General features: G+C 68.4%; 56 protein-coding genes and 1 pseudogene (1 of these 57 cut by a window edge). 34 read left to right on the forward strand and 23 right to left on the reverse strand.

Annotated features, from left to right (window positions below; all coding sequences use genetic code 11):
- Positions 1-223 precede the first annotated feature (223 nt).
- A complete protein-coding gene (locus A5712_RS07220) occupies positions 224-652 on the forward strand; it encodes a TetR/AcrR family transcriptional regulator (RefSeq protein WP_068102986.1) in 429 nt (142 codons plus the stop codon).
- Here A5712_RS07220 and A5712_RS07225 read toward each other — a convergent pair.
- Positions 579-1,574 carry an aldo/keto reductase gene (locus A5712_RS07225; protein ID WP_068102987.1) on the reverse strand — a complete coding sequence of 332 codons (996 nt, stop codon included), beginning with the start codon at positions 1,572-1,574 and terminating at the stop codon, positions 579-581. The genes A5712_RS07220 and A5712_RS07225 overlap by 74 nt on opposite strands.
- 177 nt (positions 1,575-1,751) lie before the next feature.
- Between A5712_RS07225 and A5712_RS30075 the strand changes: the two genes are divergently transcribed.
- The 4 genes from A5712_RS30075 to A5712_RS07245 all read left to right on the forward strand — a co-directional run bounded on the left by A5712_RS30075 (position 1,752) and on the right by A5712_RS07245 (position 5,720).
- Positions 1,752-2,726 carry an AraC family transcriptional regulator gene (locus tag A5712_RS30075; protein WP_197519323.1) on the forward strand — a complete coding sequence of 325 codons (975 nt, stop codon included), beginning with the start codon at positions 1,752-1,754 and terminating at the stop codon, positions 2,724-2,726.
- Positions 2,727-2,869: 143 nt separating this feature from the next.
- Entirely contained in the window at positions 2,870-4,498 is a 1,629-nt protein-coding gene (locus tag A5712_RS07235) for a GMC family oxidoreductase (protein ID WP_082973326.1), read from the forward strand.
- Positions 4,499-4,515: 17 nt separating this feature from the next.
- Positions 4,516-5,529, forward strand: coding sequence for a cytochrome P450 (locus A5712_RS07240; protein WP_082973327.1), 1,014 nt, complete (start codon positions 4,516-4,518; stop codon positions 5,527-5,529).
- The gene (locus A5712_RS07245) at positions 5,529-5,720 is read left to right on the forward strand and encodes a hypothetical protein (protein ID WP_068102992.1); all 192 of its coding nucleotides are present in this window, start codon (positions 5,529-5,531) and stop codon (positions 5,718-5,720) included. Before A5712_RS07240 ends, A5712_RS07245 begins: the two co-directional genes overlap by 1 nt.
- On the opposite strand, the gene A5712_RS07250 is transcribed toward A5712_RS07245, so the two are convergent.
- The 6 genes and pseudogenes from A5712_RS07250 to A5712_RS32655 all read right to left on the reverse strand — a co-directional run.
- Positions 5,717-6,559: an SDR family oxidoreductase gene (locus A5712_RS07250; RefSeq protein ID WP_068102994.1), complete on the reverse strand. Its 843-nt coding sequence runs from the start codon at positions 6,557-6,559 to the stop codon at positions 5,717-5,719. The two genes, A5712_RS07245 and A5712_RS07250, sit on opposite strands and share 4 nt — an antisense overlap.
- Positions 6,560-6,637: 78 nt before the next feature.
- The gene (locus A5712_RS07255; protein ID WP_068102995.1) at positions 6,638-7,927 is read right to left on the reverse strand and encodes a TetR/AcrR family transcriptional regulator; all 1,290 of its coding nucleotides are present in this window, start codon (positions 7,925-7,927) and stop codon (positions 6,638-6,640) included.
- Positions 7,928-8,017: 90 nt separating this feature from the next.
- Positions 8,018-8,665, reverse strand: a complete 648-nt coding sequence (locus tag A5712_RS07260; RefSeq protein WP_068102997.1) for a nitroreductase family protein — start codon at positions 8,663-8,665, stop codon at positions 8,018-8,020.
- Positions 8,665-9,777 (reverse strand): acyl-CoA dehydrogenase family protein, encoded by a 1,113-nt coding sequence (locus tag A5712_RS07265; protein WP_068102999.1) that lies wholly within the window; start codon positions 9,775-9,777, stop codon positions 8,665-8,667. Before A5712_RS07265 ends, A5712_RS07260 begins: the two co-directional genes overlap by 1 nt.
- Complete coding sequence (locus A5712_RS07270; RefSeq protein ID WP_068103000.1) at positions 9,774-10,919, reverse strand: acyl-CoA dehydrogenase family protein; 1,146 nt, start codon at positions 10,917-10,919, stop codon at positions 9,774-9,776. The genes A5712_RS07265 and A5712_RS07270 overlap by 4 nt, the downstream gene beginning before the upstream one ends.
- 77 nt (positions 10,920-10,996) lie before the next feature.
- Positions 10,997-11,074: pseudogene (locus tag A5712_RS32655) on the reverse strand (hypothetical protein); the annotation flags it as partial.
- Positions 11,075-11,186: 112 nt separating this feature from the next.
- On the opposite strand from A5712_RS32655, the gene A5712_RS07275 reads away from it, so the two are divergent.
- From A5712_RS07275 to A5712_RS07305, 7 genes are all read left to right on the forward strand, one after another.
- Positions 11,187-12,902, forward strand: a complete 1,716-nt coding sequence (locus A5712_RS07275; RefSeq protein ID WP_068103002.1) for a nitric oxide reductase activation protein NorD — start codon at positions 11,187-11,189, stop codon at positions 12,900-12,902.
- 28 nt (positions 12,903-12,930) lie between these two features.
- Entirely contained in the window at positions 12,931-13,782 is an 852-nt protein-coding gene (locus A5712_RS07280) for a CbbQ/NirQ/NorQ/GpvN family protein (RefSeq protein ID WP_068103005.1), read from the forward strand.
- Positions 13,783-13,864: 82 nt separating this feature from the next.
- Positions 13,865-14,983, forward strand: coding sequence for an ABC transporter substrate-binding protein (locus A5712_RS07285; RefSeq protein WP_068103007.1), 1,119 nt, complete (start codon positions 13,865-13,867; stop codon positions 14,981-14,983).
- Positions 14,983-16,119 carry a spirocyclase AveC family protein gene (locus tag A5712_RS07290; RefSeq protein WP_068103009.1) on the forward strand — a complete coding sequence of 379 codons (1,137 nt, stop codon included), beginning with the start codon at positions 14,983-14,985 and terminating at the stop codon, positions 16,117-16,119. Before A5712_RS07285 ends, A5712_RS07290 begins: the two co-directional genes overlap by 1 nt.
- Positions 16,112-17,050 (forward strand): SDR family NAD(P)-dependent oxidoreductase, encoded by a 939-nt coding sequence (locus A5712_RS07295; RefSeq protein ID WP_068103010.1) that lies wholly within the window; start codon positions 16,112-16,114, stop codon positions 17,048-17,050. The genes A5712_RS07290 and A5712_RS07295 overlap by 8 nt, the downstream gene beginning before the upstream one ends.
- Positions 17,050-18,264, forward strand: a complete 1,215-nt coding sequence (locus tag A5712_RS07300; RefSeq protein WP_068103012.1) for a cytochrome P450 — start codon at positions 17,050-17,052, stop codon at positions 18,262-18,264. The genes A5712_RS07295 and A5712_RS07300 overlap by 1 nt, the downstream gene beginning before the upstream one ends.
- A 91-nt stretch (positions 18,265-18,355) precedes the next feature.
- Complete coding sequence (locus tag A5712_RS07305; protein WP_068103014.1) at positions 18,356-19,840, forward strand: aldehyde dehydrogenase family protein; 1,485 nt, start codon at positions 18,356-18,358, stop codon at positions 19,838-19,840.
- Between the two features lie 73 nt (positions 19,841-19,913).
- On the opposite strand, the gene A5712_RS07310 is transcribed toward A5712_RS07305, so the two are convergent.
- Positions 19,914-21,452: a tectonin domain-containing protein gene (locus A5712_RS07310; protein WP_156766457.1), complete on the reverse strand. Its 1,539-nt coding sequence runs from the start codon at positions 21,450-21,452 to the stop codon at positions 19,914-19,916.
- A 279-nt stretch (positions 21,453-21,731) separates the two neighbouring features.
- Between A5712_RS07310 and A5712_RS07315 the strand changes: the two genes are divergently transcribed.
- Both A5712_RS07315 and A5712_RS07320 read left to right on the forward strand, forming a co-directional pair.
- Positions 21,732-22,877 carry a thiolase family protein gene (locus A5712_RS07315; protein WP_068103020.1) on the forward strand — a complete coding sequence of 382 codons (1,146 nt, stop codon included), beginning with the start codon at positions 21,732-21,734 and terminating at the stop codon, positions 22,875-22,877.
- 53 nt (positions 22,878-22,930) lie between these two features.
- Entirely contained in the window at positions 22,931-23,677 is a 747-nt protein-coding gene (locus tag A5712_RS07320; RefSeq protein ID WP_068103110.1) for a crotonase/enoyl-CoA hydratase family protein, read from the forward strand.
- Between the two features lie 129 nt (positions 23,678-23,806).
- On the opposite strand, the gene A5712_RS07325 is transcribed toward A5712_RS07320, so the two are convergent.
- The 3 genes from A5712_RS07325 to A5712_RS07335 are packed head-to-tail and all read right to left on the reverse strand — an operon-like array spanning position 23,807 to position 26,474.
- Complete coding sequence (locus A5712_RS07325; RefSeq protein WP_068103026.1) at positions 23,807-24,823, reverse strand: NAD(P)/FAD-dependent oxidoreductase; 1,017 nt, start codon at positions 24,821-24,823, stop codon at positions 23,807-23,809.
- Positions 24,820-25,320: an isoprenylcysteine carboxyl methyltransferase family protein gene (locus A5712_RS07330; protein WP_068103028.1), complete on the reverse strand. Its 501-nt coding sequence runs from the start codon at positions 25,318-25,320 to the stop codon at positions 24,820-24,822. The genes A5712_RS07325 and A5712_RS07330 overlap by 4 nt, the downstream gene beginning before the upstream one ends.
- A gap of 14 nt (positions 25,321-25,334) precedes the next feature.
- Positions 25,335-26,474, reverse strand: a complete 1,140-nt coding sequence (locus A5712_RS07335; protein WP_369830368.1) for a type III polyketide synthase — start codon at positions 26,472-26,474, stop codon at positions 25,335-25,337.
- A 390-nt stretch (positions 26,475-26,864) separates the two neighbouring features.
- Between A5712_RS07335 and A5712_RS07340 the strand changes: the two genes are divergently transcribed.
- Both A5712_RS07340 and A5712_RS07345 read left to right on the forward strand, forming a co-directional pair.
- Positions 26,865-28,013 carry an NAD(P)H-binding protein gene (locus A5712_RS07340; protein ID WP_068103031.1) on the forward strand — a complete coding sequence of 383 codons (1,149 nt, stop codon included), beginning with the start codon at positions 26,865-26,867 and terminating at the stop codon, positions 28,011-28,013.
- Positions 28,010-28,732, forward strand: a complete 723-nt coding sequence (locus tag A5712_RS07345; RefSeq protein ID WP_068103032.1) for a CPBP family intramembrane glutamic endopeptidase — start codon at positions 28,010-28,012, stop codon at positions 28,730-28,732. Before A5712_RS07340 ends, A5712_RS07345 begins: the two co-directional genes overlap by 4 nt.
- On the opposite strand, the gene A5712_RS07350 is transcribed toward A5712_RS07345, so the two are convergent.
- Together A5712_RS07350 and A5712_RS07355 are read right to left on the reverse strand one after the other, a co-directional pair.
- Positions 28,695-30,062, reverse strand: a complete 1,368-nt coding sequence (locus tag A5712_RS07350; RefSeq protein WP_068103036.1) for a DUF2867 domain-containing protein — start codon at positions 30,060-30,062, stop codon at positions 28,695-28,697. The genes A5712_RS07345 and A5712_RS07350 overlap by 38 nt on opposite strands.
- Positions 30,063-30,137: 75 nt before the next feature.
- A complete protein-coding gene (locus A5712_RS07355; protein ID WP_068103112.1) occupies positions 30,138-30,950 on the reverse strand; it encodes an enoyl-CoA hydratase in 813 nt (270 codons plus the stop codon).
- A gap of 93 nt (positions 30,951-31,043) precedes the next feature.
- Between A5712_RS07355 and A5712_RS07360 the strand changes: the two genes are divergently transcribed.
- Positions 31,044-32,126 carry a CaiB/BaiF CoA-transferase family protein gene (locus A5712_RS07360; protein ID WP_068103038.1) on the forward strand — a complete coding sequence of 361 codons (1,083 nt, stop codon included), beginning with the start codon at positions 31,044-31,046 and terminating at the stop codon, positions 32,124-32,126.
- A gap of 43 nt (positions 32,127-32,169) precedes the next feature.
- Complete coding sequence (locus tag A5712_RS07365; RefSeq protein ID WP_068103040.1) at positions 32,170-32,922, forward strand: 3-hydroxyacyl-CoA dehydrogenase; 753 nt, start codon at positions 32,170-32,172, stop codon at positions 32,920-32,922.
- Between the two features lie 130 nt (positions 32,923-33,052).
- On the opposite strand, the gene A5712_RS32320 is transcribed toward A5712_RS07365, so the two are convergent.
- Entirely contained in the window at positions 33,053-33,184 is a 132-nt protein-coding gene (locus A5712_RS32320) for a hypothetical protein (protein WP_142282293.1), read from the reverse strand.
- A gap of 332 nt (positions 33,185-33,516) precedes the next feature.
- Between A5712_RS32320 and A5712_RS07370 the strand changes: the two genes are divergently transcribed.
- Genes A5712_RS07370 through A5712_RS07380 form a run of 3 tightly spaced genes read left to right on the forward strand, consistent with a single transcriptional unit; the run spans position 33,517 to position 37,179 of the window.
- Positions 33,517-35,841 (forward strand): MMPL family transporter, encoded by a 2,325-nt coding sequence (locus tag A5712_RS07370; RefSeq protein ID WP_068103042.1) that lies wholly within the window; start codon positions 33,517-33,519, stop codon positions 35,839-35,841.
- Entirely contained in the window at positions 35,834-36,541 is a 708-nt protein-coding gene (locus tag A5712_RS07375; protein WP_231982028.1) for a TetR/AcrR family transcriptional regulator, read from the forward strand. Before A5712_RS07370 ends, A5712_RS07375 begins: the two co-directional genes overlap by 8 nt.
- Positions 36,538-37,179, forward strand: a complete 642-nt coding sequence (locus A5712_RS07380; RefSeq protein WP_068103044.1) for a class I SAM-dependent methyltransferase — start codon at positions 36,538-36,540, stop codon at positions 37,177-37,179. The genes A5712_RS07375 and A5712_RS07380 overlap by 4 nt, the downstream gene beginning before the upstream one ends.
- Before the next feature lie 71 nt (positions 37,180-37,250).
- On the opposite strand, the gene A5712_RS07385 is transcribed toward A5712_RS07380, so the two are convergent.
- The gene (locus A5712_RS07385; protein ID WP_068103046.1) at positions 37,251-37,970 is read right to left on the reverse strand and encodes an NAD-dependent deacylase; all 720 of its coding nucleotides are present in this window, start codon (positions 37,968-37,970) and stop codon (positions 37,251-37,253) included.
- Between the two features lie 37 nt (positions 37,971-38,007).
- Between A5712_RS07385 and A5712_RS07390 the strand changes: the two genes are divergently transcribed.
- Complete coding sequence (locus tag A5712_RS07390) at positions 38,008-38,373, forward strand: GntR family transcriptional regulator (RefSeq protein WP_066930370.1); 366 nt, start codon at positions 38,008-38,010, stop codon at positions 38,371-38,373.
- 18 nt (positions 38,374-38,391) lie between these two features.
- Here the strand turns inward: A5712_RS07390 and A5712_RS07395 are convergent, their stop codons facing one another.
- Positions 38,392-38,907: a DUF1697 domain-containing protein gene (locus A5712_RS07395; RefSeq protein WP_068103048.1), complete on the reverse strand. Its 516-nt coding sequence runs from the start codon at positions 38,905-38,907 to the stop codon at positions 38,392-38,394.
- A gap of 33 nt (positions 38,908-38,940) precedes the next feature.
- Here A5712_RS07395 and A5712_RS07400 point away from each other — a divergent pair, with 33 nt between their 5' ends.
- Both A5712_RS07400 and A5712_RS31260 read left to right on the forward strand, forming a co-directional pair.
- Positions 38,941-39,384, forward strand: coding sequence for a PPOX class F420-dependent oxidoreductase (locus tag A5712_RS07400; protein ID WP_068103050.1), 444 nt, complete (start codon positions 38,941-38,943; stop codon positions 39,382-39,384).
- A 42-nt stretch (positions 39,385-39,426) separates the two neighbouring features.
- Positions 39,427-39,603: a DUF5302 domain-containing protein gene (locus A5712_RS31260; protein WP_161630347.1), complete on the forward strand. Its 177-nt coding sequence runs from the start codon at positions 39,427-39,429 to the stop codon at positions 39,601-39,603.
- Here A5712_RS31260 and A5712_RS07405 read toward each other — a convergent pair.
- Together A5712_RS07405 and A5712_RS07410 are read right to left on the reverse strand one after the other, a co-directional pair.
- On the reverse strand, positions 39,600-40,679 hold the full coding sequence (locus A5712_RS07405) for a hypothetical protein (protein WP_068103052.1): 1,080 nt from the start codon (positions 40,677-40,679) through the stop codon (positions 39,600-39,602). The two genes, A5712_RS31260 and A5712_RS07405, sit on opposite strands and share 4 nt — an antisense overlap.
- A 21-nt stretch (positions 40,680-40,700) precedes the next feature.
- Positions 40,701-41,228, reverse strand: a complete 528-nt coding sequence (locus tag A5712_RS07410; protein ID WP_068103053.1) for a nuclear transport factor 2 family protein — start codon at positions 41,226-41,228, stop codon at positions 40,701-40,703.
- Between the two features lie 39 nt (positions 41,229-41,267).
- Here A5712_RS07410 and A5712_RS07415 point away from each other — a divergent pair, with 39 nt between their 5' ends.
- Together A5712_RS07415 and A5712_RS07420 are read left to right on the forward strand one after the other, a co-directional pair.
- A complete protein-coding gene (locus A5712_RS07415) occupies positions 41,268-41,849 on the forward strand; it encodes an HhH-GPD-type base excision DNA repair protein (protein WP_068103056.1) in 582 nt (193 codons plus the stop codon).
- On the forward strand, positions 41,846-41,992 hold the full coding sequence (locus A5712_RS07420) for a DUF1059 domain-containing protein (RefSeq protein WP_068103058.1): 147 nt from the start codon (positions 41,846-41,848) through the stop codon (positions 41,990-41,992). Before A5712_RS07415 ends, A5712_RS07420 begins: the two co-directional genes overlap by 4 nt.
- On the opposite strand, the gene A5712_RS07425 is transcribed toward A5712_RS07420, so the two are convergent.
- Positions 41,993-42,421 carry a MarR family winged helix-turn-helix transcriptional regulator gene (locus tag A5712_RS07425; RefSeq protein ID WP_068103060.1) on the reverse strand — a complete coding sequence of 143 codons (429 nt, stop codon included), beginning with the start codon at positions 42,419-42,421 and terminating at the stop codon, positions 41,993-41,995.
- A 50-nt stretch (positions 42,422-42,471) separates the two neighbouring features.
- Between A5712_RS07425 and A5712_RS07430 the strand changes: the two genes are divergently transcribed.
- Positions 42,472-43,086: a TIGR03086 family metal-binding protein gene (locus A5712_RS07430; protein WP_068103063.1), complete on the forward strand. Its 615-nt coding sequence runs from the start codon at positions 42,472-42,474 to the stop codon at positions 43,084-43,086.
- A gap of 2 nt (positions 43,087-43,088) precedes the next feature.
- On the opposite strand, the gene A5712_RS07435 is transcribed toward A5712_RS07430, so the two are convergent.
- Entirely contained in the window at positions 43,089-44,138 is a 1,050-nt protein-coding gene (locus A5712_RS07435; RefSeq protein ID WP_068103065.1) for a hypothetical protein, read from the reverse strand.
- Positions 44,139-44,187: 49 nt separating this feature from the next.
- Entirely contained in the window at positions 44,188-44,874 is a 687-nt protein-coding gene (locus A5712_RS07440) for a hypothetical protein (RefSeq protein WP_068103067.1), read from the reverse strand.
- 127 nt (positions 44,875-45,001) lie between these two features.
- Here A5712_RS07440 and A5712_RS07445 point away from each other — a divergent pair, with 127 nt between their 5' ends.
- A complete protein-coding gene (locus A5712_RS07445; RefSeq protein ID WP_068103117.1) occupies positions 45,002-46,240 on the forward strand; it encodes a mannosyltransferase in 1,239 nt (412 codons plus the stop codon).
- Here the strand turns inward: A5712_RS07445 and A5712_RS07450 are convergent.
- Positions 46,237-46,521 (reverse strand): 4a-hydroxytetrahydrobiopterin dehydratase, encoded by a 285-nt coding sequence (locus A5712_RS07450; RefSeq protein ID WP_068103069.1) that lies wholly within the window; start codon positions 46,519-46,521, stop codon positions 46,237-46,239. The two genes, A5712_RS07445 and A5712_RS07450, sit on opposite strands and share 4 nt — an antisense overlap.
- A gap of 41 nt (positions 46,522-46,562) precedes the next feature.
- On the reverse strand, positions 46,563-47,339 hold the full coding sequence (locus A5712_RS07455; RefSeq protein ID WP_068103071.1) for a DivIVA domain-containing protein: 777 nt from the start codon (positions 47,337-47,339) through the stop codon (positions 46,563-46,565).
- Positions 47,340-47,541: 202 nt separating this feature from the next.
- Between A5712_RS07455 and A5712_RS07460 the strand changes: the two genes are divergently transcribed.
- From A5712_RS07460 to typA, 6 genes are all read left to right on the forward strand, one after another.
- Positions 47,542-47,934 carry a (deoxy)nucleoside triphosphate pyrophosphohydrolase gene (locus tag A5712_RS07460; RefSeq protein ID WP_068103119.1) on the forward strand — a complete coding sequence of 131 codons (393 nt, stop codon included), beginning with the start codon at positions 47,542-47,544 and terminating at the stop codon, positions 47,932-47,934.
- 250 nt (positions 47,935-48,184) lie between these two features.
- Entirely contained in the window at positions 48,185-51,835 is a 3,651-nt protein-coding gene (locus A5712_RS07465) for a nitrate reductase subunit alpha (RefSeq protein ID WP_068103073.1), read from the forward strand.
- Between the two features lie 2 nt (positions 51,836-51,837).
- Positions 51,838-53,475, forward strand: coding sequence for a nitrate reductase subunit beta (narH, locus tag A5712_RS07470; RefSeq protein WP_068103076.1), 1,638 nt, complete (start codon positions 51,838-51,840; stop codon positions 53,473-53,475).
- Positions 53,472-54,137: a nitrate reductase molybdenum cofactor assembly chaperone gene (gene narJ / locus A5712_RS07475; protein WP_068103078.1), complete on the forward strand. Its 666-nt coding sequence runs from the start codon at positions 53,472-53,474 to the stop codon at positions 54,135-54,137. Before narH ends, narJ begins: the two co-directional genes overlap by 4 nt.
- 2 nt (positions 54,138-54,139) lie before the next feature.
- On the forward strand, positions 54,140-54,880 hold the full coding sequence (narI, locus tag A5712_RS07480) for a respiratory nitrate reductase subunit gamma (protein ID WP_156766458.1): 741 nt from the start codon (positions 54,140-54,142) through the stop codon (positions 54,878-54,880).
- A 145-nt stretch (positions 54,881-55,025) separates the two neighbouring features.
- Positions 55,026-56,029: the 5' portion of a translational GTPase TypA gene (gene typA / locus A5712_RS07485; RefSeq protein WP_068103082.1), read on the forward strand. It continues 886 nt past the right edge of the window; 1,004 of the gene's 1,890 nt are visible here — the first part of the coding sequence; its start codon is at positions 55,026-55,028; the stop codon falls past the right edge of the window.

The following is a 56,029-nucleotide window of genomic DNA, read 5'->3' on the forward strand; positions in this document are numbered from 1 at the left end:
GACGAGGCGATCGCCTCGCTTGACCTCGAGCTCAGCGAAGCCGAAAGGCACACGCTGGAAGCCCCCTACACACCGCGCTACGACTTCCAGGGCGTCTCCGACGACACCCTGCTGCAGGCGGTGGCGGAGCGGATACCCCAGTTGTCCACGGCCAGTTAGCCATCTCCCCTTATCCTCGTGCTGCGGCAGAGGGGTTTTGACCAGAACGAGGAGGTGGCGGTCTGTGGCAGACGACGGTGTCGCCCGGATTCGCTCCGACGCCCTGCGCAACCGAGAGCACATCATCGAGGTGGCGCACGACGCCTTCGCCCAGTCGGGCACGGCGTCTCTCAACGAGATCGCCAAGCGCGCGGGGGTCGGGGCGGGGACGCTGTATCGCCACTTCCCCACCCGGGAAGCCTTGATCCTCGCCGTATACCGCCACGACGTGCAGCGACTGGTGGATTCGGTGCCCAGGCTATTGCGAGCCCATCCGCCCTTGGATGCGTATCGCATGTGGTTCTACAAGGCCGCCGACTACGTCCGCGTCAAACACGGCCTGGGCGACGCCCTGCACAGCGCGGCGGCTCAGGACGCGATCAATGAGACATACGCACCCGTCGTCGCCGCGGTGTGTAGGGGGCTTCCAGCGTGTGCCTTTCGGCTTCGCTGAGCTCGAGGTCAAGCGAGGCGATCGCCTCGTCGATCTGGCCGATGCTGCTGGCCCCGACGATGGGCGCGGTCACCACGGGTTTGGAGCGCAACCAGGCGAGCGCCACCTGGGCCCGGCTCACGCCGCGCCCCTGGGCGACGGCGCCGACCGCGTCGACGATGGCCTTGTCGGAGCCGTCACCGACACCGGCGTACAGCATGTCGGCAAATCCGTCGTTCGATGCCCTCGCAGTGACTTTGGCGTCCGCCCACGATCGCGCGAGCCTTCCGCGCGCCAACGGGCTCCAGACGATGGTGCCCACGCCCTCGTCGAGGCATAGCGGGATCATCTCGCGTTCCTCCTCGCGGGCCAGCAGGTTGTAGTGATCCTGCATCGAGACAAACCTCGCCCAGTTGTTCGCGCGCTGCAGGTGAAGGGCCTTGGAAAACTCCCATGCCGGCATCGACGACGCTCCCAGGTAGCGGACCTTGCCGGCCTTCACCAGGTCGTGCAACGCCTCGAGGGTTTCCTCTAGCGGGGTCGTGTGATCGTTGCGGTGAATCTGGTAAAGGTCGACGTAGTCGGTGCCGAGCCTGCGCAACGAATGGTCGATCTCGGTCATGATCACCTTGCGGCTCAGTCCCTTTCCGTTGGGCCCCGTACGCATCGGATGCCTCAGTTTGGTGGCGATGACCACGTCGTCGCGGTTGGCGTAGTCGCGCAGCGCGCGTCCGAGGATCTCTTCGCTGCTGCCCTGCGAGTAGATGTTGGCGGTGTCGAAGAAATTGATCCCGGCCTCGACCGCATGCTTGATCAGGGGCCGCGATTCGTCTTCGGGCAGCGACCACACGGGATGTCCGCGCCCCGGGTCGCCGTAGGTCATGGCTCCGATCGCCAGGGGGGACACGTCCAATCCCGAGTTGCCGAGCTTGATGTATCGCAATGGTCTCTCCTTCGGGGCAACGTAGCGGAGAGTTCTCCGGTACGATCGGGAAACATACCGGAGAGTTCTCCGATTAGCAAGCACGGAGGGAAATCGAACCCGATGGACGTTGGTGACGTCTACTATGTGTGGCCCGACCAGGGCACCAGACGATTGGCACCTACCGAACGGGACTCGATGACCGTCATCACGGACAACTGGTTTCGCACGCGATCGCCGGAGCAGGCTATCCACCTTTGCGAGTCGGCTTTTCACTCACACAAGCTCGCACTGCTCGTCCCGCCCGACGGCTTCGGCTTCAGCCAGCGCCTGATCCACGCCGGGCCGATCACGCTGGCCGATCTGAGCTACGACACCGATGTGTCGCTTCGCTTTTCGGAGGGTCGCGACAGTTACTACGTGCACGTCCCGATCGAGGGCCGGCTGGAGTCGCTATACCTGGGGCAACGGTGGGTTTCGACTCCCGCGACGGCCACGATCTACGGGCCCGAGGCCGAGATGAGCGTGACCCGTTGGCCCGGGGCGAGCCGACACCTGGGGGTCAAGATCGACCAACTCGTTGTCGATACCGCACTCGAAACGCTGTTGGGCCAGCCGGCAAGATCATCCGTTCCCTTCACCGTAACGCTGCCGCTGGCCAGCCATCCCGCGCGGAGCTGGGTGGCCCAGGCGCATTGGCTCAATCGGGAGCTCGCCCATTCGGACAGTCCGATGCGGCACCCGGCCGTGCTGGATCCGTTGGTGGAGAGCCTGGTGTACGGCCTGCTTCTGGTGGCCGACCATCCCCATCGCGAGGCCCTTTCATCGTCGGTCCGGCCTATCGCGCCGGCAGCTGTCCGCGAGGCGATGGACATCATCGAGAGCACGCCGCAATCCCCGCTGACGACATCGCGATTGGCGCTCGACTGCCACGTCAGCGTGCGCGCATTGCAGGAGGGTTTTCGTCGGCACGTCGGGATGTCACCCATGGCGTATCTGCGCGTGGTCAGGCTGCGTCGCGCGCACGGTGAACTGCGCTCCGTCCACCCTTCGGACACCGGCGTCTCCGCGATTGCGCATCGCTGGGGATTCGCGCACCTCGGCCGGTTCGCGGCCGCCTACAAGGTGATGTACGGAGAGTCGCCGCAGCAGACCCTGCGCGGGGCACGATAACGCTGTCCGGGCAGCGCGGACCGATAGCCGAAAAACGCGCTGTGGGCCTCCGCAGGTCGCTGGAGCGACGCGGCCGACGTAACCATGGAGTATCCGTGGCCGGCCATCCGAGTCGCCAGCTCTACCTGGAAGCGAGAACCTAGATGACATCAACCTCGGTCGAGATCGGGCGTTCCACAGCGGAATTCGCCGAACGCGTTCGCCGCAACCAGCGACGGCTGGGCGCCGAATTGAAGCGGCAATACGACTTCATCGTGTGCGGATCGGGATCGAGCGGCTCGGTCGTGGCCCGGCGCCTCGCCGAAAATCCGAACGTGAGCGTGCTGGTGCTCGAGGCCGGCGGACCCGACGAAGGACCCGAGATCAGCGAACCGGGAATGTGGCTGGCAAACCTCGGCAGCGAGCGCGACTGGAACTTCACCACCGAGCGCAACTGCCACCTCAATGGACGAGCAATCCCGTACGCGATGGCCAAGGTCCTCGGCGGAGGCTCGAGCATCAACGTCATGGTGTGGGCGCGCGGTCACAAAAGCGACTGGGACTACTTCGCGGCCGAGGCCAAAGATCAACGGTGGAGCTACGATTCGGTACTCGCGATCTACCGGGCGATCGAGGACTGGCACGGGGCTCCTGATCCCCGGCATCGCGGCGTCGGCGGACCCGTCTACGTCGAACCAGCCGCCGAACCGAGCCCGATCGCGCACGCCGGGCTCGAAGCCGGTAAATCGCTGGGCATTCCAGCCTTCGCAAGCCCAAACGGCAGCCTCATGGAGGCAGCCGGTGGTGCATCGATCGTCGATCTGCGCATCCGCAACGGACGCCGCGAATCGGTCTTTCGCTCTTACCTGTTCCCGCTGATGGACCGGCCCAACCTGACCGTCCTGACGGGCGCGTTGGTGACCCGCGTGACGTTCGAGGGGTCGCGGGCCACCGGAGTGGAATTCCTGCACGACGGTGAACTGCGGCGCGTCAGTGCGGGTTCCGAGGTGGTCCTGTCGCTCGGCGCGATTCACACCCCGAAGGTGCTCATGCAATCGGGTGTCGGCGATCAGACTCACCTGCAGTCACACGGGATCGGGGTCGTGCAGCATTTGCCCGGGGTCGGTCGAAACCTGCAGGACCACCCCGGTTTCTCGTGCGTCTGGGAATATCGCGAACCCCTGCCCTGGCGCAACAGCGGCGGCGAGGTGACTTTTTTCAGCAAGAGCGATCCGAGTCTGGATGCCCCGGATCTGCAGGCCTATCAGCTCGAGTTCCCGTTCTCGAGCGCGGAGAACGCGCGGGCGTTCGGTGTGCCCGAGGAGGGCTGGGCCATGTATGGCGCGGTGGTGCGGCCGAAGAGCCGCGGACACGTCAGCCTTACCGGGCCAAATCCCTGCGACCCCGTGAGAATCCACGACGGTCTCATGTCGCGCCCCGAGGACCTCAAGGCCGCGATCGCGTGCATCGAACTGTGCCGTGAAATCGGCAATGCACCGGCCCTTCGTCCCTTCAGCAAGCGAGAAGTCATGCCGGGCAAGCTCGACAACGCCGACCTGCTGCGCTTCATCCGCAACGAGGTCACCACGTATCACCACCAGACGTGCACGGCGAAGATGGGCCACGACAAGATGTCGGTGGTCGACGGTTCGCTGAAAGTGTATGGGGTAGAAGGCCTTCGAATCGCCGACGGATCCATCATGCCGCGGGTCACCACGGGGAACACCATGGCTCCCTGCGTCATCATCGGCGAGCGCGCCGGGCAGATTCTGCGCCACCACCACGCCCTGTGAGCCGGGTGGGAGGAGAGATGCGGGCGAAACCCTCAGTGGACCTGACCGGTAGCTTCACCACCCGGATGCACGACGTGCTCGCCGAGGCCGCGCGACGCGGACCATTGGCCACCGACGAGATCACGGGCGCGACCGTGGTGTTGCGGCACCACGACGTCGAAACACTGGCCCGCGACGAGCGGCTGAACGGAATCGGGCTGGCCCTTTTCGACGCCATGGGCATCACCGACGGTCCGTTGCGCGACTGGTACAGCAAGCTGATGTTCACCACCGAGGGTGACTATCACCGCCGCCTTCGGTCGCTGGTTTCCCGCGCCTTCACCCCGCGCTCGGTCGAGGGACTGCGGGCGACCGCAGCGGACATGGCCGCTGCCGCCATCGCTTCCGCGGCGTCGAACGGGGGAGACCTGGTGGCTTCCTGCGCCGGGCTGGCAACCCGCTTGATCTGCCGCCTCCTCGGCGTTCCGGACGGCGATGTCGGCGCGTTTTCGCGATGGGCGGACGCCTTGAGCCCGGTGTTCTACGTGATGACCCCCGACCAGATCGCGGCGGCGACGAGCGCAATCGTCGAATTGCAGCAATATGTTGAGGCGCTCGCGCGGCGTCGAGCCGAAGACCCCGGTCCCGACCTCATCACCGGCCTGCTGACCGCGGAGGCCGACGGCGAGCGGCTCACCCGCGACGAGACCGTGGCGATGATCGCGAACCTTCTCGTCGCCGGCCACGACACGATGGGCAGCCAGATACCGTGCAGCCTGCTGGTGGCTCTGCAGCACCGCGACCGCCTTGCCGGGGTAGCCGACGATGACGCGCGGCTCGCCAGCGCGGCCGCCGAGACCATTCGCCTCGAGCCCAGCATCCCCCTCATTCCGCGCACCGCGATCGCGCCGATCGACCTGCACGACACCACCATTCCGGCGGGGGAGATGGTTCTGCTGTGTATCGCCTCGGCATGCCGGGACGCTTCGGCGTGGCCGTCGCCGGACCGCTTCGATCCCGAGCGGTTCACCCGTGGGGCACGCCCCGGCTGATGAACTTCGGGGCCGGAGCGCACTACTGCCTGGGTACCTCGCTCGCGAAAGTCGCGGTGGAGGAGTGCGTGCGCGCCGCGCTCGCCGCACGGCCCGCCCTGCACTTAGGGCAGGACCCGGCCGGCATCCCGTGGCGTCGCGTCCTGGGCCGCAGCCCGGAACGCCTGCTCATCGGTGTCGATGAGAGCTAAAGCTTCACCCGGCCCATGATCAGGTCGATGATCGGCTTGCCGGGTGGGTAGGCGCCAGTCAGCGACGCCATGGTGTGCCCGTAGTCCACCAGCAGCGTGATGCCGTTGATGCCGAACGCGGCGGCGCTGTTCAAAAACGCCATCACGTCGCCCATCTGCTCGGGGGTGTGCACCTTCGAACCGGTCTCGTCGCGGTAGTCCTGGGCGAATGTCAGCCACAGGTCGGCGTTGGCCTGCGCCAGCGGGGTGTCGGTCGGACCCGGGCAGATCGCGTTGATCCGGATGCCCTTCTTCAGCAGCGGATAGCCCTGGGTCGCGACGTAGGCGTTGACGACCTTCTTGGAAAAGCCGTAGTGGATGATGCCCTCGGCCTCGTGGGCTTTCACCCACTCCTGCGCCGACGCGAAGTCGGGGTTGGCGAGGAACTCGGTGAGCAGCTCCAGGTCGTTCTCCCACCCCATGCCGGCCACCGAGGAGATGAAGCAGATCGCCGAGCCCGACGGAAGCTGGTTCTTCTCGAGCAGGCGGTCGATGACGTAGCGGTGCCCGATGAAGTTGATCGCCATCAGGTCGGTCGTGCCCTCGGCGATGCCGGCCGCCGAGAACAGCGCGTGGATCGGACCGTCCACCTGCGCCAGGGCCGCGTCGATCGACGCGGGGTCGCGCAGGTCGACCTGCACCGACTGGGCGACGTCGTAGCCGACGGGCGCGTAGTCCAGCACGATGACCTCGGCGCCGAGTTCGGCCGCCGACTTGGCCGCCGCGGCGCCCATGCCGGTCGCGCCGCCAACAACGAGTGCGCGCTTGCCGTCGTAGCGCAACCGATCGACGATAGTCATGGAAATCCTCTTCTCGCTCACTGCCAACCCGGTTCTAACTGCCCAACTGTATGGGTAACAGTTATTGGGTTTCAATACCTACTTGCCGCGGACGGCAACGCCACGCAGAACCGTGTCCCGGGCGTGCACCAGCGCCGCGCGTTTGCCGACGGCGCGCAGGATGTTCTCCGGTATCCACTGCAGGCCGATGACGCATCGAGCCAGCATCGCGGTGGACGGCGCGTCGATACGGATCTGCCCCGCCCGGATGCCCTCGGAGAGCAGCGATTTCATCTGCCGAAGCCGGGTGGCGTACAGCCAGCCCGGGTTGGGCGTGTTCGGGGGCGATTGACGCATCCACGCGAGCTGAATCCTGAACTCGTCGGAAAACCGATCGAGCGCGTTGACGTTGACCCAGCTGAGCGCGTCCAGCTTCTCGACCGCGGTGGCGTCCGACTGCAGGACGCTCACCCAACCGGCCTCCACCTTCCGGCCGAAGGACTCCATGATCGACGCGAGCAGTTCGTCCTTCGACCCGATCACCCGGTAGACGGTCCCGGTGCCCAGCCCGGCCGCGGACGCGATGTCCCGGATGGTGGTGACCTCATATCCCTTGCGGCCGAACTCGGTTCGCGCCACCGCGAGGACGTGGGCCGCCTTGTCGTCGGGATCCGCGTCGGCGTCATCGGCCCAGGTGTCGATGACGGCGTTTGCGGCCGCGAAGGCCTTGGACCGATTCAACGCCGCGTCGCCGGGCGGGCGGGCCGCCAATCCCGCCAAGATGATTCGGCACAGCAGACCGGCGACCTGGTCGGGCGGGGAGTTGTGGCGCATGACGGCCAGCCCGACCTGCAGCATGGTCTGGCAGATACGGTCGGCCAACGTGGGCAGGTCGATGTCGGGCTTGATGTAGCCGCTCCACCTGCCGGCGCGCAGCGTCTGGAGCATCGCCTGCTGGACCGCGGTCGGTGCCTGCTGCGTCAGCTTCATCAGCTCGGGGTCGTCACCCGGTCCCTCGTAGAACGACATCTGCAATGCGGCGCCGTGTCGCACGGCGCAGTTCGCGATCGCCGATCCCAGCTCGACGATCTGCTCCGAGGCCGGTCGCGAGTCGGGCTCGTCCAGCCGGGCCTGGGCGGCCTGCCCGATCCGGGTCAGGTCCTCCTGATAGCGGCGGGTCAGCTCGACCAGGATGGCCTCTTTGGACTCGAAATGGTGATACAGGCTGCCGGGCAGGATGCCGGCCGCGTCCGCGATCTCCTGCAGCGACGTCCGCAAGCCCGACGACGCGATCAACGACGCCGCGGTCTGCAGGATTTCGGTTCGACGGGTGCCGGAGTCGTCAGCGTTGTTTGCCCGGGCGGTCGACGGATTCGCGACCTTACGCATTCGTCCTCCCGGCCGAACCAAATCTTTGTTAAAGGCTATCAGACGGTGCCGAAACAAATGCGCTGCACAAAAGCGCCGACGGTGCCCATTCTAGAGCGCGGGGCCGTCCCAGGCGTCGCGCGCAACCACTTCGTCGACGGGCCGCCGAGGCGCCGGCCGGAAAGTGTGCCCGGCGCGCAGCCGGCCCACCGGCAGCAGGCATCCCTGCGCGTAGGCCGGGGGAATACCGAGCAACCGGCCGATCTCCTTCTCGCGGTGCAGGTGCAGCGTCGTGATGCAGGTTCCGTAACCGCGGGTGTGCAGGGCGAGCTGAAAGTTCCACACGGCCGGGAAGATCGAGCCGTACAGCGTGGCCTGATGGAACGACTCGTCGCCGTCGACGCGGGGCAGGTAGGGCTCGTAGCACGGGATCACCAACACGGGGACCCGGGCCATGTTCTCGACGAGCCACTCCGTCGACGACATGATCCGGCCCTGCGGCGTGCCGGCGGGAAGCAAATCGGCCAGCAGCCGCCCGCCGACGCGAAGCAGATACGACTCGCGGTACAGCTCGGCGATCTGGCCGCGCAGCGCCGGGTCGGTCACCACGAGCCACCGCCAGGACTGCTGATTGGAGCCGTTGGCGGCCTGCAAACCGATGCGCAGGCACTCCCGGATGTCCGCGATGTCGACCGGCGCATCGAGGTCGAGCGACTTGCGGGCCGAACGGGTCGCGGTAAGCAGGTACTCGATGTCCATCAACGACCCCTCTTGCCAAGCCGCGCACCGATTTCGATGAGGTAGCGGTCGGGCCTACCCAGAAGTTCGCTCCAGCTCAGCAAGCGCTTGAGGTAGAGGTGGGCATCGTGCTCCCAGGTGTAACCGATGCCGCCGAAAACCTGGATGGCGGTGTCGCCCACGGTCGCCAGCCGCCCGGCGAACGCCTTCGCCCGCAGCGCGGCAAGATGGCGTTCGTCGGACGACGGTTCGTTGTCGGCGGCCCACAGCGCGTGGATCACACCGCTGCGGGCCAGCTCGACGGTCTCGTACATGTCGACGCACAGGTGTTGGACGGCCTGAAACGAGCCGATGACCTGACCGAACTGCTTTCTGACCTTTGCGTATTCGATGGCCAGATGCATGACGGCGCGCGCGGCGCCCAGCGCGTCGGCGGCGGTGGCGATGAGGACGTCGTCGATCACGGCGGCAACGTCGTCCGGCGAGGCCGTGGCCAGCCGGTGCGCGGACGCCCCGTCGAGCTCGACGCGAAAACGCTTGCGGGTCGGATCGATACCGCGCTCGGGCGCCACGGCCACCCCGGACGAGTCGGTCTGCAACGCGTAAAGCCCGATGCCGGCCGGGTCGTGCGCGAGCACCAACAAGGTGTCGGCCGCGGCGGCGTCGGCCACGCCGGCGATCTCGCCCCGCACCGCGATCTCCGCACCGCGGACGGACACCTCGACGGCGGCGTTCTCCGCGTCCAGGAAGCCGACGGTGGCAATGGTGCTGCCGTCGGCGATCCCGGTCAAAAGCGTTGCGCCGCTGCCGTTGCCGGCGAACCGGGTCAGAGCGCGGGTCGCGGCGACCGCGCTCGACAGCCACGGCCCGGGGTGCAGGGCGGCGCCGAGTTCCTCGGCGACCACCCCCGCCTCGACCATGGACATCCCGGCCCCGCCGTGCTCCTCGGGCACCAGCAGCCCGGTCACGCCGAGGTCGGCCAGGCCCCGCCAGACCGCCTGGTCTTTACCGCCCATGCCGGTCGGATCGTCGAGCAGCGCGCGCACATGCCCCGAGATGGGCGCCTTTTCAGCGAGAAAGCGCCGCGTGGTGTCACGCAGCGCGACCTGTTCGTCGGTAAGTTCGAGGTTCATCGGCGGGGCAATCCCAGCACGCGCTGCGCGGTGATGTTCTTGTTGATCTGGGTCGTTCCGCCCGCGATGGTCAGCGAGCGCGACGTGAGGCGATAGCTCGCCCACGGGGCGCTGGTGCCGTGGCTGCCGAGCACGTCGAATGCCAGCGCGGCCATGTCCTGTCCAATCTCACCCCACACGGTCTTGGCCAGGCTGGCTGAGGCGAACGGGTCGCCGCCGTGCAGCGTGGCGGAGATCGACCGCTGGCACAGCACCTCGAGATACTTGATGCGGACGGCGATTTCGCCGAGCCGCCGCAGTATCACCGGGTCGTCCAGCGCGTCGCTTTGGGCGGCGAAGTCGTCCACCAGCTCTTCCAGCCGCACCTGCATCTCGGCGTACAGCCGCGCCGCGCCGGCGCGCTCGTGGCTCAGGGTGGTGGTGGCCACCTGCCAGCCGGCGTTCAGCGGCCCGAGCAACGCGTCGGCCGGCACGCGGACGTCGTGAAAGAACACCTCGGCGAAATCGGTGTCGCCGTTGAGCGTTACGAGTGGGCGCACCTCGATGCCGGGCAGCGACATGTCGACGATGAGGCAGGAGATCCCGTTGTGCTTCGGGGCGTCGGGATCGGTCCGCACGTACAGCTGACACCAGTCCGCGCGATGCCCGAGCGAGGTCCAGATCTTCTGGCCGTTGACGACGAAGTGGTCGCCGTCCCGCACCGCTCGCGTGCGCAGCGCGGCGAGATCGGATCCGGCCTCGGGTTCCGACATTCCCTGGCACCAGATGTCGTCGGCGCGCATCATGCGGGGGAGCAGCGTCGTCTTTTGCTCTTCGGTGCCGTACTGCATGATCGCGGGCGCGATGTTGTTCATCCCAATGACGTTGAGCGGCATGGGCGCCCGCGCGCGGGTGGTTTCCTCGGTGTAGACCAGTTGCTCGAGCACGGTCGCGCCGCGGCCGCCGTATTCGCGTGGCCAGGACACGGCGGCCCACCCCGCGTCGGCCATCGTCGCGCTCCAGGCCCGCAGCAACTCGATCCCCGCGTCGTCGCGCCCGGCGGGCCGGCGGGCGGCCACCAGCTCGTCGGTCAGGTTCGCCGACAGCCAATCGCGCAGCTCGGTGCGGAACTGTTCGGCTTCCGGGGGGTAGGAGAAGTCCATTTTTCCGGACACTACGTTGGAGCAGATATTAGGTCAACTAGGCGTTGCCGGGCGTCGCGCTGATGTCCCGCCGCTCACAGGTCCAGCGCGTACAGCCGACCGAGTCCGCCGCCGGCGCCGGTGACGACGGCGACCCGGTCGGTGAAGCCAATCATGGTGTGCTCCTTGGCAAGTGCGACCGATGCCGGGCGTTATTGACCGCCGCCGGGACCGGGCCCTAATCTGGAACAGATATTTGGTCAACAAAGCCCACCGATGAGGGGGTCGATGGCGAACGACGCGCGTGGCGACCGATTGCAGGCCCTCGGCATGTTCGCGTCCGCGCTCGCGGGCAGGCCCGTCGCGGTCGCCGAACTGCGACCGGGTGAGCCCCCGTGGACGGACGGCCAAACGATCCACGTCGATGCCGCCGGGGCCCGCACGGCGATCGCCGTGCAGGCCTCGATGATCGCGGCGGGCAGCCTGGACGCCGGCGTCGTGCGCTGCCTTGTCCGCCGTCCCCGGCTGGCCAGGCGCTACCTGGCGGTCGAGGGCCACCGCGCGCTGATCGCCAACGGCGCGCTCTTGCCGGGCAGCCTGGCCTCGGTGGGCGACGCCGAGGTCGCGGGCCGCAGCGATTCGCCCACCGCGTCGCTCAGGATCGCCCAGAGCCGGGCGGCGATCGACGACCCGGCGCCGGAGTTCGGCGTGCTCCGCCCGGCCGAGCTGTTGGCGGCGGCCGGCCGGGCGGCCCAGCAAGAGGAGGCGGATCCGCGCCACGTGCCACGGGGCCAGGCGCGGCAACTCGCCCAACTGGACGACGGGCAGGTCGACGATTCCGACGACCCGGACATGTTCACCAGCCCGGTCGGCGGGGGCGGCTTCATCGGCAAGTGGCTGAAGAAGATGCTGTCGTCCGCGCGCAAGACCGGCAGCGGCGGTGGACCGCCCGGCGCGGATCTCCCGACGAGCCGGACGAATTCGGCGAACCGCGGCCTGCGCGCGGTCGCGTCGCTGGCGTCGACGTCGGGCGATGAGGTCGGCGACGAAGCCAGACCCGCCGACGGCGTGACGTATCCCGAATGGGACGCCACCCGCAAGAGCTACCGGCCCGCGTGGTGCACCGTGCGTGAGGTCGAGCCGACGGTCAAGGCCTCGGCGACCCAGGCCATCGAAGCGGCGATCGGCGTGCGGCGCCCGCTATCCCGGCTCGGGATGGGCCTGCACCGCCGCCACCGCCAGTCGCAGGGCGACGACATCGACATCGACGCCGCGGTGGAGGCCCGGGTGGAGGCGCTGGCCGGGTCGGTGCCCGACGAGGCGGTCTACCTGGACAGCCTGCGCCGCCGGCGCGACCTGTCGGTGCTGCTCCTGCTCGACGTGTCCGGATCGGCGGCTGAGCCCGGCACGGTCGGGCGGACGGTGCACGAGCAACAGCGCGTGGCGGTCGCCAACCTCGCCGTCGCGCTGCACGACCTGGGCGACCGCGTCGCGCTCTACGCCTACTACTCACAGGGTCGGCGCGCAGTGAGCATGGTGCCCGTCAAACGATTCGACGACCACCTCGACTCCCTGGTCATGAGGCGGCTCAACAGCCTCGAACCCGGCGCGTTCTCCCGCCTCGGTGCGGCCATCCGCCACGGCTCGGCGGTCCTCGAGGCGCGCGGGGGTACCACACGGCGGCTGCTGGTGGTGCTGTCCGACGGGCTCGCGTACGACCACGGATACGAGCGCGCCTACGGCGCCGCCGACGCGCGCCGCGCGTTGACCGAAGCCCGCCGCCGCGGCACCGGCTGCGTGTGCCTGACCATCGGCGCCGGCACCGACACGCGATCGCTGCGCAGGGTCTTCGGCAGCGCCGCGCACGCGACAATCGCGCGCCCGGAGCAACTCGCCAGTGTCATCGGGCCGCTGTTCCGCTCCGCGTTGCGCTCGGCCGAGGTTCGCCGCCGGGCGGCCACGACCGCGCGCCCGATCGTTGAAACAAACATCTGTTCCGGATAGGCTCCAACCAACTTGGGGAAGGGAAGCTATGCCCAACGAGCCCGGTCTTGGTTACCGGAACGGCGCAATCCCCGACGCTGAGATGGTCCGGCCCTACTACCAGGCGATCGGCGCCGAAGAGGCCGTCTTCAAGGCGGCGTACCGCCAGGGGCTGTCGCTTCTCCTCAAGGGGCCGACGGGTTGCGGCAAGACGCGATTCGTCGAGGCCATGGCCTACGACCTCGGCCGGCCGCTGATCACGGTCGCCTGTCATGACGACCTCACCACCGCCGACCTCGTCGGCCGGTACCTGTTGCAGGGCGACGAGACGGTCTGGGTGGACGGACCGCTGACGCGTGCGGTGCGCGAGGGGGCGATCTGCTATCTCGACGAGGTGGTGGAGGCCCGGCAGGACACCACGGTGGTGCTGCATCCGCTCGCCGATCACCGCCGCCAGCTGCCCATCGAGCGCCTCGGAGTCACGTTGGACGCCGCACCCGGGTTCGGCCTGGTGGTGTCCTACAACCCCGGCTATCAAAGCGTGCTCAAGGACCTCAAGGACTCGACACGTCAGCGCATGGTCGCCATCGAATTCGGCTTCCCCGCAGCCGATGTCGAGGAGGCGATCGTCGCGCACGAGGCCGGCGTGGACGGAGCGACCGCGGCCGAGCTGGTGCGGTTGGGGCAGGCCATCCGCCGGCTGGAGACCGGCGGCCTGCGCGAGGTCGCGTCGACGCGTGTGCTGATCGCGGCGGCCCGGCTGGTGGCGGAGGGTCTGACGATGCGCGAGGCGGCGCGGGCCGCGATCGCCGGGCCGCTCACCGACGACGTCGCGGTGGGGCGGGGCCTCGGCGAGATGATCGACATCTATTTGGGTGCGCCCGACGGGCCGCGCGATTGACGCTGCCCCGGGGCCGCCGCTAGTGTCAGAACAAATATTAGGTTTGTATTCACGGCGGGTGATGTTCCGTCCTGGAGGTCCGATGTCCTACGAAAGCAGCGCAGAACCGATCAAGGTCGGCTACCTGATGGACTTCACGCTGCCACCGGGATTCCCCGAGGAATTGTTGGCCAGTTTCACGCGGTGCTTCGACCTCATCTTCGGAGAGGCCCACCAGCAGGGCCTGATCGACCGCTCGGTGCAGATGATCTACCGCGAGGTGGAGGGGTTGCCCAAGGGATCGGTCAAGTCGGTGATCGACGCCTTCGGGGAGCTCGTCGACGACGGCTGCCTGGTGGTGTTCGGTCCGCACATCACCGACAACTGCGTGCCCACGCGCGAGGCGATCGAGGAGCTGTTCAAGGTGCCCGCGATCAGCGTCACCGGCACCGACGACTGGTTGGGCGAGTGGACCTTCTCCTTCCCGCAGGGTTCGCTGACCGACGAGCCGATCTTCATCGCGGACCTCGTCGCCAAGCGCGGGCTCGCCGAGATCGGGGTCCTCGTCGAGCAGAACCTGATCGGCGAGAGCTATCTGAGGAACCTGCGAAGCGCGTGCCGGCGCAAGGGCATTCGCATCGTCGCCGAGGCGGCGATCGCGCAGACCGCTCAGGACATCAACGAGGCCGTGCGCACCCTGCACGACGCGAAGGCCGAAGCGATCGTCCATCTGGGCTTCGGCTTCGGGATCGTGTTCATCAACCCCGCGCTCGAGGCCGTCGACTGGGACCCGCCGCGCTTCACCACTACGGCCTTCCAGAACGCGTGGGTGAACCCGATCATGTGGAACGCGTTCATGGGTTGGATTGGCGTCGACCAGTACGACGAGACGAATCGGGTCGGCCAGGACTTCCTCGACCGCTACGCCGCCAGATACGACGGCAGCCGTCCCGAGTACTGCGTGCCCGTGGTCAACCGTGACGTCGCCGCCACGCTGGTGCGCGCATTTTCCGACGCCCACCCGCTCAGCCCGCGCGGCGTCAGGGAGGCGCTGGAGCGCGTGAAGATGATGCCCGCCGCCTCGGGCGCGCCGGGCACCCGCGTGTCGTTCGGCAAGTGGACGCGGCGGGCGTGGATGGGTGCCGGCTACCTGGTGGCGCGGACGCTGGACGCCGACGGCGTCAACTCGCGCCTGGTCGACCGCTTCGGAGAGGACGGCTGATGTCCACCGAACAGTCCACACGCCTTGTCGCGGAAGAGAAGTCGGCGGGCCGACGTGACAAGCGCGGCTGGGGCGGCTGGGTCGCCGGCGCCGCGCTGGCGGCGTTCGCACTCTTCTTCGTCGCGAACTGCCGGGTCGCGCTCGACCCGCGGGTCGCCAACCCGAACGTCCAGGGGCGGCCGCGCCCGGTGAAGTTCGTCTTCGGCCTGGACTACATCACGTTCCTGCACATTTCGACCGTGATCATGCTGCTGGTGCTGCTGGTCGTGTTCGTCAGGGGCTGGCGGCGCAACCCCGGCAGCCCGGTCATGCTGATGTTCCTGTGCACCACGCTGATCGTATGGCAGGACCCGATCATGAACTGGGCGCCGTTCGCGGTGTACAACCCCGACCTCATCCACTGGCCGGAGTCGTGGCCGCTGGTTTCGCTGTCGCCGACCGTCGAGCCGTTCGTCGTATTCGGTTACGTCACTTTCTATTTCGGCCCCTACTTCCCGGCCATCTGGATCCTGCGCAAACTGCAGGCCAGGTATGGGCCGACGGCTTTCGTGTCGCGGCACCCGCTGGTCAGCCTGGGCGTGCTGACCTGCGCGATCGGCTTCGTCTTCGACGCGTGGCTGGAAATCCAGCTCGTCCACATGGGCATGTACATCTACTCGCAGGTGATCCCGTGGGGCTCGGTGTTCACCGGGACGACCTTCCAGTTCCCACTGATCTGGGAGTCGTTCTCGGTGACGTTCGTGATGGTGCCCGCCGCGATCCTCTGCTATCGCGACGACACCGGGAAATCGGTGGCCGAGAAGCTGGCCGCCAAGGCAAGGATCTTCCCCGGCCGCCCGGTGCTCGGCACGTTCCTGGTGATGTTCGCCATCATCAACGTGTCCTACTTCACCTACGGCGCCTGGTTCTGGGTCATCAAGGTCAGCCACGCCGCGACCTCGGTGGCCTGCCCGTGGCCCTATCCCGAAGCCAAAGTGTATGACCCGCAAGGGGTTTACGAGAAGGCGGGCGCCCAGGGCCCGTACTCGGTCGGCATTTGGTCGACCTGGGCCAGCGGCGAACCGAACGGGCGCCCGCACGTCGATCCGCCGCCGCCCGGCCAGGGCGCCTGCGCGACCCCGGGCAAGAATGGCTGAGCCGCGCACGGTCGTCATCACCGGCGCGTCGCGCGGGCTGGGATTCGCCTCGGCCGTGCGCCTGTACCGCAAGGGGTGGCGCGTGGTCGCCGCCATGCGCACCCCCGACCGCGGGCTTCCGCTACTACGGCAAGCCACCGGCGCGGGCGACGACGACGACCGGCTGATCGGCGTGCAGCTCGACCTGTTGGACGCCGCGTCGATCTCGGCGGCCGCCAAGGCCATCGAGGAAGCCGTCGGCGCCCCCTACGCGCTCGTGCACAACGCCGGGATCTCCGCCGCGGGAGTGGTGGAGGAAACCGATATGGCGTTGTGGCAGAGGATGTTCGCCACCAGCATCATGGGACCGGTCGCGCTCACCCAGGCCCTGCTGCCGTCGATGCGGGCGGCCGGGGAGGGGCGCATCGTCCTGGTCTCCAGCGCGGCCGGCGTGCGCGGACAGCCGGCCACCGCGCCGTACTCGGCGGCCAAGGGGGCGCTGGAGCGGTGGGGCGAGGCCATGGCCAGCGAGGTCGCGCCCTTCGGTTTGGGGGTCACCCTGCTGGTCGCCGGCATGTACGACACCGAGATCATCACCGACGCGGGCACCACCGACAATCGCGACTTCGGCGGCCCGTACGCCCGGTTGCACGCCACCATGGACACCCGCGGACGCTTCGCGATGAAATTGGCCCGCCCGGCCGATCGGTTCACCGACGGCCTGCTCGAGGCGCTCGGGGACCGGCGACCGTTCCGCCGCCGCGGCGTCGGGCCGGACGCGTCGATGTTGTTGGCCGCCAACCGGATCCTGCCCGCCTCCGGCATGCACCACATATCGCGGATCGTGCTCGGCATTCCGAGGCAGGGCTCGATGCGGGACGGCGCGTGGCCGCTGACCGTGAGCCAACGGGTGATGTCGGTGTTGCGGCGCTTCAAATCGAAGGAGCAGTAGTGGAACAGCTTTTCGACGATCTGGAGGACTTCGGCGCCTTCGACGACGCGGTCTCCGGAGACGTGCGCGATCCGTACACGGAGCTGGCGCGGCTGCGCCGCGAGGAGCCCGTTCAGCGCCTCGATGTCTCGGGGATGCCCCACGAGGAGTCCAAGCCGGTCTTCATCGTGTACCGCCATGAAGAGGCCCAGCAGATGCTGCGCGACAACGAGACGTTCTCGTCGGCGGCCGTCATCGCGGCGTTCGGGCCGGTGCTGGGGGAACGCGTGATGCTCGGCATGGACGAGCCGGTGCACGGACGGCTGCGCTCCCTGGTGTCAAAGGCGTTCTCGCAGAAGGCTTTGGCGCGCTGGGAGGACGAGCTGGTGGGACGCGTGGCCAACAGCCTGATCGACAAGTTCACCGCGAACGGCAGGGCCGACCTGGTCAAGGAGTTCACCTTCGACTATCCCAGCCAGATCATCGCGGCCCTGCTGGGCCTGCCGCAACAGGATTACCCACAGTTCCAGCGGTGGTCCATCTCGCTGCTGAGCTGGATCCTCAATCCCGAGCGCGGCCTCGCGGCGTCGGCCGCGCTGTGCGACTACTTCGCGCCGATCCTCGAGGCGCGCCGCGCCGAACCGCGCGAGGACCTGATCAGCGCGCTGTCGCAGGCCGAGATCGACGGCGAGAAGCTCGAGGACGAGGAGATCTACTCGTTCCTGCGGCTGCTGCTGCCCGCCGGGGTGGAGACGACGTACCGGGCACTGGGCAGCCTGCTCTTCGCACTGCTGTCCGATCCGGCGCAGCTGGAAGCCGTCCGCGCGGACCGATCCCTGCTGCCGCAGGCGGTCGAGGAGAGCGTGCGATGGGAGCCGCCCCTGCTCACCATCACCCGGGTGGCCACTCGCGACACCGAGCTCGGCGGGGTGCCCATCCCGGCCGGTTCGACCGTGATGCCGATGCTGGGGGCTGCCAACCGGCAGGAGGACCGCTATCCCGACCCCGACACGTTCGACATCTTCCGGCAGGCGCGGGGACACCTCGGCTGGGGCCATGGCGTCCACGTGTGCCTCGGCATGCACCTGGCCCGGCTGGAGATGCGCACCGCCGTCAACCTACTGCTCGACCGGCTGCCGAACCTGCGGCTGGACCCCGACGCGGACGACCCCCACATCCGCGGGCAGGTTTTCCGGTCGCCGACGTCGCTGCCGGTGCTGTTCGACCCCTGCTAGCCAGCCCTCCCGAAGGTTGGATATTGCCAATCGGCTACTTTCCAGTAAGGCTCTCTGTAGCCCCTCAACGACTCAGAAGAGAGTGACAAACATGACTGAGGCTGTAAAGGTCCGTTTCGAGCCGAAGATGATGATCGACGGCAAGCTCGTCGAGGGCCGGGCCGGCACCTTCACCAACATCAACCCCGCGACCGAGGAGCCGCTCGGTGAGGTCGCGGACGCGTCGAAGGAAGACATGCACCGCGCCATCGACGCCGCGCGGCGCGCCTTCGACGAGACGGACTGGTCGACCAACCGGGAGCTGCGCAAGCGCTGCCTGTTGCAGCTGCACGAGGCGATCGAATCCGAGAAGGAGGAGCTGCGCGAGGAGCTGATCCTCGAGGTCGGCTCGCCGCGGGCCATCACCTTCGGCCCCCAGCTGGACGCCCCGCTCGAAGACGGACTGAAGTACCCGGCCAGGCTGATCGACGAGTACGCCTGGGAAACCGACCTCGGCGACAAGGTGATCAGCCTGACCGGCACGCTGACCACCCGCAAGGTCTGGCGTGAACCCGTGGGCGTGGTAGGCGCGATCGTGCCGTGGAACTTCCCGTTCGAGGTCACCCTCAACAAGCTCGGCCAGGCGCTGGGCACCGGCAACACCGTGTTGCTCAAGCCGGCGCCCAACACGCCGTTCAACGCGACCCGGCTCGGCAGGCTGATCGCCGAGAAGACCGACATTCCCGCGGGCGTCGTCAACGTCGTGACGGCGTCGGATCACTTTGTCGGCGAGGAACTTACGCTATCGCCGAAGGTCGACCTGATCTCCTTCACCGGTTCCACCGTGGTCGGCCAGCGGATCATGGAAAAGGGTGCCGCGACGATGAAGCGGCTGTTCCTGGAGCTCGGCGGCAAGTCGGCGACGATCGTCTTGGAGGACGCCGACTTCGGCGCGGCCTGCGCGATCGGGATCGCGCCGTGCATGCACGCCGGGCAGGGCTGTGCCAACCCCACCCGGATGCTGTTGCCGCGGTCCCGCTACGACGAGGGCGTGGCGATCCTCAAGAGCATCTACGAGAACGTCACGTGCGGCGACCCGCAGGATCCCGGAACCCTGTGCGGGCCGGTGATTTCGGAGGTGCAGCGCAACCGCGTGATGGGGTACATCCGCAAGGGCGTCGAGGAGGGCGCCACCGCGTTGGTCGGCGGCCCGGACGCGCCCACTGGCTTCGACAAGGGATTCTATGTCAGGCCAACACTTTTCACCGACGTCGACAACTCCATGACCATCGCACAGGAGGAGATCTTCGGTCCCGTGCTGGCGGTCATCCCGTATGAGGACGAGGAGGACGCGATCCGGATCGCCAACGACAGCAAGTACGGGCTGGCGGGCAACGTGATGTCCGGCTCGCTGGAGCGTTCGCTGGCGGTGGCCCGCCGCATCCGGGCCGGCTTCATGGGCGTCAACGGCGGCGCGCCGTACGGCGCCGACACGCCGTTCGGCGGTTACAAGTACAGCGGGGTGGGCCGCCAGAACGGCGTCGCCGGCTTCGACCAGTACACCGAGATCAAGTCGGTGGCTTACCCCGCCGGGTGATGGCCGCGAAGCTGAGTACGCGGAAAGGAACGGCCCTCGAATCCTCTCCGAGGGCCGTTCCCTTGAGTACCTGCTACAGAACCGGATTCAGCGGACCGGTGTAGCGCCAGATCATGCCGGTGCTGTGCAGCTGATACAGGCTGGTGCCCGACGCGGCGATCGAGACGGAAGCCGCGTTGCCGTCGAGCTGCTGCCAACCGGTGTTAGGCGGCCCGACATATGCCCATATCGCACCGGTGTTGTGAATCTGGAACAGGTTTCCCGAGGCGGCGGCGATCTGCTTGGCTGCCGGATTCTGATCCAGCTGCTGCCAGCCGGTCATCGGTGTTCCGGTGTAGCGCCAGATCTTTCCCGTGTTGTGCAACTGATAAAGGCGGCCCGCGTCGGCCACGATCGACACGGACGCGGGATTCTGGTCCAGCAGTTGCCAGCCGGTGATCGGTGTTCCGGTGTAGCGGAAGATCTTTCCGGTGTTGTGCAGCTGGTAGAGGTTGCCGCCGCTGGCGGCGATCTGCATCGTCGCGGTGTTCTGGTCCAGCAGTTGCCAGCCGGTGATCGGTGTTCCGGTGTAGCGGAAGATCTTTCCGGTGTCGTGCAGCTGGTAGAGGTTGGACCCGTCGGCCACGATTGACACGGTGGCGGGGTTTTGGTCCAGCATTTCCCAGCCGGTGATCGGTGTTCCGGTGTAGCGGAAGATTTTTCCGGTGTTGTGCAGCTGGTAGAGGTTGCCGCCGCTGGCGGCGACCATCTTGGTGTCGGGATTCTGGTCCAGCATTTCCCAGCCGGTTATCGGTGTTCCGGTGTAGCGGAAGATCTTTCCGGTGTCGTGCAACTGGTAGAGATCCGCGCCGTCAGCCGCGATGGCTATGGTCGCCGGATTGTGGTCGAGCTGCAGCCAATCCGGCCAACGGGCGACGGAGACGGTTGTCGGGGTGCGCAACCACGCCTCATAGGTGATTGCCCGCATGGACGGTTCGTCGATGATGCCGATCGAGTCCCAGGTGAACAGCGCGTAACCGACCTTCGTGCCGTCCACCCCACTGGGCACCGAGACTTGAAGCTGCTCGGCTAGCCAACTCATCGTGCCGTAGCCGCACAAGCTGACGCAGTGGTTTTCGTTCTTGTCGACGTTGTAGCTCGTCGCAAACCAACCGCTCTTCCCGTCGTTGGCGCGCCAGGTGTTGAGCAGCTGCTCTCCGGCGACGCCGATCTTCACCGGGCCTTGTGAAATCGCGTTCTGCAAGGTGTCGGAGTTGCTCCAGTCGACCGAGACGTACTTTCCGTCGTCGTAGGTCGCGGACGGGCCCGAGAACCCGTCGGACTGCATGAAGTCCAACACCTCGACCAGTGTTGCGCCCTCGAGAACCCCGTGCCGGGTGGCCCATGCGATGACATCGGCTTCGCTGATGAAGATTTCGGGGTTGTTGCACGACTTGGCGAAGGCTTCTTCGGCGGTGACGCAGTCGCCGTGGACGTCGTTGCCCCAGATGGACAATTGCGACGGCACGACGATGCTGTTCGGCGGTGTCAGCGCCGTCGCCACGTGAGGCGTCGCGGCTGCCAGGGCATGCCGTGGTGACGGAATTGCACCAAACTTCGGATCTGTGGTCATTGGTCGCTCCTCGGACCTGGTTGGGTATTGCTCTCCTGGCTGGATTCGGGAGGTCGCTCTGCCCGTAGGACCCCCACTCACAGATGGTGTCCAACGCGATCCGGTCTTGGCGTGCGTAGTGGGCTACTCCAATGCGTCTTCGGGGTGCTACTCGAATTCATCTTGAACTCGGTCGTTCGTCGTTTCGGCTAGGTGGGCTAGGAAAACCACCCCGCCCCACTCCCTCCCAACCCCTTGGTTGACAATCGACGCAGACCCCAAGTCAAAGGAGACAACACCATGGCTGAAGCCGTCATCGTCGAGGCCGTCCGGTCCCCGCTCGGGAAGCGCAACGGCGGGCTGTCCGGCGTGCACTCGGCCGACCTGTCCGCGCAGGTCCTCAACGGGCTGGTCGAAAAGGCCGGCATCGACCCAGGGCTCGTCGACGACGTCATCTGGGGCTGCGTCAGCCAGGCCGGCGAACAGGCCATCGACATCGCCCGCACCGCGGTGCTGGCGGCCGGCTGGCCCGAGACCGTCCCGGGCGTGACCGTCGACCGCCAGTGCGGGTCGAGCCAGCAGTCCATCCATTTCGCCGCGGCGGGCGTGGTGGCCGGGCACTACGACGTCGTCGTCGCCGGCGGTGTCGAGTCGATGTCGCGCACTCCGATGGGGTCGTCGCTGGCCAACGGCGGCAACCCGTACCCGCAGGCCTTCAAGGACCGGTACCACCGCACGCCGAATCAGGGCATCGGCGCGGAGATGATCGCCGAGCAGTGGGGCTTCGACCGGCTCGCGCTCGACGAGTTCTCCCTGGGATCGCACGAAAAGGCCGCCGCCGCACAGGATTCGGGCGCGTTCGACGACCAGATCGTGGGCATCAAGGACCAGGACGGAAACATCGTCTTGAAGGACGAGGGCATCCGCCGCGGCACCCCGATGGAAAAGATGGCGTCGCTGAAGCCGGCATTCAAGGAGGACGGCGTGATCCACGCCGGCAACTCCTCGCAGATCACCGACGGCTCGGCCGCGATCCTCTTCATGTCCGCCGAGAAGGCCAAGGAACTGGGCCTCACCCCGATCGCCAAGGTGCACACCGCGGTGCTGGCCGGCGCCGACCCGGTGATCATGCTGACCGCGCCCATCCCGGCGACCCAGAAGGCGCTGAAGAAATCCGGGCTCTCGATCGGCGACATCGGGGCCTACGAGGTCAACGAGGCGTTCGCGCCGGTCCCGCTGGCGTGGCTGAAGGACATCGGCGCCGACGAGAAGAAGCTCAACCCCAACGGCGGTGCCATCGCGCTGGGCCACCCGCTCGGCGGCTCGGGGGCGCGGCTGATGACCACGCTGCTGTACCACATGCGCGACAAGGGAATTCGCTACGGACTGCAGACGATGTGCGAGGGCGGCGGTCAGGCCAACGCCACGATCGTGGAACTGCTGTGACCGAAGCTGGCAACGGCCAGCCGGGAGCCCTTGTCGAGCACCGCGGCAACGTGATGGTGATAACCATCAACCGGCCCGAGGCCCGCAACGCGGTCAACGCGGCCGTCAGCATCGGCATCGGCGATGCGCTGGAGCAGGCGCAACACGACCCCGACGTACGGGCGGTGGTGATCACCGGCGCCGGGGACAAGTCGTTTTGCGCAGGCGCGGACCTCAAGGCGATCTCGCGCCGGGAGAACCTGTATCACCCCGAGCACGGCGAGTGGGGCTTCGCGGGTTACGTGCACCACTTCATCGACAAGCCGACGATCGCCGCGGTCAATGGCACCGCACTGGGCGGCGGCACGGAACTCGCGTTGGCCAGCGACCTGGTGGTCGCCGACGAGCGCGCCACGTTCGGGCTGCCGGAGGTGAAGCGCGGGCTGATCGCGGCCGCCGGCGGCGTCTTCCGGATCATGGACCAGCTGCCCCGCAAAGTGGCCATGGAATTGCTGTTGACCGGCGAGCCGATCACCGCGTCCGACGCCTTCGAATGGGGGCTGATCAACCAGGTGGTCAGCGAGGGTTCCGTGCTGGACGCCGCGGTGGCCCTGGCGTCGCGGCTGACCGCCAACGCGCCGCTGTCGGTGCAGGCCAGCAAGCGCATCGCCTATGGCGTCGACGACGGCGTCATCGTCGGCGACGAACCCGGTTGGGAGCGCACCATGCGCGAGATGCGGACCCTGATCCGATCCGAGGATGCCAAGGAAGGACCCCTGGCGTTCGCCGAGAAGCGCGAGCCCGTCTGGAAGGCGCGCTAGCGCGCGAGCGGGCTCGCATCGAGTGTGAGTTCTGGGCTTTGCGTGTGCGTCCAGGGCGGGAAATCCGCCGAGATCCCACCACAAGCTCACACTCGAAGCCCTCAGCGCACACTCGAGCCGGCCAGCGCGCTAGCGCGCCAGCGTGTTCACCGCGCGGTCGAACACGCCCGGTAGCAGCGTGCACGCGGGGACGATGGCACGGCGGGCGACGCGCGGCGCGCTGCCCAGCACCAGCGCCCGGGTGAGCAGTCGGTAGTTGCGGGTGACCCGGTGCCATCCGGCCTCGTACGACGACGGGGCGTCGTTGGCGATGGCGTCGACCGCCGCGGCCGCCTGCTTGACCGCGAGGCTGATGCCCTCGCCGGTCAGGGCGTCCTCGTAGCCGGCCGCGTCTCCCACCAGCAGCACCCGGCCCGCGACGCGGCGGGAGACCACCTGGCGCAGCGGGCCGCAGCCGCGGGGGTGCCCGCGCTCGGCGCCCTGCAGGTGGCGGGCCAGCCAGGGGAACCAAGCCAGGTCGGGTCGCCCCCCGGACAGGATCGCCACGCCGACCAGGTCCGGCTCCACCGGGGTCACGTAGGCCTCACCCCAGCGGGACCAGTGCACCTCCACGAACTCCGACCACGCCGGCACCTTGAAGTGCCACCGCACGCCGTGGCGCCGGGGCGTTCCGGCCTTGGCCTGGATTCCGACGGCGCGGCGCACCGGCGAGTGCAGCCCGTCGGCCGCCACCAACCATTTCGCGCGCACCCCCGCGGCGGTCACGCCGTGCGCGTCCTGCTGGACGCTGGTCACGCGGGCCCGGATCCACTCGGTGTCTTCCTCTTTGGCGCGCGCCGCCAGCGCCGCGTGCAGCGTCGTGCGTCGCACGCCCCGGCCCGGCCCGTTGCGGAACCGCGCCTCCGCCCGGCGTTGTTCGTTCACGTAGGCGATCCCGCGGAAGGCCATTCCGGCCGGATCGACGCCGAGCGAGGTCAGCTCGGCCAGACCGCCGGGCATCAGGCCCTCGCCGCAGGCCTTGTCGATCGGGCCCTCGCGGGGCTCGGCCACGATCACCGAAAGCCCTTGGCGGCGAGCGTGTAACGCCGTGGCGAGGCCGCCCGGGCCGCCGCCGACGATCAGCAGGTCGGAGTCGTAGCCGCTCATGCGTATCCCAGGGCCGAGTTCTCCACCCGCAGCCGCACCCGCAGCAACAGCGCGTTGGCCAGCGTGAAGATGATCGCCGTCAGCCACGCGGTGTGGACCAGCGGCAGCGCGAACCCCTCGGCCACCACGGCGACGTAGTTCGGGTGGTGCAGCCAGCGGTAGGGGCCCCGGACCACCAGCGGCGCGTAGGGCAACACGATCACCCGGGTGTTCCACCTCCGGCCCAGCGTCCGGATGCACCACCAGCGCAGCCCCTGACTGGCCGCCAGCACGACCACCATCGGCCAGCCCAGCCAGGGGATGAACGGGCGGTGCAGCGCCCAGGGTTCGATGAGGCAACCGAACAGTAGAGCGGTGTGCAGCGCGACCATCACCGGATAGTGGTTCTGGCCAAACTCCTTGCCGCCCTGGGCAAAAGACCATCGCGCGTTCCGTTGGGCGACCACCAGCTCGGCGAGCCGTTCGACGCCCACCGCGAGAATCAGCAAGTAATACATAGCTGTATCGCGCCCTACCAGCTCAGCAGGACGAGTTCGGCGGAAAAGCCCGGTCCCATCGCGATCATCAGCCCGATGGAGCCCGGCGACGGTGGGTCGGCCATGGTGGCGTGCAGTATATCAAGCACCGAGACCGACGAAAGGTTTCCGTTGTTGCGCAACGAGTTTCTGGTGTGCGCGAACGCATCCGGGGGCAACTCCAACACGTCTTGGACCGCGTCGATCACCTTCGGACCGGCGGCGTGCAACAGCCACGTCGACACGTCGGTTGTGCTCAGCCCGTGGTCGGCGAGGAAGTCGCGGATGTCGTCGCCCAGGTACTTCTCGACGATGGTCGCAATCTCCACGGACAGCACGATCTGGAACCCGCTGCTGCCGATGTTCCAGCCCAACACGTCCTCGGTGTCCGGGTAGGTCCGGCTGCGGGTGGCCAGCAGGTTGGGCCCGGCCCCCGATCTGGCAGCGCGGTCGGCGCCCACGGCGACGACGACGCCGGCACCATCGCCAAACAGGCTGGACGCCACCAGGTTTGGGAGCGAATGGTCCTCGCGCTGCACGGTCAGCGAGCAGAGCTCGACCGCCAGCAGCACCGCCACGTCAGTGGGGAACGCGCGCAGGTAGTCGTGCACCCGGGCCATGCCGGCCGCGCCGGCGACGCAACCCAGGCCGAACAGCGGAATCCGCTTGACGTCCTGCCGAAACCCCAGCCGCGTGGCCAGCCGCGCCTCCAGCGACGGCACGGCCAACCCGGTCACCGTCGTCGAAAAGACGGCGTCGACCTCCGACGGCTTGACATTGGCCTGGTCAAGCGCGGTGAGCATTGCCTCCTCGGCCAGGTCGAGCGCGATTTCGATGTAGGCGTCGTTCGCCTCGGTGAAGCCGCTCAGCTCGCCGTATCGCGACAGTGGCAGGGCGATGTTTCGGAACTCGACCCCGCTGCTGCGGGCGAACTTCCGAAATTCCGGACCCGCGAACTCGGTCAACGCCCCGATGGTCTCATCCTGCGTGTATCGATTGGGTGGGAACTTTACTGAAACTCCTGCGACGGACGGAACCGCCTCGGCTGTGAGCGTCCTCGATCTTGGCCGAACCGAATTACCCCCGATTATCTCCTCCATGTAGGGGGTCACGTTACCGCCGTCCGACAGGTTCAATGTGCGCTACGCCACAGCGTCGGGAATGCGGATTCCGGGCAGGCTATGCGGCCCGCGCCGACAGCGCCGATGGCACCGGCATTCAACTACACCCCAAAAGCCCTGGCCCGCAACGATTCTTCAATGCCGCATAACGGAGACGACGTCGCGCTTGTTTCGCTGTGAAAGGCCACCGGAATCATCGTTGCCCCGCGTTGTGTATTTCCCCATTTGATGCACACGAGTTCAATATGCCGCGCCATAGCCTTTTGTACCCGAGTTGAATAAGCACGCCTTAAGCGGCCCACATTGCCGATGCCGGTATTGGTAATTCCGCGATATATACCGCTGGAACTTTTCCGGATCCGCGAAGCGATCGCATGCGCCCGCATCGTCGGTAGGGTCGGGAGTATGCGGATTCTGGTCACCGGCGCCACCGGTTATGTCGGCTCGCGCCTGGTCACGGCGCTGCTGGAGGATGGGCATCAGGTCGTGACCGCCACCCGAAACCCGGCGCGGCTCAAGCGTTTAGGGTGGTTTCACGACGTGCTACCCGTCACCCTCGACGCGTCCAATCCAACATCTGTACAGCAAGCGATGGACGCCGCCGGCCCGATCGACGTGCTGTATTACCTGGTGCACGCGATCGGTCAGCCCGGCTTCCGCGACGCCGACCGGGCCGCGGCCAGCAACGTCGCGGCGGCGGCGGGGGACGCCGGTGTGCGGCGCATCGTCTACCTCGGCGGCTTCGTGCCGGCCGACGAGACGCTGTCCGAGCACCTGACCAGCCGGGCCGAGGTGGCCGAGGCCCTGACGGTCGAGGGCGGCCCCGAGCTGGTGTGGCTGGGCGCGGCGATGATCATCGGCGCCGGTTCGACGTCGTTCGAGATGATGCGCTACGTGGGCGACCGGTTCCCGCTCATCCCGATACCGAACTGGATGGACAACCCGATCGACCCGATCTCCATCCGCGACGTCCTGCACTATCTCGTCGCCGCGGCGGACCCGGAGCGGGTGCCGGCGGGTGCGTACGACATCTCCGGGCCCAGCACGACCTCCTACCGCGAGCTGCTCAAGACGTATGCGCGGATTTCCGGCAGGTGGCATGCCGCCGTACCGGTCGGCCGGGTCGACACCGGCCTGGCATCGCTGGTCACCGGGGTGGCGCTGCCGGTGCCCCCGGGACTGGCCGCCGATTTGGTCGAGTCGCTGGACCATCTGATGGTCGCGTCCGTCAGCGGCCTGCGCGATCGGGTGCCCGACCCGCCGGGGGGACTGCTCGGCATCGAGGACGCGATCACCCTGGCCCTGGCGGACCGGTCCGGCCGCCGCCCCAGGCCCGTCAACGCCTTGTCCGATCCCCACCAACTGGCCGACAGCGATCCCGCGTGGGCCGGCGGCGACGCCCTGCGCATCCGCCGCCTGGCCCGCGCGATCACCCCGCGCGTCGCGCGGCCGACGCTGCGGCTGGTCAACAATGTCCCCGGACCGCTGGCCGGCGCGGTGCGCACCGGCCTCGACATCGTGCTCGCCCTCAACGCGAAAGTACGTCCGGCATGACCCAGTCGACCACCCCGTATCGCGCCAGCGTCACCTCGGAATTGCGCCGTGCCATCACTAATGTCGCTGTGCCCCACAACGAACCGCCCGGCATGGTGCGACGCCGGCGCGTCGTCGTCGCCATCACGCTCGCGGTGGGGGCGGCGGTGCTCGGGTTCTCCTTGCGCCGCCACCCGGGCGACTCGAGCTTCTATTGGCTGACACTGGTGCTGGCGGCGGTGTGGCTCGTCGGTGGATTCCTTTCGGGCCCTTTGCATCTGGGGGGCATCTGCTGGCGCGGGCGCAACCAACGGCCCGTCATCACGGGCACGATCGTCGGGCTGCTCCTCGGCGGCATCTTCATCGTGGGCGGACTGATCGCCCGGGAGATAACCCCCGTAGCGGAGCTGATAACCCGGGTGCTGCTGTACGCCCACCATGGTTGGTATCCGGTGATCGTCGCGATCACGCTCATCAACGGCGTCGCCGAGGAGGTCTTCTTCCGCGGCGCCCTCTACACGGCGCTCGGGCGATACCACCCGGTGCTGATCTCGACCGTCTTGTATACATGCGCCACGCTGGCCAGCGGCAACCCCATGCTGGGTTTCGCCGCGGTCATCCTGGGAACCGTGTGCGCGCTGGAACGCCGGGCCAGCGGCGGGGTGCTGGCACCGGTGCTGACGCATTTCGTGTGGGGCCTGATCATGGTGCTCGCACTGCCCCCGTTGTTCGGCGTCTGACGTCTCCCGCGGCGTCGCGCGCCAAGGCCCGCAGCGCGGCGATTCGCAAGGGCCGCAACGCGACCCAGTAAAGCCGTCCAGGCAGGCCGCACGGCACAAAGGTCGCCCGCTGCGTGTAGTGGCTGCCCCCGCCGTCGCGGGGCGCGATGCCTATCTCCAGCCACCCCTGGCCCACCGAGCTCTGCCCCGAGCTCAGTCGCAGCGCGCTGCCGGGTTTGCGCTCCTCGACGACCCAGCCCCGGAAGGGGTGGCGGCGGGCGATCCCGGCCTCGGCCGCCCGCCACACGTCGCCGGGTTCGGCGGCGGTCTCGGCGGTCCGCACGTCGGAGTGGATGATCTCGCCGGCCCACGCCGGGTCGCTGGGCAGCGGCTCCGCAGGGTCCGATTCCAGGGAGGCCCAGGTGGCCTCGGTCAGGCCGCGCGTTCCGCGGTCGAGCGCGAGTTCGACGGCGCGGCGGTAGCCCGTGAGGCCGCCCGCCGGCGGCGCGATGATGGAATCGATGTCCGAATTGCGCATCACCGCATCGCATTCCAGGGATTCGATCAGCGGTCGCGCCAGGCCGGGCGGGATGGGGGTGACGGCCCCGATCCAGAGGCTGGCGATGGTCGGTGTCAGAAACGGCAGCACGATCAGACGCCGCTTCCCCAGGCCCGCGACCTCGGCGTAGCCGCGCATCATGTCGCCGTACTCCAGGACGTCGGGCCCGCCGATGTCCCACGTCCGCGACTTCGGCACCGGCGCCGTCGCCGCGGCGGCGAGGTAATGGAGCACGTCGCGCACCGCGATCGGCTGAATCTTGTTGTGCACCCACTTCGGCGTGGTCATCACCGGCAACCGGTCGGTGAGGTGGCGGATCAGCTCGAACGACGCGGAACCCGACCCTACAACCACCCCGGCCTGCAGCACCACCGTCTCGATGCCGGAGTCGATGAGGGCGTCGCCGACGGCCGTGCGCGATTCGAGGTGCTCGGACAGCTTGGTGCCCTCGGGATGCAGGCCGCCCAGGTACACCACCCGCCGCGCCCCGGTGCGGCGTGCGGCGGTCACGACGTTGCGCACGGCGCGGTCTTCCTCGGCGGCGAAGTCCTTGGCGGCGCCCATCGAGTGGACCAGGTAGTAGACGACGTCGATCCCGTCGAACGCCGCGGTCAGCGACTCGACGTCGCCGAGGTCGCCGCGCGCCACGTCCACCCGCCCCCGCCACGGCACGTCGGCCAGCTTGCCCGGGTCGCGCGCCAAGGCGCGAACCTCGTGGCCCTCGTCGAGCAGTCGGGGCACCAGCCGGGCACCGATGTAGCCGGTCGCCCCGGTGACCAGGCAGCGCACCATCGATTCTCCGTTCCTCGCGATTTTATTCGAAACCGACGCGAGGAAGGATTGCCGGTTCTGGCCGGAGTAAGCGTGTCAGTCGTCGGTGAAGTTGGGGGCGCGGCGTTCCTGGAAAGCCGTTGTGCCCTCCTTGAAGTCGTGCGACACCAGCAGCCGGGACTGTCCCTCGTATTCACGGTCCAGGGCGGCGTCCAGCTCGGTGAGGGTGGCCGCGTTGATCGCCTGCTTGGTCTTGGCGAACGCCACGGCCGGGCCCGCCAACAGCCTCTCGATCACCTTGTCCGCCTCGGCCTCGAAGTCATCGGCGGGATAGACGGCGGTGACCAGTCCCCAGGACAGGGCCTCGGTGGCCGGCAACCGTTCGGGCAGCAACGCCATCTGCATCGCCCGGATCCGGCCGATCGCGGCGGCGACCAACGCCGACGCGCCACCGTCGGGCATCAACCCGATCTTGGTGAAGGCGAGCATGAAAAACGCTTTGTCGGAAGCCAATACGACGTCACACGCCAGCGCGAGGGACACGCCCACGCCGGCCGCCGGGCCCTGGACGACGGCGACCACCGGGTGCGGCACCGCGGCGATGGCCCGCACCAGCCGGTTGATCTCCAGGACGATCTCGTCCGGCGGGACGCCGCCGCTGCCGGACATGTCGTCGGCGCTGATGCCCGCCCCGGAGCAGAAGCCGCGGCCGGCCCCGCCCAGGCGCACCACCCTGACGTCTGGGTCGGTGGCCGCCCGTTCCATCGCGTCGGCGATGCCGGTGATGACCGGGATCGTCAGGGAATTAAGGCTGTCGGGGCGGTTGATGGTCACCGACAGCACGCCGTCGGTCAGCGTGACGTCGAGGCCCGCGACGGGTGCGAGCGTGGCGATCCCAGAATCTCCCATGGGGCTCACCATATGTGACCGGGGTGCGCGGCCGCAGGGCGCGGCTGCGAAGATGCGATGGACGTCAGAGCGGACGAAAGGTCGGGTGCACCAATGGCGGGACCGCTGCAGGGATTGCGTGTTGTCGAGTTGTCCGGCATCGGGCCCGGCCCGCACGCCGCGATGATCCTCGGGGACCTCGGCGCGGACGTCGTCCGCGTCGACCGGCCCTCGGGGGCGCCGGGCGGGGTCGTGAAGGATTCCATGAGCCGCAATCGGCGCGTGGTGACCGCCGACCTCAAGTCCGACGAGGGACGCGACCTGGTGCTCCAGCTCGTCGCCAAGGCCGACGTGTTGATCGAGGGCTACCGGCCCGGGGTCACCGAGCGGCTCGGCCTGGGCCCCGAGGACTGCGCGAAGGTCAACGAGCGTCTGGTCTACGCCCGCATGACCGGCTGGGGCCAGACCGGCCCGCGCAGCCAGCAGGCGGGTCACGACATCAACTACATCTCGCTGAACGGGATCCTGCACGCCATCGGGCGGGCCAACGAGCGGCCGGTGCCGCCGCTGAACCTGGTCGGCGACTTCGGCGGCGGCTCGATGTTCCTGCTGGTCGGCATCCTGTCCGCGCTGTGGGAGCGGCAGACCTCCGGCAAGGGCCAGGTCGTCGACGCCGCCATGGTCGACGGATCCAGCGTGCTGATCCAGATGATGTGGCAGATGCGGTCGTCCGGCATGTGGACCGACGTGCGCGGCACCAACATGCTCGACGGCGGCGCGCCCTACTACGACACCTACGAGTGCGCCGACGGGCGCTACGTCGCCGTCGGCGCCATCGAGCCCCAGTTCTACGCGGCGATGCTGGCCGGGCTGGGCCTGGACGCCGCCAACCTGCCGCCGCAGAACGACGCCGCCCGCTGGCCCGAGCTGCGGGCGGTGCTGACCGAGACGTTCGCCAGCCGCGACCGCGACCACTGGGCCAAGGTGTTCGCCGACTCGGACGCCTGCGTGACGCCGGTGCTGGCGTTCGGGGAGGTGCAGACCGAGCCGCACATCACCGAGCGCAACACCTTCTACGAGGTGAACGGCGGCCTGCAGCCGTTGCCGGCGCCGCGGTTCTCCCGCACCGCACCGGAGGTTCCCCGCCCGGCGGAGCCGACGCCCGACTTCCAATCGGTCCTCGGGGACTGGGTATAGTCGCCAACCAACTGGTTGGCTGGACGAGAGGAAAAGGACCCGCATGGAGATCAAGGACGCCGTAGCCGTCGTCACCGGGGGAGCGTCGGGCCTGGGCCTGGCCACCACGAAGCGGCTCCTCGACGCCGGCGCGCAGGTGGTGGTGCTGGACCTGCGGGGCGAGGAGGCGGTCCGCGAGCTGGGGGAGCGCGCCCGCTTCGTCGAGGCCGACGTCACCGACGAGGCCGCCGTCAGCAAGGCGCTCGACGTGGCCGAATCGCTTGGCCCGCTGCGCATCGACGTCAACTGTGCCGGCATCGGCAACGCCATCAAGACGCTGTCCAAGGACGGTCCCTTCCCGCTGAACGGCTTCAAGAAGGTGGTCGAGGTCAACCTGATCGGCACGTTCAACGTGCTGCGCCTGGCCGCCGAGCGCATAGCGAAGACGGAGCCGCTCGGTGAGGAGCGCGGCGTCATCATCAACACCGCCTCCGTCGCGGCGTTCGAGGGCCAGATCGGCCAGGCCGCCTACTCGGCGTCCAAGGGCGGCGTGGTCGGCATGACGCTGCCGATCGCCCGCGACCTGTCGCGCGAGCTGATCCGGGTGGTGACTATCGCGCCGGGGCTGTTCAAGACCCCGCTGCTGGGTTCGCTGCCCGAGGAGGCGCAGAAGTCGCTGGGCAAGCAGGTGCCGCACCCGGCCCGGCTCGGTGACCCCGATGAGTACGGCGCGCTGGCCGTGCACATCGTCGAGAACCCGATGCTCAACGGGGAAGTCATCCGCCTGGACGGCGCCATCCGGATGGCCCCCCGCTAAGCCGCTGAAACGAAAACCCCCCGCGATGCGCGGGGGGTTTTCGCCTTAAGCAAGATCAGTCGCTATCGACGGAACCATCGGGTGATGGCGGGTTCGGCCATCAGCAGCCGTGCTAGCACGCTCATGGCGGTCAGCTTGCCGTAGGCAGCGTGTGCTGGTCTTCGAACTGCTCGGAGGTCTCACCTTCCACCAGCACGTCGCCGTGGTAGAGAGCCTCGAAGTCAGCCTTGATGACGTCGGCACTCGAGTCGTCGATCCACATGTCTATGAGCGTATGGGCCGCCTCTAAGGAATCGATGAGTCACGATTCGGAAAATGATGGCAATTTACCGACGGGTAGGTTTCCGGCGGGTAGGCCAGTGGCCGCCGGGACGGGATTGCCGCCCTGACCCGCGCGGATCCCGGCCGTTCACCGGGCCGAACTCATAGCCGCCGCACCGAAAACGAACGGTTTCGGCCCGTTTGAACCATCCGACCGCGGGGAGCCGTGTTTATGGATAGTGTTGTTTGACACCTGTCGGTTATCGCGGATAAGTTACCGCCCAGTCAGTGGCGGCCCGGAATGACCGGCACGGCGGCGGGAGGACCGGGGACATGCTTCAAGCGATCGCTCGACTGGCTATTGCTGCGCCACGACGGATAATTGCGATCGCGATCCTGGTCTTCATCGGGGCGGCCGTCTTCGGCATTCCCGTCGCCAAGAGCCTGTCACCCGGGGGCTTCCAAGACCCCAACTCCGAATCGGCGCACGCCATCCAGATCCTCACCGACAAGTTCGGGCAGAGCGGACAGCAGATGCTGGTCATGGTGACCTCGCCGGCGGGCGCCCAGAGCGACCAGGCGCGCAAGGTGGGCACCGACCTCGTCCGCGACCTGCAAGGGTCGTCGTTGGTCTACAACGTGACCTCAGCCTGGACCGCACCGCCGCAGGCCGCCGCCGACCTGATCAGCAAGGACGGCAAGTCCGGGATGATCGTCATCAACCTCAAGGGCGGCGAGAACTACGCGCAGAGCAACGCCCAGACCCTCGCGGACCAATTCGTGCACGACCGCGACGGTGTCGCCGTCCGCGCCGGCGGCCCGGCGATGCAGTACGCGCAGATCAACAAGCAGAACCAGGAAGACCTGGTGGTCATGGAGATGATCGCGCTCCCGCTGAGCTTCCTGGTGCTGATCTGGGTGTTCGGTGGGCTGCTGGCGGCGGCGCTGCCGATGGCCCTCGGCGCGCTGGCCGTCGTCGGTTCGATGACGGTGCTGCGGCTGATCACGTTCACCACCGAGGTGTCGATCTTCGCGCTCAACCTCAGCACCGCCCTGGGCCTGGCGCTGGCGATCGACTACACCTTGCTGATCGTCAGCCGATACCGCGACGAGCTGGCCGAGGGCAGCGACCGGAACGAGGCGCTGATCCGGACCATGGCCACGTCCGGTCGCACCGTGCTGTTCTCCGCCGTCACCGTCGCGTTGTCGATGTCGGCGACGGTGGCGTTCCCCATGTACTTCCTGAAGTCCTTCGCCTATGCCGGTGTGGCCACCGTGGCCTTCGTCGCCACCGCGTCCATCGTGGTGACCCCGGCGGCGATCGTGCTGCTGGGGGACCGGCTGGACTCGCTGGACGTGCGCCGGCTGATCCGCCACGCCCTGCGCCGCCCGGACCCCCTGCACAGGCCGGTCGAGCAGTGGTTCTGGTACCGGTCGAGCAAGTTCGTGATGCGGCGCTGGGCGCCGATCGGCCTGGCCGTCATGGCGCTGCTGCTGTTGCTGGGGCTGCCGTTCTTCTCGGTCAAGTGGGGCTTCCCCGACGACCGGGTGCTGCCGCGCTCGGCGTCGTCGCATCAGGTCGGCGACGAGTTGCGCACCGGGTTTGCGCACGACTCCGCCACCGCGGTGCCCGTCGTCGTCCGTGACGTCCGCGGACTGAACCCGGGGGATCTGGACAAATACGCCGCCGCCCTGTCGCGGGTTCCCGACGTCTCGGGCGTCTCGGCGCCGGGCGGGACCTTCGTGAACGGAAACCCGGTGGGCCCTCCCGCCGCTGCCACGGGGTTGGTCGACGGCAGCGCGTTCTTGACCGCCAACAGCACCGCGCCGCTGTTCACCCAGGCCAATGACACGCAGCTCAAGCGGCTGCACGGGGTGCCGGGGCCCGGCGGCCGATCCGTCGAAATGGGCGGCGTCGCGCAGATCAACCGGGACAGCGTCGACGCGGTGACCGACCGCCTTCCGCTGGTGCTGGGGCTGATGGCCGCCGTCACGTTCGTGTTGCTGTTTTTGCTCACCGGCAGCGTGGTGCTGCCGCTGAAGGCGTTGGTGTGCAACGTGCTGTCGCTGAGCGCGGCGTTCGGGGCGCTGGTGTGGATTTTCCAGGACGGCCATCTCGGCGCGCTCGGCACCACGCCCAGCGGGACGCTGGTGGCGAACATGCCAGTGTTGTTGTTCTGCATAGCCTTTGGGCTGTCGATGGACTACGAGGTGTTCCTGATCTCCCGCATCCGGGAGTACTGGCTGGAATACCGACCGGCGAACCCGACCGGAAAAGACGCGCACGCCGCCAACGACGAAGCGGTGGCGCACGGCGTCGCGCGCACCGGACGGGTGATCACCGCGGCCGCGTTGGTGATGTCGATGTCGTTCGCCGCGCTGATCGCCGCGCACGTGTCCTTCATGCGGATGTTCGGCCTCGGCCTGGTGCTCGCCGTGTTCGCGGACGCCACCCTGGTGCGGATGGTTCTGGTCCCGGCCTTCATGCACGTGATGGGCCGCTGGAACTGGTGGGCGCCAAAGCCTTTGGTGTGGGTGCACGAGCGGTTCGGCATCAGCGAGGCGCCCTCCGAGATAGCGCTCCACCCCGAGCCGACCGGGGAGCCGGTGCAACACAACGGGCACCCGGTCCACGAATCGGTGACCCGCATTGGTTGACGTATCGGCCGACGGTCTGCGTCGCGCTCGGGCCCCTCGGGGCTCGGGCGAGCGCCTGCACGACGAGATCCTGGACGCGACCACCGAGCTGCTGCTGGAAACCGGGCACGCGCGGTCGGTGTCGATCCGTTCGGTGGCACAACGCGTCGGCGTCACGCCGCCGTCGATCTATCTGCATTTCGCCGACAAGGACGCCCTGCTGGACGCGGTGTGCGCGCGGTATTTCGAAAAGCTGGATCCCGAAATGCGGCGCCTGGCCGCCGCGCACTCCTCCCCGGTGGAGGCCTTGCGCGCGCAGGGGCTGGCCTACGTCCGGCTCGCGGTCCAGACCCCGGGGCTGTACCGCATCGCCACGATGGGTGAGTGGCGCTCCGGGAGCAGCGTCGACACCACGCTGAGCAACTCCGCGTTCAAGCACATCCGCGCCACCGTGCAGCGGCTGATGGACGACGGCACCTACCGCCCGGTCGACCCGACAACCGTCGCGCTGGAATTGTGGAGCGCGCTGCACGGCGTCGCGGCCATGTTGATCGCCAAGCCGCACCTGCCGTTCGGCGACGCCGAGGCGTTTGCCGACCGAGTGCTGTCCTCCGTGTTCTGTGGGCAATTGGTAATGGGATACTGCGGCCGAGACGCCACACCCCAGATGTTGGCGGCATGGGTGGCGGCGCATCGGCCGCCGGAGGAGTCGCGGAAATGACGCAGGCAGCCGAGCGCACGATCGACAACCCGTTCTTCGCGCGTGTTTGGCCCGTCGTCGCCGCCCACGAGACCGAGGCGGTTCGGGCGCTGCGCCGCGAGAACGTGGCCGGGCTGTCGGGCCGGGTGCTGGAAATCGGCGCGGGCGTCGGGACGAACTTCGCCAACTATCCGCCGACGGTCGAGCAGGTGATCGCCGTCGAGCCCGAGCCCCGGCTGAGAGCCCACGCCCGCGTCGCGGCCGAGGCGGCGCCGGTGCCGGTCGTGGTGATCGGGGAGACCGCCGAGGCGTTCAGCGACGGCGAACTCTTCGATGCCGTCGTGTGCTCGCTGGTGTTGTGCTCGGTGCGCGACGTTCCGGGCGTGCTGAGCCGGATGTACTCGCTGCTGCGGCCGGGCGGCGAGCTGCGATTCCTCGAGCATGTGGCCAGCGCCGGCGGGCGGGGCCGGCTGCAACGGCTAGCCGACGCGACGCTGTGGCCCAGGCTGTTCGGCAACTGCCACACCCATCGCGACACCGAACGCGCGATCGTCGACGCCGGGTTCGAGGTGGACACGTCGCGACGGGAGTGGACGCTGCCGATATGGGCGCCGTTACCGGTGTCGGAGCTGGCGCTGGGCCGCGCCCGGCGGCCCTAGTTCTTTTCGCCGAGACTGCGCTCAGCGCGCGATTTCGGGGGTAAATCGCGATCTGTGCGCAGTCTCGAGGGCTAAGCAGAATTAAGCAGCGCCGGGAGCCGCTGCAGCAGCTCCGGCAACGCCTGGCTCGCGCTCTCGCGAATGCTGATCGTGGCGCTGCGGGTGAGCGGCGTCGGCTCGGGGTTGACCTCCACGACGACGGCGCCGCGGGACAGCGCCAGGTCCGGCAGCCCGGCCGCCGGGTAGACGATCGCCGAGGTCCCCACCACGACCATCACGTCGGCGGCCTCGGTCGCATCCACCGCGTGCTGCCACGGCTCGTCGGGCAGCGGCTCACCGAACCACACGATGTCCGGCCGGATCAGGCCGCCGCAGTGGCACACCGGGGGTTCGACCTCCACAGCCGGCTCGGCCATCCGGGGCAGCGGGCCGGTGTAGTCCATATCGCAACGGTCGCAACGGAATTCGAACAGGCTGCCGTGCAAGTGGTGCACCGGGGAGCTGCCGGCGCGCTCGTGCAGGTCGTCGACGTTCTGGGTGACGACGGTGACATCCGCGTGGTCCTGCCACGCGGCGATGGCGAGGTGCCCGGCGTTGGGTTCGACGTCGGCGACGAGGTAGTGGCGCCACAGATACCAGCCCCAGACCCGTTCGGGGTTCTTGCGCCACCCTTGCGTGCTCGACAGCTCGTAGGGATCGAAGCGGGCCCACAATCCGTTCTTGTCGTCCCGGAATGTGGGCACGCCGCTCTCCGCGGAAATCCCCGCGCCGCTGAGCACAGTTACTCGCATCCCACAAAGATAGTCGTGCTTGGGACATACTGAAGAAGTGGAGCTGCGGGATTGGCTGAAGGTCGACGTGAAGGCGGGCAAACCGCTGTTCGACCAGCTCAGAACCCAGGTCATCGACGGGGTGCGGGCGGGTGCGTTGCCGCCCGGTTCCCGGCTCCCGACGGTGCGTGACCTGGCGGGCCAGCTGGGGGTCGCGGCAAACACCGTGGCGCGGGCCTACCGCGAGCTGGAGTCGGCGGCGATCGTCGAAACCCGCGGGCGCTTCGGCACTTTCATCTCCCGCTTCGATCCGACCGACGCCGCGATGGCGGCGGCCGCCAAGGAATACGTCGAGGTGGCCAAGGCGCTGGGGCTGACCAAGTCCGACGCGATGCGCTATTTGACCAACGTCCCCGACGAGTGACGTTGGCGCGCAAGGCAATCAGCGCAAAACCTTGTCCAGCGTGCGCAGGTTGCGGGTCGTCGTCGAGGATTTGTAGCGCGGCTTGCCCATCGTCTTGCCGATCGTGCTGTCCAGCGTGGCGCCCTTGGGAACCTGCCAGTAGATGACGCCGTCCCCGCGGCTGATCTTCTCGTCGGCGCCCTCGCCCAACTTGGCGAGTTCGTCGAGCACCGCCTTGTCGGCGACGAAGGTGACGTAGGACTGGTACCCCTCGACCTCGCGCTCGAACGGGTAGGCCTCGACGACGGCGCGCACCGTGTCGATGTCGTACACCAGCACCCACGCGTCATAGCCGAACCTCTCGCGCAGCGTGGCCTCGGCCTTCTTGCGCACAGTGGCCGCCCCGGCGGAGGACTCGAGCAGCACGTTGCCGCTGGCCAAGATCGTGCGGACGTTGGCGAACCCCGCCTCGGTCAACGCGCCGGCGACCTCGGCCATTTTGAGGTTGACGCCGCCGACATTGACGCCACGCAGGAACGCCGCGTATTTGGTCATGTCCCGATTTCACCACGACGTAGGCTTTCTCCCATGGGACGCCAAGTCTTCGACGACAAGCTGTTGGCCGTGATCAGCGGGAACTCCCTCGGGGTGCTGGCCACCATCAAGCGCGACGGGCGGCCCCAACTGTCGAACGTGAGCTATCACTTCGACCCGCGCGAGCTGGTGGTGCGCGTGTCGATCACCGAGCCGCGGGCCAAGACCCGCAACCTGCGCCGCGACCCGCGGGCCTCGATCCTGGTCGACGCCGACGACGGATGGTCGTATGCCGTCGCCGAGGGGACGGCGGAACTGACGCCCCCCGCCGCCGCGCCCGACGACGACACCGTCGAGGGTCTGATTGCCTTGTATCGCAACATCGCCGGCGAGCATCCGGACTGGGACGAGTACCGGGAGGCGATGGTCACCGACCGGCGGGTCCTGATGACGCTGCGGATTTCGCACGTCTACGGCATGCCGCCGGGCAAGCGGTAAAAACCACAAGCCAGCCGCGGCCGTCCAGGCTAGGCTGCCGGTATGGCCGAATCGAACCCGCAAGAAGAGGACGACACGAAGCGCAAGTTCCGTGAAGCCCTCGATCGCAAGAAGGCGAAGTCGTCGGGCGCTTCGGAGCACAAAGACGGCGGCGACAAGCACCCGCGCGCGCACGGCCCGGTGGAGAGCCGCCGCGAATTCCGCCGCAAGAGCGGCTAATTCAGCTGCGCCCTGTCCACCAGCTGCGGGGTCAGGCCGAATCGATCGACGAGCAGCAGCCAATCGCCCGCCGCGACCGAATAATCGGCCGGCCGGTTCACCCGGTCCGGGACCGTGCCGCGCCATGCGAACCGCGATGAGAAGTCCAGCACGCCGCGATACTCCTGGCATCCGATCGGCATGGGCTCCACGCCGGGAACGCACAGCACGAGAACGGGCGACGGCTTGGGTTGCTTGTAGGACGGGCCGTTTCGCCACCGTCGGCATTTGTAGGTTTCCGGTGTCGCGGTCACCTGCGCACACCGAGCCGTCGCGATGACCGCCCCGTTGCTCGCGTCGAGCACGCGGATGGAATCCGCGTCCAGCTCCAGGGCCACCAGTGGTTGCGAGGCCGACGCGAAGAGTCGTTGTTTGCCCACGACGGACCACGTCGACATCTGATGCGTCAACTCCATGTTGGGAAACAGCAGACAGCGAGTGAGTTCCGTCGGCCCGGGTTGGTGCGCAGCCAAGCGACTTCGGCGGCCGACGATGGCGAGCAGCTCGTCGAAATCCGACGGCCACAACCAGGCGTCGACGTAGCCCTGGGGCGGCTCGTCGAGCCGCGTTCCGGCGGCCACACGATGATCCCGTCCACCGAGAACAAAATGGTGACCACCGGACCGCAGATGTAGCGCGCTACCCATCACCTTGGTCGCGCTGCCGTACGCCCAGAGGCCAAGCGTCGCATCACTGAACGAGAAGACACCGCCGTGCCGCTTCTGGACGGTGACCTCGTCGCCCGTGATGGAGATGCGGACCTCCCCGGTGGCGCGCCAACCGACATAGATCAGCGCGATCACGACGAGGACGACGCCGACCACTGCGGCGGTGGGCGTGTGCTCCCATCCCGCCGGGGCGTGCTCCGCCAGGTAGATGCCCCCGTAGACCGCCGCCAGCCCGACCCCCATGACGATGAAGTAAATCCAGTTGGGGCGCGCCTCGTCGGTGATCATTTTCGACATCGCTTTGGACATCGGGAAAGGGAGCTTGGCCACGAACTGCCGTCCGGCGGTGGACTCGTCCCGCACGCTCATGCCGAGAAGGATGCCACCGGTTCAGTCGGGTGTGAACAGGCCGATCGACGGGTCGGCCTGGCCGGGTTGGCCGCGCAGGCTGCCGCGGGTGCTGGGGTGTCCGAAGTCCAGTGCCGACGGGTCCTTCTGGTAGGCCCAGTCCGCCACGATCGTGCGTTGGCTGAACTTCCAGCGGCCGTCGTGTTTGAGGTACCGATCCAGATACCGGCCCCCGATGACGACGTCGATGTCGTGTTCGGGACCGGCGAAGGTGTGAAACACCAGGCAGTAGATCTCACCGCGGCCCGCGTCGCCGTCGATCACGAAATTCGTTGTGGTGACGTTGTGTTGGGAGACACGCACGTAGGGCTCCGCCGCGCGCAGCTGGGCGATGAACTGCTCGACGCCGCCGGTCGAGAACGAGCCGTGCGAATCGGTCGCGTCGGGGTGGTAGAGGTCGCGCAGCGCTTCATAATCGGCGCGGTCGACGGCGCGGCAGTAGGCATTGACGAGTTGATGCAGTTCGTCCCGGGCCAGCATCAGTTCCAATTTGGCCTCATCCACCACCACGCCACGATAGCCCGGTGGTCAGGGCGCTAGAGTCGGCGTATGTCGAAGCTCTGCCTGGCGCAGCAGCCCGAGGCCGATGCGCTGCTGGAAGATGACCCGTTCGCGTTGCTGATCGGCATGCTGTTGGACCAGCAGGTGCCGTTCGAGACGGCGTTCGCGGGACCGAAGAAGATCGCGGACCGGATGGGCGGCCTGGACGCCGGCGGGATCGCCGCCTACGACCCGGACAAGTTCGCCGCGCTGTGCGCGGAAAGGCCTGCGGTGCACCGCTTCCCGGGATCGATGGCCAAGCGCATTCAGGCCCTGGCGCAGATCATCGTGGATGATTACGACGGCGACGCCGCCGGGCTGTGGAAGTCCGGTCAGCCCGACGGCAAGGAGTTGCTGCGCCGGCTCAAGGGGCTGCCCGGTTTCGGCGAGCAGAAGGCGAAGATCTTCCTGGCGTTGCTCGGTAAGCAGTACGGCGTGACGCCGACGGGCTGGCGCGAGGCGGCCGGCGATTTCGGCAAGGCGGGCACGCACCTGTCCGTCGCCGACATCGTCGACGCCCATTCCCTTGGACAGGTGCGGTCGTATAAGAAGCAGATGAAGGCAGCAGCGAAGGGAAAGGCGGCAACGTGAAGACACACATCACGTGTCCGTGCGGCGAAGCCATCACGGGCAAGGACGAGGACGAGCTGGTCGAGCTCACCCAGGCTCACCTCGCCAGCGCCCACCCGGGCCTCGAGTACGACCGGGACGCCATCCTGTTCATGGCGTATTAGCTAGCCGCCGTCTGTCGCCGACAGCTGCTGCAGGACGCGCAGGAACAGGCGACGGTCTTCGGCGGAGAGCCTCCCGAGCCAGCGCTCTTCGCCGCGCTGAATGTCTTCCTGCGCGGCATCTTTCGCGGCCCGACCCGCCTCGCTGAGTTCAAGCAGTCGTACGCGGCGGTCGTCCGGGTCGGGCCGGCGCTCGATATAGCCCCGGTCCTGCAAGTCGTCGAGCGTGGGGATGATGCGCGTCTTGTCGGCGCCGATCGCCTCGGCGAGCGCGGCCTGGCTGCGCACCGGCGAGCGATCGAGCGCGCTCAGCACGATGTAGCCCCACATCGACAACCCGTGTGCTTCCAGCACCGGGACCTCGGCCGCCATCATCTCGCGGACCAGCGGGGCCATCATCGCCGCGAGATCGGGACGCCTCGTCCTCGCCATGCTGGAAGCGTAGCGTTGACAGATAATATGCGTACGCATACGATCTACGAATGCATACTATTTCCGATGTCCGACCGTTCCACCGCGCCGCCGTACAGGCTTCCGTCGACGTCGTCGCGGGCGTCACGCGCGACGACCTGTCCCGGCCGACGCCCTGCGCGGGCTGGGACCTGTTGGACCTGCTCGCCCACATGACCGCGCAGCATCGGGGGTTCGCCGCGGCCGCCCGCGGCCACGGCGACAGCGCGACGGTTTGGGAGGCGGATTGCGTGGTCGAGGCGGTCGCGGCCGATCCCGGCGGCACCTACGCCGCGGCCGCCGCCGACGTCCTCGATGCGTTCGCCGCCGACGGCGTACTCGACGCGAGTTTCTCGTTGCCTGATTTCGGGCCGGGGGCGGCCTTCCCCGGCGCGATCGCGATCGGCTTCCACTTCGTGGACTACGTGGTGCACGGCTGGGACGTCGCGCGGAGCATCGGCGCCCCCTTTGCGCTTCCGGACGACGTGGTGGCCGCCGTGCTACCGCTGGTGTTCGTGATTCCGGATGGGGAGTACCGCGCGACGGACGGCGCCCCGTTCGGCCCGGCCGTCACCGCGCCCGACGGCGCGGCTGACCTCGACCGCATCCTCGGCCACCTCGGCCGCTCGCCCGGCTGGAACGCTTAGAACTACGGCACCACCGTCGAGCCGATCGTGGGCATGAACTGGCACTGCTTTTCCTTGGTGGTGACCTGCCCGAAGATCGTCGACATGATGCTGCCCGAGCCGGTGTCGACGATCGCCGTCAGCGTCGTCGGGCCATCGCCATTGATGTCGGTGCGCGGCTTGAGCGCGACCGTCCCGGACTTGCCCGTGGTGAGGTTGACCCAGGTGACGTTCAACGGCAGCTTCTGCACCTCGGCGGGTCCCGGCGTGCCGACCGCGGTGAACACGTAGGCGGTCTGGCCCGGCCCGGGTCCCGGCGTCGGGATCTTGGCCGGCCCCGCCACCGACAGCGCGGTCGCGATCGAACTGCTGCCGTCCGCAAGGCAATTCGTGCCGATCGATGGATACATGAAGTCCTGCGTGGGCGGGGCGTCAGGCCCCAGGCCCGGTGCGGGAGCCGGTGCGGGAGCGGGGGCCGCGTCCGGCGCGGGAGCCGGTGCGGGGGCCGGGGCGGCGGCGGGTGCCGGCGGCGCCGGCGCGGTGGCCGCGACGGGCTCGGTCCCCGGCGTCGCCGCGGGCGGCATCGGCGCGGAGGGGGCCGCGGAGGGGGCGGCCGGCGGTGCGGCAACGGGCCCGGGGCCCGCCGCGCGCGCCGGATCGATCCCCGGCGGCAGGTGCGACTGCAGCCCGGGCTCGATGCCCAGCGGCGGCACGTGCTGCGCCGGCGCGGTCTCGGCAGGTGCGGCGCCCGGCGACCCCGGCTCGGCCACGAACTTATTCACAGACGCCGCAACGTTTTTCGATTCGGCGGGCGCCGTCGGATTGTGGGTGAACGCTTGGGCGGCGGCCATCAGCAGCTGCGTCGCCTGCCCCGGATTGCTCGCCGCCTGCTGGATGATCGGGCTCAGCTCCGACAGGGCGGGCAGGCCCGGAAGCTGCTGGGTTGAGTTCGGCTGCGGTGTCGGCTGCGGCGCCGCCGGGTCGGCCGCCGCGCTCGGGCATAACCCGAACGCGGCAGCCGACGCCACGACAACTGCGGCCAAACCCTTGGACAGATTCCTAGTGGTTGCCACGATGTCCTCCGGTCCTGGCTAGTGGCGGTTCAGTTGGGTATCGAGCGGCTCAGGGAATGGCCGCGAGCAGCGGCGCCATCGGGTTGGTCAGCGACGGCAGAGCCGGCGCGGCCGGTGCGGCCGGCGCGGCGGGAGCCGCCGGAGCCTGGCCCCCGGCCAGCGCCTGCAGATCCTGCGGGATCGTCAGCTGCGCGGGCACGCTGAGCGGCAGGCCCGACGGCAGGGCCGGCATGTCCACCTTCGCCTGCGGGATCTGCGGCGTCGCCGGGGCGGCGGGAGCCGCCGGCGACGACAGGCCCGGGATGGCGGGCAGGCCCGGAATCGACGGGGCCGCCGGAGCAGCCGGCGCCGCCGGGGTGGTCTGGGCCAGGCCCGGGAGCGAGCCGAGGCCCGGGATGGTCGGCGTCGCCGCCGGAGCCGTCGCCGCGGCGGGCGGGGTGAGCCCCGGAATGGACGGGACGCCCGCCGAAGGCGACACGGGCGACGTCGCCGAGGGCAGCCCCGGGAACGTGATGCCCGGCGAGGCGGGCGCCGCGGGCGGGGTGGCGCCGAGGGCGGTCGCGAGGTTTTGCAGGATTTGGGGCGCGTTGGCCGCCGAGCTGATCAGTTGCTGCGGAATGTTCGGCACCGGCGGCGCGGGGACGGGGTCGGCGTGGGCGATCCCGCCCGTCAGAAGGGCGGCGGACGAACCGACCAAGACGGCGGCCGCTCGCAGATAGGTCCAGATGGTTGGCATGACTCTCCCTGGTTGTCGATGACGGGTTCGGCCCCGAAGTTACGTTGATACTGGTGTGACTCAAGTGACACGTGTGGCATTTATTCGATCGTTACCGATACGAGTGACGGCGGTGACCGGGCGGCCCATGGATCACCGGGCGATGGCTAAAGTCGGGCGAATAGACACCATCCCGGCCGCCCCGGCGGCACCCCGCACCCGGCGGCAGGCGGCGGCCCCGGCGCTGCTGATCGCGAGCGTCGCGGCGCGACTCGCCTGGACGTACCTGGCGCCGAACGGCGCGAACTTCGTCGACCTGCACGTCTACCTCGGCGGCGCCGCCGCCCTCGACCATCCCGGCACCCTGTACAGCTACGTCTACGCCGACCAGACGCCGGACTTCCCGCTGCCGTTCACCTATCCGCCCTTCGCGGCGGTCGTGTTCTACCCGCTGCACCTGCTGCCGTTTGCGCTGGTGGCCTTCCTGTGGCAGGTGGCGACGATCGCCGCGCTCTACGGCGCGATCCGGCTGAGCCAGCGCCTGGTGGGCGTGCCGGCGGGGGCGGGTCACCGCGTCGCGATGCTGTGGACGGCGGTCACCATCTGGATCGAGCCGCTGCGCAGCACGTTCGACTACGGGCAGGTCAACGTGCTGCTCATGCTGGCGGTGCTGTGGGCGGCCTGGACGACGCGCTGGTGGCTGTCGGGGTTACTGGTCGGCATGGCGGCCGGGATCAAGTTGACGCCGGCAATCGCCGGCGTCTACCTGCTGGGCGTTCGGCGCTGGGGCGCGGCGGTGTTTTCGGCGGTCGTCTTCCTGGCCACCGTGGGCGTGTCGGTCCTGGTCGTCGGCGATCAGGCCCGCTACTACTTCACCGATCTGCTGGGCGACGCGCACCGGGTGGGGCCGATCGCGACGTCGTTCAACCAATCCTGGCGCGGTGGCATCTCGCGCATCCTCGGCCACGACGCCGGCTTCGGTCCGCTGGTGCTGGCGGCCGTCGCGGTGACGGCGATGCTGGCCGTCCTGGCCTGGCGGGCGCTGGACCCGACCGATCGGCTGGGCAAGTTGCTGGTGGTCGAGCTGTTCGGGCTGCTGCTCTCGCCGATTTCGTGGACCCACCACTGGGTGTGGCTGGTGCCGCTGATGATTTGGGCGATCCACGGGCCGGCGCGCGAGCGGCCGGGCGCCCGCGTCGTCGGCTGGGGCTGGTTGGCGCTCACGATCGTCGGCGTGCCGTGGTTGCTGAGCTTCGCGCAACCGACCATCTGGCAGATCGGCCGGCCGTGGTACCTGGCCTGGGCCGGGCTGGTCTACATCGTGGCCGCGGTGGCGACGCTGATCTGGATCGCGGCGACCGGCCGGCGCGCCGAGCCGACGGCTTAGCCCCCGACGATCCCGTCGATGTCGCGCGCCATGTTGACGTCGTTTTCGGTAATGCCGCCCTCGGAATGCGTGACTAGCGCGAAAGTCACTGTCCGCCAACGGATATCAATGTCCGGATGATGATCCTTGCTCTCGGCGTGCTCGGCCACCCGGCGCACGGCGTCGATGCCGTCCAGAAACGACGGGAACTTGATCGACCGGCGCAGGGCGCCGTCGGCACGCTCCCATCCGTTGAGTTCGGGCAGCGCGGCGTCTACTTGCTCATCCGTTAACACAGCCATGCCGGAGGCGTCCTCTCGTCTGGGATGGGAACGGTGCTCACCTACGAGGCTACGGCGGGGCCGGCCGGCGCTTGACTTCTCTGGTCCAAGGGCACCACGACGCTCGCCTCCGGGGGGTTCTTCAGTTCCTGGTAGGCGGACTCAAGGCTGGCCGGAACCGCTTGCAGGTCGCGGGCCACACCCATCAGTTCCTCCAGGATCATGATGCGCTGCTGATTCGCCTCGGTCACCGCTTGCCGGGCCTGGTCGAGGACGAGACGAGCTTGTTGCCTTGCCTCGGCGAGGAGCTGCTCACGCTGCTGCTGGGCTTCCTGCCACGCGTGATCGATCGACGATTGGGCCTCGGCGCGCCTTCCGGCGAGTTCGGCGTCGACATTCCTCTTGGTTTCCGCGCACTGCGCTTCTAGCGCACTTTGCTGTAAGGCTATGTCGGCCAACAGTTCTCGATGCTCTCGCTGCGCGGCCTGGGCCTCGGCCTCGGCCGCCGCGATCAGGGCGTCGGCCTCGGCTCGCGCCTCCGCCTGCATCCGGGAAACCTCATCGATCGCCCGCCGCAGCATCTTCGCCATCCGGTGTTGCATCGCGTAGGGCGACGGTGAGGTGTCCGACAGCATGGCGACCTCGTCGTTGAGACAGGCGACTTCGATGCGCAGCGCGGCCGCTTCGTCGCCGGATTCATTTCGCTGGGCTCTTAGGTTCTGGACCTCGTCGATCAGCAACTTCTGCTTGGTGAGCACCTTCTCGATGTAGGCATCGACCGCGGCCGGGTCGTAGCCCCTGAACGTGCGGGAGAACGTCGTTGCGGGTTCGGTGACCATTGCCAACCCCGATTCTCAGGAAGTGCCCGGTAGAGGTCGTGACCGACGCATTCGAGTATTCCACTTTGGCGCTCAAACCGTAATACAGGCGTTGTGCCCCAAGGGAATTCGATTCTGGGCGGCGCGCTCGGTGCGCGAAACCGTTCTGAAGATGGCTGGCCGCCCCGGCGAGCCGCGCCCCGGCGGTATACCGTCACTGGCCATGCCGACCCAGATCGTCGTCGCCGCAGCGGTCATCTCCGGCGATAGGGTCCTGGTCGCGCAGCGGGCCCGGCCGCCGGAATTGGCCGGCCGCTGGGAGCTGCCCGGCGGCAAGGTTGCCCCCGGCGAATCCGAGCGCGACGCGCTGGCCCGCGAGCTGGCCGAGGAGCTGGGCCTGGCGGCGGGCGACATCGCGGTGGGTGACCGCCTCGGCGCCGACATTCCGCTGAACGAGACGATGACGCTGCGGGCGTATCGCGTGCGGCTGCTCGACGGTGAGCCGCATCCCCGGGACCATCGGGCGCTGCGCTGGGTGACCGCGGCCGAACTTGACGACGTCGACTGGGTGCCGGCCGATCGTGGCTGGCTACCGGATCTGGCCCGGGCGCTGTGAGCAGCCTCATAACAAGTCCACAGGCTGCATTCAGCCAACCTACAGCGGTATCGCAGCAGACACGCGTGAAATCGGAAGGTAACAGCCCGAAATAGCCGTATCCTCGATTTGCATGCCAGTACCGATGGACGTCTTCACATCCGGAAATCCTTTGCGCTGTACGGCATTTAGCTAGCGCGACGCCCGCCGCCCGGATGGCATTCGAACCGGATGGCGAAGTTCAACGTGGATCCACTAGGAGGCTTATCCCTTGACCGTCACCCCCCATGTCGGTGGACCGCTCGAGGAGCTACTGGAACGCAGTGGGCGATTTTTCACCCCGGGCGAGTTCTCCGCCGATCTGCGCACCGTCACCCGCCGGGGTGGCCGCGAAGGCGACGTGTTCTACCGCGACCGGTGGAGCCACGACAAGGTGGTGCGCTCCACGCACGGGGTGAACTGCACCGGCTCTTGCTCCTGGAAGATCTACGTCAAGGACGGGATCATCACCTGGGAGACCCAGCAGACCGACTACCCCTCGGTGGGTCCGGACCGGCCCGAATACGAGCCGCGGGGCTGCCCGCGCGGTGCATCGTTCTCCTGGTACAGCTACTCGCCCACCCGGGTGCGCTACCCGTACGCGCGGGGCGTGCTGGTCGAGATGTTCCGCGAGGCGAAGGCGCGGCTGGGTGACCCGGTGCTGGCGTGGGCCGACATCCAGGCCGACCCGGAGCGGCGGCGCCGCTACCAGCGGGCGCGGGGCAAGGGCGGCCTGGTCCGGATCAGCTGGGCCGAAGCCACCGAGCTGATCGCGGCCGCCCACGTGCACACCATCAAGGCCTACGGCCCGGACCGGGTCGCCGGGTTCTCCCCGATCCCGGCGATGTCGATGGTCTCGTACACGGCCGGTTCGCGGTTCGTCGAGCTGATCGGCGGCGCGATGACGTCGTTCTACGACTGGTACGCCGACCTGCCGGTGGCCTCGCCGCAGGTGTTCGGCGACCAGACCGACGTGCCGGAGTCGGGGGACTGGTGGGACGCGGCGTACCTGATGATGTGGGGCTCCAACGTCCCGATCACCCGCACGCCGGACGCGCACTGGATGGCCGAGGCCCGCTATCGCGGCACCAAGGTGGTGACCGTCAGCCCCGACTACGCCGACAACACCAAGTTCGCCGACGAGTGGATGCCCTGCGCCGCCGGCACCGACGGGGCCCTGGCCATGGCGATGGGTCACGTGATCCTGTCGGAATGCTATGTGCGCAGGCAGGTTCCGTTCTTCGTCGACTTCGCGCGCCGCTACACCGACCTGCCGTTCCTGATCAAGCTGGAACGCCGCGGCGAGATGCTGGTGCCGGGCAAGAACCTGACCGCGGCCGACATCGGCCAGGCGGTCGACAACGCCGCGCTCAAGCCGGCGGTGTTCGACGAGACGACGAATTCCGTTGCGGTTCCCCAGGGCTCGCTGGGGTTCCGGTACGGCGAGGACGGCGTCGGGAAGTGGAACCTGGACCTCGGCGAGCTGAAGCCGGCGCTCAGCGTCGAGGGGACCGGCGCCACCGCGCTGGTGCACCTGCCCAGCTTCGACACGGTCAACGGCGAGGGCGGCACGGTGGCGCGCGGAGTGCCGGTGCGCCAGGTCGGTAACCACCTGGTCTGCACGGTGTTCGACCTCATGCTCGCCCAGTACGGGGTGGCGCGCCCCGGGCTGCCCGGCGACTGGCCCACCGGCTACGACGACCCGAGCCAGCCGAACACCCCGGCATGGCAGGAACCCATCACCGGGGTGTCGGCCGGGCAGGCGATCCGGGTGGCCAAGGAATTCGCCCGCAGCGCAGAGGAATCCGGCGGACGGTCGATGATCATCATGGGCGGCGGCATCTGCCACTGGTTCCACAGCGACGCGATCTACCGCGCCGTGCTGGCGCTGCTGATGCTGACCGGGTCGATGGGCCGCAACGGCGGCGGATGGGCGCACTACGTCGGCCAGGAAAAGGTGCGTCCGCTCACCGGATTTCAGACGATGGCGATGGCGACCGACTGGTCCCGCCCGCCGCGGCAGGTGCCCGGCGCGTCGTACTGGTACGCGCACACCGACCAATGGCGCTACGACGGCCACGGCGCCGACAAGCTGGCCAGCCCGGTGGGGCGGGGCAGGTTCGCGGGCAAGCACACGATGGACCTGCTGGCCTCGTCGGTGGCGATGGGCTGGAGCCCGTTCTATCCGCAGTTCGACCGGTCCAGCCTCGACGTCGCCGACGAGGCGCGCGCCGCCGGTCGCGACGCCGCCGAGTACGTCGCCGAGCAACTCGGCGAGCGCAAGCTCAAGCTGGCCGTGAGCGACCCCGACGACCCCGGCAACTGGCCGCGGGTGCTCAGCGTCTGGCGCGCCAACCTGATCGGCTCGTCGGGCAAGGGCGGCGAGTATTTCCTGCGGCATCTGCTGGGCACCGACTCCAACGCGCAGGCCGAGCCGGCGCGGGACGGGGACATCCCGGAGGGCAAGCTCGACCTGATGATGTCGATCGACTTCCGGATGACCTCGACGACACTGGTTTCCGACGTCGTCCTGCCGGCGGCCACCTGGTACGAGAAGGCCGACCTGTCCAGCACCGACATGCACCCCTACGTGCACGCCTTCAGCGCCGCCACCGACCCGCCCTGGGAAACCCGTTCGGACTACGACGCTTTCGGCGCCATCGCCCGCGCCTTCAGCGCGATGGCCAAGGATCACCTGGGCACCCGCAGCGACGTGGTGCTCACGGCGCTGCAACACGACACGCCCGACGCGATGGCCTATCCCGATGGCGCCGAACGGGATTGGCTGCACGACGGCTCCACCCCGGTGCCGGGGCGGACGATGGCCAAAGTCACCGTGGTGGAACGCGACTACGCCGCCGTCTACGACAAGTGGCTGACCCTGGGTCCGCTCGTCGACACCTTCGGCGTCACCACCAAGGGCGTCACGGTGCATCCGTTCCGTGAAGTGGAGGAACTGGCCGCCAAGTTCGGCGTGATGAATTCCGGTGTGGCGGCCGGGCGCCCGGCCGTCACCAGCGCGGAGCGGATGGCCGACGTGCTGTTGCTGCTGTCCGGGACGACGAACGGCCGGCTGGCCGTCGAGGGCTTCCGCGAGCTGGAGAAGCGCACGGGCCAGCGGCTGGCACACCTGGCCGAGGGCAGCGAGGAGCGCCGCATCACCTACGCCGACACCCAGGCGCGCCCCGTGCCCGTGATCACCAGCCCGGAATGGTCGGGCAGCGAAACCGGTGGGCGGCGCTATGCTCCGTTCACCATCAACATCGAGAACCTCAAACCGTTCCACACGCTGACCGGGCGGATGCACTTCTACCTGGCCCACGACTGGGTGGAGGAACTCGGTGAGCACCTGCCGGTCTTCCGCCCGCCGCTGGACATGACTCGGCTGTTCGGTCAGCCGGAGCTCGGGCCGACCGAAGACGGGATCGGGCTCACGGTCCGGTACCTGACGCCACACTCGAAGTGGTCGTTCCACTCCACCTACCAGGACAACCTGTACATGCTGTCGCTGTCCCGCGGCGGCCCGACGATGTGGATGAGCCCCGGGGACGCGGCGAAAATCGGTGTGCGCGACAACGATTGGGTCGAGGCCGTCAATGTGAACGGCATCTACGTGTGCCGGGCGATCGTGTCGCACCGAATGCCCGACGGCGTGGTGTATGTCTATCACGTCCAGGAACGCACCGTGGACACCCCGCGCACCGAGACCAACAACAAGCGCGGCGGCAACCACAACGCGCTGACCCGGGTGCGGATCAAGCCAAGCCACCTCGCCGGCGGCTACGGCCAGCACTCGTTCGGGTTCAACTACCTGGGCCCGACCGGCAACCAACGCGACGAGGTGACGGTGGTGCGCCGCCGCGGCCAGGAAGTGACGTACTGACGATGAAAGTCATGGCGCAGCTGGCGATGGTGATGAACCTGGACAAGTGCATCGGCTGTCACACCTGCTCGGTGACCTGCAAGCAGGCCTGGACCAACCGCGCCGGCACCGAGTACGTGTGGTTCAACAACGTCGAAACCCGTCCTGGGCAAGGCTATCCGCGCACCTACGAGGACCAGGAGCGCTGGCGCGGCGGCTGGATCCGCGACAAGAAGGGCCGGCTGCGGCTGCGCGACGGCGGCCGCATCCACAAGCTGTTGCGGATCTTCGCCAACCCCAAGCTGCCCACCATCGACGAGTACTACGAGCCGTGGACCTACGACTACGAAAACCTGACCACCGCGCCGGCGGGTGACACCTTTCCCACGGCCGCGCCGAGGAGCATGATCAGCGGCGAGCCGATGAAGGTGTCGTGGGGCCCGAACTGGGACGACAACCTGGCGGGGTCGCCCGAGATCCTCTCGGGGGACCCAATTTTGAAGAAGGTCAGCGACGAGGTCAAGCTCAAACTCGAAGAGACCTTCATGTTCTACCTGCCCCGGATCTGCGAGCACTGCCTGAACCCGTCGTGCGTGGCGTCGTGCCCGTCGGGCGCGATGTACAAGCGCAGCGAGGACGGCATCGTGCTGGTGGACCAGGACCGCTGCCGCGGCTGGCGGATGTGTGTATCCGGATGCCCTTACAAGAAGGTGTATTTCAACCACAAGACGGGCAAGGCCGAGAAGTGCACGTTGTGCTACCCGCGGATGGAGGTCGGCCTGCCGACGATCTGCTCGGAAACCTGCGTGGGCCGGCTGCGCTACCTCGGGCTGGTGCTCTACGACGTCGACCGGGTGCTGGAGGCGGCGTCGGTGGAAAACGACACCGACCTGTACGAGGCGCAGCGCCGGATCCTGTTGGATCCCAACGACCCCGAGGTGATCATCGCCGCGCGCGCCGACGGGATCTCCGACGAGTGGATCGAAGCGGCACAGCGATCGCCGGTGTACGCGCTGATCAACACCTACCGGGTGGCGCTGCCGCTGCACCCGGAATACCGGACCATGCCGATGGTCTGGTACATCCCGCCGCTCTCGCCCGTCGTCGACGCGGTCAGCCGCGACGGCCACGACGGCGAGGACCTCGGCAACCTCTTCGGCGCGCTGGACGCGCTGCGCATCCCCATGCAATACCTGGCCGAATTGTTCACGGCCGGTGACACTTCCGTCGTCGAAGGCGTGCTGCGCCGGCTGGCCGCGATGCGGTCTTACATGCGCGACATCAACCTCGGGCGCGAGACCCAGCCGCACATCCCGCACTCGGTGGGGATGACCGAGGAACAGATCTACGAAATGTACCGGCTGCTGGCCATCGCGAAATACGAAGAGCGATACGTCATTCCGACGGCGGTCAGCGCCCAGGCGCGTGACCTCGAGGAGATGGGCTGCTCGCTGTCGGGCGACGGCGGCCCGGGGATGTACGATTCCGGGCCCTTCGGCGGGGGCAGCGGCACCCCGGTCCCGGTCGCCGTGGAGACATTTCACGCCCTCAAGCAACGTCAGCGCGGCGAGAACACCAACGGCAACGGGCGGGTGAACCTGCTCAACTGGGACGGCCGCCAGGCGCTGGCGGGCATGTTTCCCGAGGAGCCGCAGCGATGAGGCTGCTGGCCCAGGTCCGGGAGCGGTCGGGCAACCGGGTGACGCGAGACCGGCTGGTGTGGCAGGCGGCGTCGCTGCTGCTGGCCTATCCGGACGACCGGTTGCCCGAGCGGCTGGACACCGTCGACGAACTGCGCAGCCATGCCGGCGGGCCGGCGGCCGCGCTGCTCGGCCGCACCGTCGCCGCCCTGCGTGCCCTCGAACCGATGGCGGCCGCGGCACGCTACGTCGAGACCTTCGACATGCGCCGGCGCACCACCATGTACCTGACGTACTGGACCGCCGGGGACACGCGCAACCGCGGCCGGGAAATGCTGGCCTTCGCCACCGCCTACCGCGACGCGGGCGTCGAACCGCCCCGCTCCGAGGCGCCGGATCACCTGCCCGTGGTGCTCGAATTCGCCGCCACCGTCGACCCCGACGCCGGGCGGCGATTGCTGACGGCGCACCGGATTCCGATCGACGTGTTGCGCGGCGCCCTGGCCGAGATCGAGTCGCCCTACGAACACGCCGTCGCGGCGGTCTGCTCGACGCTGCCGGCCGCGACCGACCAGGAGGCGCGCCGGGCCGAGCGCCTGGCGCAAGCCGGCCCTCCCACGGAAGCCGTTGGGCTGCAACCGTTCACGTTGACGGTACCGCCGAGGCGCAGCAAGGGAGCCTGACGATGGTGCACATGAAGCTGATCGAGATCTTCTGGGACGACGTGCCCTACGTCGCGCTGGCAACCGCCGCCGTCGGCACCTGGTGGCGCTACCGCTACGACAAGTTCGGCTGGACCACCCGCTCGTCGCAGCTCTACGAGTCCAAGCTGCTCTCGATCGGCAGCCCGCTGTTCCACTTCGGCAGCCTGGCCGTCATCATGGGCCACGTCATGGGCCTGTTCGTCCCGGAGTCCTGGACGCGGGCGGTCGGGATGAGCGATCACATCTATCACCTGCAGGCGCTGCTGCTCGGCGTGCCCGCCGGCTTCGCGACCATCGTCGGCATCGGGCTGCTGATCTACCGGCGGCGCACTCACGGGCCGGTGTTCGCGGCCACCACCCGCAACGACAAGCTGATGTACGCGGTGCTCGGCTGCGCGCTGGTGGCGGGGCTGTGCTGCACCCTGGCCGGCGCCACCCACTTCGGCGAGCTGCACGACTACCGCCAGAAGGTGTCGGTCTGGTTTCGGTCGATCTGGATCCTCGATCCGCGGGGCGATCTGATGGCGCACGCGGCGTTCTACTACCAGATTCACGTGGCGATCGCGCTGGCGTTGTTCGCGCTCTGGCCGTTCACCCGGCTGGTGCACGCGTTCAGCGCCCCGATCGGCTATCTGTTCCGCCCCTACATCGTCTACCGCAGCCGTGACGTGGCCGACACCGACGAGCTGATCGGGTCGGCGCCCCGCCGCCGCGGCTGGTGATGTGGTCGAGTATGCAGCCATGGCTTTTGGTGTGTATCCAGGCTGACGACACGCCGGAGGTGGCGGCCCTGGACGCACACTGAACGGGCGGCCCACCGGGTCGGCCGGTTCGCTATCTGAGGCCCCCGCTGCCAGAATCACCGACGTGCCATTCCGCAACGTCGCCATCGTCGCCCACGTCGACCACGGGAAAACCACCCTGGTCGACGCGATGCTGCGGCAATCCGGGGCGTTGCACCACCGCGGCGACGACACCCAGGAACGCATCATGGACAGCGGTGACCTGGAAAAGGAAAAGGGCATCACCATCCTGGCCAAGAACACCGCCGTGCACCGCCACAACAGCGACGGGACGGTCACGGTCATCAACGTGATCGACACCCCCGGCCACGCCGACTTCGGCGGCGAGGTGGAGCGCGGGCTGTCCATGGTGGACGGCGTCCTGCTGCTGGTCGACGCCTCCGAGGGCCCGTTGCCGCAGACCCGGTTCGTGTTGCGCAAGGCGCTGACCGCGCATCTTCCGGTCATCCTGGTCGTCAACAAGACCGACCGGCCCGACGCCCGCATCGCCGAGGTCGTCGACGCCAGCCACGACCTGTTGCTCGACGTCGCGTCGGACCTCGACGACGAGGCGGCCAAGGCCGCCGAGCACGCCCTGGGCCTGCCGACTCTGTACGCGTCCGGGCGGGCGGGCATCGCGAGCACCGAGCAGCCGGCCGACGGCGAGGTGCCCGCCGGCGACAACCTCGACCCGCTGTTCGACGTGTTGATGGAGCACATCCCGCCCCCGTCGGGCGACCCCGAGGCGCCGCTGCAGGCGTTGGTGACCAACCTCGACGCGTCGGCCTTCCTCGGCCGGCTCGCGCTGATCCGCATCTACAACGGCAAGCTGCGCAAGGGCCAGCAGGTCGCCTGGATGCGTGAGGTCGACGGGGTGCCGGTGATCACCAGCGCCAAGATCACCGAGCTGCTGGCCACCGAGGGCGTCGAGCGCAGCCCCACCGACGAGGCGATCGCCGGCGACATCGTGGCGGTGGCGGGCATCCCCGAGATCATGATCGGCGACACGCTGGCCGATCCCGACCACGCCCACGCGCTGCCGCGCATCACCGTCGACGAGCCGGCGATCTCGGTGACGGTCGGCACCAA

The sequence above is a fragment of the Mycobacterium sp. E2327 genome (assembly GCF_001672675.1).
GTDB lineage: Bacteria > Actinomycetota > Actinomycetes > Mycobacteriales > Mycobacteriaceae > Mycobacterium.

Coding starts and splice junctions, on each gene's coding strand:
- A5712_RS07265 (WP_068102999.1), bottom strand. CDS start 9,777: ATGAACCTCGAACTTACCGACGAACAGGTCGCGCTGCGTGACACCACG.
- A5712_RS07425 (WP_068103060.1), bottom strand. CDS start 42,421: ATGGCGAGGACGAGGCGTCCCGATCTCGCGGCGATGATGGCCCCGCTG.
- A5712_RS07350 (WP_068103036.1), bottom strand. CDS start 30,062: ATGGTGCGCTGCCTGGTCACCGGGGCGACCGGCTACATCGGTGCCCGG.
- A5712_RS07290 (WP_068103009.1), top strand. CDS start 14,983: ATGTCCACCGAACAGTCCACACGCCTTGTCGCGGAAGAGAAGTCGGCG.
- A5712_RS07445 (WP_068103117.1), top strand. CDS start 45,002: ATGGATCACCGGGCGATGGCTAAAGTCGGGCGAATAGACACCATCCCG.
- A5712_RS07315 (WP_068103020.1), top strand. CDS start 21,732: ATGGCTGAAGCCGTCATCGTCGAGGCCGTCCGGTCCCCGCTCGGGAAG.
- A5712_RS07295 (WP_068103010.1), top strand. CDS start 16,112: ATGGCTGAGCCGCGCACGGTCGTCATCACCGGCGCGTCGCGCGGGCTG.
- A5712_RS07450 (WP_068103069.1), bottom strand. CDS start 46,521: ATGGCTGTGTTAACGGATGAGCAAGTAGACGCCGCGCTGCCCGAACTC.
- A5712_RS32320 (WP_142282293.1), bottom strand. CDS start 33,184: ATGTGGATCGACGACTCGAGTGCCGACGTCATCAAGGCTGACTTCGAG.
- A5712_RS07320 (WP_068103110.1), top strand. CDS start 22,931: ATGGTGATAACCATCAACCGGCCCGAGGCCCGCAACGCGGTCAACGCG.
- A5712_RS07255 (WP_068102995.1), bottom strand. CDS start 7,927: ATGCGTAAGGTCGCGAATCCGTCGACCGCCCGGGCAAACAACGCTGAC.
- A5712_RS07325 (WP_068103026.1), bottom strand. CDS start 24,823: ATGAGCGGCTACGACTCCGACCTGCTGATCGTCGGCGGCGGCCCGGGC.
- A5712_RS07405 (WP_068103052.1), bottom strand. CDS start 40,679: ATGAGCGTGCGGGACGAGTCCACCGCCGGACGGCAGTTCGTGGCCAAG.
- A5712_RS07240 (WP_082973327.1), top strand. CDS start 4,516: ATGCGGGCGAAACCCTCAGTGGACCTGACCGGTAGCTTCACCACCCGG.
- A5712_RS07305 (WP_068103014.1), top strand. CDS start 18,356: ATGACTGAGGCTGTAAAGGTCCGTTTCGAGCCGAAGATGATGATCGAC.
- A5712_RS07360 (WP_068103038.1), top strand. CDS start 31,044: ATGGCGGGACCGCTGCAGGGATTGCGTGTTGTCGAGTTGTCCGGCATC.
- A5712_RS07380 (WP_068103044.1), top strand. CDS start 36,538: ATGACGCAGGCAGCCGAGCGCACGATCGACAACCCGTTCTTCGCGCGT.
- A5712_RS07460 (WP_068103119.1), top strand. CDS start 47,542: ATGCCGACCCAGATCGTCGTCGCCGCAGCGGTCATCTCCGGCGATAGG.
- A5712_RS07395 (WP_068103048.1), bottom strand. CDS start 38,907: ATGACCAAATACGCGGCGTTCCTGCGTGGCGTCAATGTCGGCGGCGTC.
- A5712_RS07400 (WP_068103050.1), top strand. CDS start 38,941: ATGGGACGCCAAGTCTTCGACGACAAGCTGTTGGCCGTGATCAGCGGG.
- A5712_RS07260 (WP_068102997.1), bottom strand. CDS start 8,665: ATGGACATCGAGTACCTGCTTACCGCGACCCGTTCGGCCCGCAAGTCG.
- A5712_RS07455 (WP_068103071.1), bottom strand. CDS start 47,339: ATGGTCACCGAACCCGCAACGACGTTCTCCCGCACGTTCAGGGGCTAC.
- A5712_RS07275 (WP_068103002.1), top strand. CDS start 11,187: ATGGCGAACGACGCGCGTGGCGACCGATTGCAGGCCCTCGGCATGTTC.
- narH (WP_068103076.1), top strand. CDS start 51,838: ATGAAAGTCATGGCGCAGCTGGCGATGGTGATGAACCTGGACAAGTGC.
- A5712_RS07310 (WP_156766457.1), bottom strand. CDS start 21,452: ATGACCACAGATCCGAAGTTTGGTGCAATTCCGTCACCACGGCATGCC.
- A5712_RS30075 (WP_197519323.1), top strand. CDS start 1,752: ATGACCGTCATCACGGACAACTGGTTTCGCACGCGATCGCCGGAGCAG.
- A5712_RS07270 (WP_068103000.1), bottom strand. CDS start 10,919: ATGGACTTCTCCTACCCCCCGGAAGCCGAACAGTTCCGCACCGAGCTG.
- A5712_RS07280 (WP_068103005.1), top strand. CDS start 12,931: ATGCCCAACGAGCCCGGTCTTGGTTACCGGAACGGCGCAATCCCCGAC.
- narJ (WP_068103078.1), top strand. CDS start 53,472: ATGAGGCTGCTGGCCCAGGTCCGGGAGCGGTCGGGCAACCGGGTGACG.
- A5712_RS07340 (WP_068103031.1), top strand. CDS start 26,865: ATGCGGATTCTGGTCACCGGCGCCACCGGTTATGTCGGCTCGCGCCTG.
- A5712_RS31260 (WP_161630347.1), top strand. CDS start 39,427: ATGGCCGAATCGAACCCGCAAGAAGAGGACGACACGAAGCGCAAGTTC.
- A5712_RS07440 (WP_068103067.1), bottom strand. CDS start 44,874: ATGCCAACCATCTGGACCTATCTGCGAGCGGCCGCCGTCTTGGTCGGT.
- A5712_RS07250 (WP_068102994.1), bottom strand. CDS start 6,559: ATGACTATCGTCGATCGGTTGCGCTACGACGGCAAGCGCGCACTCGTT.
- narI (WP_156766458.1), top strand. CDS start 54,140: ATGGTGCACATGAAGCTGATCGAGATCTTCTGGGACGACGTGCCCTAC.
- A5712_RS07235 (WP_082973326.1), top strand. CDS start 2,870: ATGACATCAACCTCGGTCGAGATCGGGCGTTCCACAGCGGAATTCGCC.
- A5712_RS07355 (WP_068103112.1), bottom strand. CDS start 30,950: ATGGGAGATTCTGGGATCGCCACGCTCGCACCCGTCGCGGGCCTCGAC.
- A5712_RS07385 (WP_068103046.1), bottom strand. CDS start 37,970: ATGCGAGTAACTGTGCTCAGCGGCGCGGGGATTTCCGCGGAGAGCGGC.
- A5712_RS07245 (WP_068102992.1), top strand. CDS start 5,529: ATGAACTTCGGGGCCGGAGCGCACTACTGCCTGGGTACCTCGCTCGCG.
- A5712_RS07285 (WP_068103007.1), top strand. CDS start 13,865: ATGTCCTACGAAAGCAGCGCAGAACCGATCAAGGTCGGCTACCTGATG.
- A5712_RS07345 (WP_068103032.1), top strand. CDS start 28,010: ATGACCCAGTCGACCACCCCGTATCGCGCCAGCGTCACCTCGGAATTG.
- A5712_RS07330 (WP_068103028.1), bottom strand. CDS start 25,320: ATGTATTACTTGCTGATTCTCGCGGTGGGCGTCGAACGGCTCGCCGAG.
- A5712_RS07415 (WP_068103056.1), top strand. CDS start 41,268: ATGTCGAAGCTCTGCCTGGCGCAGCAGCCCGAGGCCGATGCGCTGCTG.
- A5712_RS07365 (WP_068103040.1), top strand. CDS start 32,170: ATGGAGATCAAGGACGCCGTAGCCGTCGTCACCGGGGGAGCGTCGGGC.
- A5712_RS07430 (WP_068103063.1), top strand. CDS start 42,472: ATGCATACTATTTCCGATGTCCGACCGTTCCACCGCGCCGCCGTACAG.
- A5712_RS07370 (WP_068103042.1), top strand. CDS start 33,517: ATGCTTCAAGCGATCGCTCGACTGGCTATTGCTGCGCCACGACGGATA.